At 61.7% G+C, this 57,671-nt stretch carries 42 protein-coding genes and 2 pseudogenes (2 of these 44 only partly in view); 19 read left to right on the top strand and 25 right to left on the bottom strand.

All coding sequences use genetic code 11. The features are described from left to right. The 7 genes in view from pglZ to NMQ09_RS17720 are tightly spaced (at most 5 nt apart) and all read right to left on the bottom strand, a layout consistent with a single transcriptional unit that may run on beyond the window. Window positions 1-956, bottom strand: the 5' end (the start) of a protein-coding gene (gene pglZ / locus NMQ09_RS17750) for a BREX-5 system phosphatase PglZ (protein WP_255191912.1). It extends 1,237 nt beyond the left edge of the window; only the first 956 of its 2,193 coding nucleotides appear in the window; the start codon lies at window positions 954-956; the stop codon falls past the left edge of the window. Between the two features lie 2 nt (window positions 957-958). Then, window positions 959-1,498: a hypothetical protein gene (locus NMQ09_RS17745; protein WP_255191911.1), complete on the bottom strand. Its 540-nt coding sequence runs from the start codon at window positions 1,496-1,498 to the stop codon at window positions 959-961. Next, window positions 1,498-5,703, bottom strand: a complete 4,206-nt coding sequence (gene pglX, locus NMQ09_RS17740) for a BREX-5 system adenine-specific DNA-methyltransferase PglX (protein ID WP_255191910.1) — start codon at window positions 5,701-5,703, stop codon at window positions 1,498-1,500. Before pglX ends, NMQ09_RS17745 begins: the two co-directional genes overlap by 1 nt. A 5-nt stretch (window positions 5,704-5,708) precedes the next feature. Beyond that, window positions 5,709-9,530, bottom strand: a complete 3,822-nt coding sequence (locus tag NMQ09_RS17735) for a hypothetical protein (protein WP_255191909.1) — start codon at window positions 9,528-9,530, stop codon at window positions 5,709-5,711. Continuing rightward, the gene (locus NMQ09_RS17730; RefSeq protein ID WP_255191908.1) at window positions 9,527-10,126 is read right to left on the bottom strand and encodes a BREX protein BrxB domain-containing protein; all 600 of its coding nucleotides are present in this window, start codon (window positions 10,124-10,126) and stop codon (window positions 9,527-9,529) included. The genes NMQ09_RS17735 and NMQ09_RS17730 overlap by 4 nt, the downstream gene beginning before the upstream one ends. Next, window positions 10,123-13,908 (bottom strand): hypothetical protein, encoded by a 3,786-nt coding sequence (locus NMQ09_RS17725; protein ID WP_255191907.1) that lies wholly within the window; start codon window positions 13,906-13,908, stop codon window positions 10,123-10,125. The genes NMQ09_RS17730 and NMQ09_RS17725 overlap by 4 nt, the downstream gene beginning before the upstream one ends. Further along, complete coding sequence (locus tag NMQ09_RS17720; protein ID WP_255191906.1) at window positions 13,908-14,678, bottom strand: BrxA family protein; 771 nt, start codon at window positions 14,676-14,678, stop codon at window positions 13,908-13,910. Before NMQ09_RS17720 ends, NMQ09_RS17725 begins: the two co-directional genes overlap by 1 nt. A 238-nt stretch (window positions 14,679-14,916) precedes the next feature. Here NMQ09_RS17720 and NMQ09_RS17715 point away from each other — a divergent pair, with 238 nt between their 5' ends. Next, window positions 14,917-18,546: an SRA domain-containing endonuclease gene (locus NMQ09_RS17715; RefSeq protein WP_255191905.1), complete on the top strand. Its 3,630-nt coding sequence runs from the start codon at window positions 14,917-14,919 to the stop codon at window positions 18,544-18,546. After that, entirely contained in the window at window positions 18,539-19,888 is a 1,350-nt protein-coding gene (locus NMQ09_RS17710) for a hypothetical protein (RefSeq protein WP_255191904.1), read from the top strand. The genes NMQ09_RS17715 and NMQ09_RS17710 overlap by 8 nt, the downstream gene beginning before the upstream one ends. A gap of 506 nt (window positions 19,889-20,394) precedes the next feature. Here NMQ09_RS17710 and NMQ09_RS17705 read toward each other — a convergent pair. Beyond that, window positions 20,395-21,395 (bottom strand): IS630-like element ISNma5 family transposase gene (locus NMQ09_RS17705; protein ID WP_255191903.1). Its coding sequence is split into 2 segments (ribosomal slippage): window positions 20,395-20,903 and window positions 20,903-21,395, totalling 1,002 coding nucleotides; the frame shifts between segments, so codons are not numbered across the junction. Between NMQ09_RS17705 and NMQ09_RS17700 the strand changes: the two genes are divergently transcribed. Both NMQ09_RS17700 and NMQ09_RS17695 read left to right on the top strand, forming a co-directional pair. Further along, a complete protein-coding gene (locus NMQ09_RS17700) occupies window positions 21,395-22,123 on the top strand; it encodes a hypothetical protein (RefSeq protein WP_255191902.1) in 729 nt (242 codons plus the stop codon). The two genes, NMQ09_RS17705 and NMQ09_RS17700, sit on opposite strands and share 1 nt — an antisense overlap. A 269-nt stretch (window positions 22,124-22,392) precedes the next feature. Then, window positions 22,393-23,274, top strand: a pseudogene (locus tag NMQ09_RS17695) (IS1595 family transposase). Window positions 23,275-23,558: 284 nt separating this feature from the next. Here the strand turns inward: NMQ09_RS17695 and NMQ09_RS17690 are convergent. Then, a complete protein-coding gene (locus NMQ09_RS17690) occupies window positions 23,559-24,011 on the bottom strand; it encodes a chemotaxis protein CheW (protein ID WP_255191901.1) in 453 nt (150 codons plus the stop codon). 108 nt (window positions 24,012-24,119) lie between these two features. Here NMQ09_RS17690 and NMQ09_RS17685 point away from each other — a divergent pair, with 108 nt between their 5' ends. From NMQ09_RS17685 to NMQ09_RS17650, 8 genes are all read left to right on the top strand, one after another. Further along, window positions 24,120-24,902, top strand: coding sequence for a chemotaxis protein CheW (locus tag NMQ09_RS17685; protein WP_255191900.1), 783 nt, complete (start codon window positions 24,120-24,122; stop codon window positions 24,900-24,902). 101 nt (window positions 24,903-25,003) lie between these two features. Further along, window positions 25,004-25,366 (top strand): response regulator, encoded by a 363-nt coding sequence (locus NMQ09_RS17680; protein ID WP_255191899.1) that lies wholly within the window; start codon window positions 25,004-25,006, stop codon window positions 25,364-25,366. Continuing rightward, entirely contained in the window at window positions 25,363-26,499 is a 1,137-nt protein-coding gene (gene cheB / locus NMQ09_RS17675) for a chemotaxis-specific protein-glutamate methyltransferase CheB (RefSeq protein ID WP_255191898.1), read from the top strand. The genes NMQ09_RS17680 and cheB overlap by 4 nt, the downstream gene beginning before the upstream one ends. Next, entirely contained in the window at window positions 26,492-30,079 is a 3,588-nt protein-coding gene (locus NMQ09_RS17670; protein ID WP_255191897.1) for an ATP-binding protein, read from the top strand. Before cheB ends, NMQ09_RS17670 begins: the two co-directional genes overlap by 8 nt. A gap of 28 nt (window positions 30,080-30,107) precedes the next feature. After that, window positions 30,108-30,713, top strand: coding sequence for a chemotaxis protein CheC (locus tag NMQ09_RS17665; RefSeq protein ID WP_255191896.1), 606 nt, complete (start codon window positions 30,108-30,110; stop codon window positions 30,711-30,713). After that, window positions 30,710-31,945 (top strand): chemotaxis protein CheC, encoded by a 1,236-nt coding sequence (locus NMQ09_RS17660; protein WP_255191895.1) that lies wholly within the window; start codon window positions 30,710-30,712, stop codon window positions 31,943-31,945. The genes NMQ09_RS17665 and NMQ09_RS17660 overlap by 4 nt, the downstream gene beginning before the upstream one ends. Continuing rightward, window positions 31,942-32,457: a chemotaxis protein CheD gene (locus NMQ09_RS17655; protein ID WP_255191894.1), complete on the top strand. Its 516-nt coding sequence runs from the start codon at window positions 31,942-31,944 to the stop codon at window positions 32,455-32,457. Before NMQ09_RS17660 ends, NMQ09_RS17655 begins: the two co-directional genes overlap by 4 nt. After that, window positions 32,454-33,278 (top strand): CheR family methyltransferase, encoded by an 825-nt coding sequence (locus NMQ09_RS17650; RefSeq protein ID WP_255191893.1) that lies wholly within the window; start codon window positions 32,454-32,456, stop codon window positions 33,276-33,278. The genes NMQ09_RS17655 and NMQ09_RS17650 overlap by 4 nt, the downstream gene beginning before the upstream one ends. A gap of 226 nt (window positions 33,279-33,504) precedes the next feature. On the opposite strand, the gene NMQ09_RS17645 is transcribed toward NMQ09_RS17650, so the two are convergent. Further along, window positions 33,505-36,636: a methyl-accepting chemotaxis protein gene (locus tag NMQ09_RS17645; RefSeq protein WP_255191892.1), complete on the bottom strand. Its 3,132-nt coding sequence runs from the start codon at window positions 36,634-36,636 to the stop codon at window positions 33,505-33,507. A 125-nt stretch (window positions 36,637-36,761) separates the two neighbouring features. Here NMQ09_RS17645 and NMQ09_RS17640 point away from each other — a divergent pair, with 125 nt between their 5' ends. After that, window positions 36,762-38,111, top strand: coding sequence for a hypothetical protein (locus tag NMQ09_RS17640; protein WP_255191891.1), 1,350 nt, complete (start codon window positions 36,762-36,764; stop codon window positions 38,109-38,111). 27 nt (window positions 38,112-38,138) lie between these two features. Here the strand turns inward: NMQ09_RS17640 and NMQ09_RS17635 are convergent, their stop codons facing one another. From NMQ09_RS17635 to NMQ09_RS17605, 7 genes are read right to left on the bottom strand one after another with little or no spacing between them, the layout of a single operon-like run. Next, a complete protein-coding gene (locus NMQ09_RS17635; protein ID WP_255191890.1) occupies window positions 38,139-38,897 on the bottom strand; it encodes a DUF7289 family protein in 759 nt (252 codons plus the stop codon). Further along, window positions 38,894-39,379 (bottom strand): DUF7266 family protein, encoded by a 486-nt coding sequence (locus tag NMQ09_RS17630; protein ID WP_255191889.1) that lies wholly within the window; start codon window positions 39,377-39,379, stop codon window positions 38,894-38,896. Before NMQ09_RS17630 ends, NMQ09_RS17635 begins: the two co-directional genes overlap by 4 nt. Next, window positions 39,376-40,116, bottom strand: coding sequence for a DUF7261 family protein (locus NMQ09_RS17625; protein ID WP_255191888.1), 741 nt, complete (start codon window positions 40,114-40,116; stop codon window positions 39,376-39,378). Before NMQ09_RS17625 ends, NMQ09_RS17630 begins: the two co-directional genes overlap by 4 nt. Further along, window positions 40,110-40,754 (bottom strand): DUF7288 family protein, encoded by a 645-nt coding sequence (locus NMQ09_RS17620; RefSeq protein WP_255191887.1) that lies wholly within the window; start codon window positions 40,752-40,754, stop codon window positions 40,110-40,112. The genes NMQ09_RS17625 and NMQ09_RS17620 overlap by 7 nt, the downstream gene beginning before the upstream one ends. A 1-nt stretch (window position 40,755) precedes the next feature. Next, a complete protein-coding gene (locus NMQ09_RS17615) occupies window positions 40,756-41,292 on the bottom strand; it encodes a DUF7287 family protein (RefSeq protein ID WP_255191886.1) in 537 nt (178 codons plus the stop codon). Between the two features lies 1 nt (window position 41,293). After that, complete coding sequence (locus NMQ09_RS17610) at window positions 41,294-43,339, bottom strand: type II secretion system F family protein (RefSeq protein ID WP_255191885.1); 2,046 nt, start codon at window positions 43,337-43,339, stop codon at window positions 41,294-41,296. Then, window positions 43,336-47,154, bottom strand: a complete 3,819-nt coding sequence (locus NMQ09_RS17605; protein ID WP_255191884.1) for an ATPase, T2SS/T4P/T4SS family — start codon at window positions 47,152-47,154, stop codon at window positions 43,336-43,338. The genes NMQ09_RS17610 and NMQ09_RS17605 overlap by 4 nt, the downstream gene beginning before the upstream one ends. A gap of 360 nt (window positions 47,155-47,514) precedes the next feature. Here NMQ09_RS17605 and NMQ09_RS17600 point away from each other — a divergent pair, with 360 nt between their 5' ends. Continuing rightward, a complete protein-coding gene (locus NMQ09_RS17600; RefSeq protein ID WP_255191883.1) occupies window positions 47,515-47,721 on the top strand; it encodes a hypothetical protein in 207 nt (68 codons plus the stop codon). Between the two features lie 33 nt (window positions 47,722-47,754). On the opposite strand, the gene NMQ09_RS17595 is transcribed toward NMQ09_RS17600, so the two are convergent. The 3 genes and pseudogenes from NMQ09_RS17595 to NMQ09_RS17590 all read right to left on the bottom strand — a co-directional run bounded on the left by NMQ09_RS17595 (window position 47,755) and on the right by NMQ09_RS17590 (window position 51,159). Then, window positions 47,755-50,343 carry an RtcB family protein gene (locus NMQ09_RS17595; RefSeq protein WP_425607272.1) on the bottom strand — a complete coding sequence of 863 codons (2,589 nt, stop codon included), beginning with the start codon at window positions 50,341-50,343 and terminating at the stop codon, window positions 47,755-47,757. Next, window positions 50,335-50,643 (bottom strand): annotated as a pseudogene (locus NMQ09_RS21190) (RtcB family protein); the annotation flags it as partial. The gene NMQ09_RS17595 and the pseudogene NMQ09_RS21190, both read right to left, overlap by 9 nt. A 96-nt stretch (window positions 50,644-50,739) precedes the next feature. Further along, entirely contained in the window at window positions 50,740-51,159 is a 420-nt protein-coding gene (locus NMQ09_RS17590) for an archease (RefSeq protein ID WP_255191882.1), read from the bottom strand. 107 nt (window positions 51,160-51,266) lie between these two features. Between NMQ09_RS17590 and NMQ09_RS17585 the strand changes: the two genes are divergently transcribed. Together NMQ09_RS17585 and NMQ09_RS17580 are read left to right on the top strand one after the other, a co-directional pair. Beyond that, window positions 51,267-51,743, top strand: coding sequence for a GNAT family N-acetyltransferase (locus tag NMQ09_RS17585; protein ID WP_255191881.1), 477 nt, complete (start codon window positions 51,267-51,269; stop codon window positions 51,741-51,743). Between the two features lie 108 nt (window positions 51,744-51,851). Next, window positions 51,852-52,886 (top strand): AI-2E family transporter, encoded by a 1,035-nt coding sequence (locus NMQ09_RS17580; protein WP_255191880.1) that lies wholly within the window; start codon window positions 51,852-51,854, stop codon window positions 52,884-52,886. A 4-nt stretch (window positions 52,887-52,890) separates the two neighbouring features. Here the strand turns inward: NMQ09_RS17580 and NMQ09_RS17575 are convergent, their stop codons facing one another. From NMQ09_RS17575 to nreA, 4 genes are all read right to left on the bottom strand, one after another. Then, a complete protein-coding gene (locus tag NMQ09_RS17575; RefSeq protein WP_255191879.1) occupies window positions 52,891-53,094 on the bottom strand; it encodes a hypothetical protein in 204 nt (67 codons plus the stop codon). Window positions 53,095-53,146: 52 nt separating this feature from the next. Continuing rightward, entirely contained in the window at window positions 53,147-53,410 is a 264-nt protein-coding gene (locus NMQ09_RS17570) for a hypothetical protein (RefSeq protein WP_255191878.1), read from the bottom strand. A gap of 44 nt (window positions 53,411-53,454) precedes the next feature. Continuing rightward, entirely contained in the window at window positions 53,455-53,622 is a 168-nt protein-coding gene (locus NMQ09_RS17565) for a hypothetical protein (RefSeq protein WP_255191877.1), read from the bottom strand. Window positions 53,623-53,736: 114 nt separating this feature from the next. Next, window positions 53,737-55,038, bottom strand: a complete 1,302-nt coding sequence (gene nreA, locus NMQ09_RS17560) for a DNA repair protein NreA (RefSeq protein WP_255191876.1) — start codon at window positions 55,036-55,038, stop codon at window positions 53,737-53,739. Window positions 55,039-55,170: 132 nt separating this feature from the next. Here nreA and NMQ09_RS17555 point away from each other — a divergent pair, with 132 nt between their 5' ends. The 3 genes from NMQ09_RS17555 (at window position 55,171) to NMQ09_RS17545 (ending at window position 56,964) form a co-directional block, all read left to right on the top strand. Continuing rightward, window positions 55,171-55,710, top strand: a complete 540-nt coding sequence (locus tag NMQ09_RS17555; protein WP_255191875.1) for a DUF4399 domain-containing protein — start codon at window positions 55,171-55,173, stop codon at window positions 55,708-55,710. 601 nt (window positions 55,711-56,311) lie between these two features. Continuing rightward, entirely contained in the window at window positions 56,312-56,659 is a 348-nt protein-coding gene (locus NMQ09_RS17550; protein ID WP_255191874.1) for an ArsR/SmtB family transcription factor, read from the top strand. Next, on the top strand, window positions 56,656-56,964 hold the full coding sequence (locus NMQ09_RS17545) for a DUF7521 family protein (protein WP_255191873.1): 309 nt from the start codon (window positions 56,656-56,658) through the stop codon (window positions 56,962-56,964). Before NMQ09_RS17550 ends, NMQ09_RS17545 begins: the two co-directional genes overlap by 4 nt. Window positions 56,965-57,128: 164 nt before the next feature. On the opposite strand, the gene NMQ09_RS17540 is transcribed toward NMQ09_RS17545, so the two are convergent. After that, window positions 57,129-57,671 carry the 3' portion of a transcription initiation factor IIB gene (locus tag NMQ09_RS17540; protein ID WP_255191872.1) on the bottom strand. It continues 420 nt past the right edge of the window, so the window shows 543 of its 963 coding nt (coding positions 421-963); the start codon falls outside the window, past its right edge — the gene reads right to left on this strand; its stop codon occupies window positions 57,129-57,131.

The following is a 57,671-nucleotide window of genomic DNA, read 5'->3' as shown; positions in this document are numbered from 1 at the left end:
CACTCGTCCCAGAGACGAGTCTCGAGGGTGCCGTCGACGGGGCACTCGACGAGCGTCCAGGGCTCGTCGTAGGTTCGGATCACGTCGTGCCAGAACCGGCGCTCGGGGTCGAGGTAGATCGCCGCCAGTTCGTCGGGTCGTTCGGTCTTGCTCAGCGTCGAGCGAAGTTCAGGCCGGGAGATGCCGATACTCGAGCCGCTTCCGGGGAGATACTCCTCGGGGAGCAAAGAGGCCTCGAGGCCTTCGTCGACGAGCCACTCGGCGACCGCCCAGCGACGGGTTCGCTCGACGATCGTCTCGGCGTCGGTGACGCCCTCTACGGCGGCGACGCCCTGGTCGACGAGGAGGTCGCGGATCTGCACGACCTTTTCCTGGTGCCCCTCGTCCTCGGCGCCGTCGTCGGAGAAGCCCTCGACGCCGTACTCGAGGACGAACCGCACGGGATCATCGTGGCCATCGAGGACGATCTTGGTCTGGAGCGCCTGCAGCGAGGGGAGGCCGCCCTGGCCGTCGAGTTCCCGGTAGAGGGTCTTCGCGACCTTGTCGCGGTCGTCCTCCTCGAGGTCGTCGTCCACCGTGGCGTCCTCGAAGGCAGCCCGGAGCGAGGCGGCCTGGAGGCGATCACGTTCGAAACACCGTGCGGCGAGCTTGCCGATGTGGAGCTTGAGGACGCTACCGGTGTTCTCGACGTCCTTGAACCAGTCGACGTCCTCGTCCGGGGTCTCGGGGACGTACCAGACCGTCTTCCCCCGCGGGGGTTCGGCCCGAAGCTCGAGGAGGGTTCGCTCGGCTTTCCGGAAGGTACAGCCGAGGGTGGCGCTCACGTTTCGCACGAGGTCCTCGAGGTAGCCGCCCTCGTCCCACCAGAGGACGACCGGCTCGTCGTCGACGGCGTCGGCGATGGCGGTCTCGAGGGCGTCGTGGGCACACTGTGGAAGGGTTTTGGTCGCTGGCATGATCACTGGGTGGCGGTTTGGGTCACGGTCTCGAGCAATTGTTCGCGCGTTTCGGTTCCGATTCGGGCGACGCCGCGACGCTCGTAGGTGAGGACGGTCCGGCCGTCCGTCTCGAGGGCCTCGAGGTCGAGTTCCTCGAGTGCGCTCCGTGCGGCGCTGAGACACCAGATCGAGCCCGGCTTCGCAGCTTCTACGAGATCCGGCCACGCCTCGCCAACCGTCATCTCGAAGACGTCCGTCGACAGCAGGACGACCATCACGTCAGCGTCCGTGGCAGCGCCTCGGAGTTCCTCCCTCGCTGCGGCCGTCATCTCCTCGAAGCCGACGGGGGTTCCTCGAGTCTCGAGGTCGGCGACGCGTTCGTGACCGCGGGCGGCGCCGAACTCCTCGGAGAGGACGTGGAGCGTCGTGTCGGTGTGGTCGGCCAGTTCCTCTTGGAGGCCTGCGACCGTCCCGAAGAGTCCCTCGTAGTACTCCACGAGAGGCAGGTCACGGTCCTCGGCCGTCGTGTTGGATCCTTCCGCGAAGACGTGGGCCTTCATCAGATCACCTTCTCGTCGACGATTTCGGGGACGATCTCCGCCTCGGCGAGCGGCGTGACGTTGATCGCGACGCCGTGTTTGTGGTTAGGCTCGTAGCCTCTGGTCGTGATCTCGGAGAGGGCCCGATCCGCCCAGTCCGAAGAGATGTCCTTCGAGATGGCGTCGCACGCGTCCGCGATCTCGTCCGCGAGATCCCGGTACGCCTCGAGGTCGCTCGCCAGTTCCGAGAGCAGCCGTTGCTTGCGGGTGGCGCCGCCGTCGCCGAGTTGGGCCTGCTCGGGCTCCTCGAACTTGTCGTAGTAGTAGGTGGTGAACAGAATGCCGTTGCTCGCGTAGTGGGCGGAGCCGACGAGGTCGTGGTAGTACTCGAAGAGATCGTAGAGGTGGGCCTCGACAGGTTCGGAGCCGTCTTCGGCATACGCTTCGAAGGCCGCCTCGAGGTCCTCGAGTGCGTCGATCCACTCGTCTTTGTTCCCTTGCACTGTGTCGTAGAACGAGGGGCTGAACAGGTCCTCCATATCGATGTCATCGAGGTCGGCCAGCTCCTCGAGTGCCTCGAGTCGCCGTGCGGTTTCTTCCCGGAACTCGGCGACCCTTTCGGCAGCCTCGCGAGCAACCGCCTGGTTCTCCTCGGGCCACTCCCGGGGATCGGGCTGTGCGAGGTCGCTGATCCGATCCTCGAGGGCGGCGATCTGCTCGAGGGCGCTCTCACACCGGCTGTACTCCTCGGCCGCGGCGGCCTTCTCGGAAGCCGAGAGCGATTCGTCGCTCCGGCGGCGGTTGGCCGCGCTACGCCGTTCCCGGAGCAGCGCCTTCCGGGGCTCGAGGTAGCGGTTCTGCAGCTTATCGAAGACGCTGGCGTCGAGCTGGTGGTAGTCGAGCAGGCAGGCGAAGCCCTCGCCGTCGGGATCGGAGACGAGGCGTTCGGTGGTGAGCCGCCACAGAATCGGCACTCGGTCGAACTTCGAGACGTGGTACTCGAAGAGGTCGTCCTCGAGCCACGCCCGGAGGTTGGGGTAGGCTTCCTCGTCGGCCGTCCGACTGCCGAGCACCTGGTCGACCTCGGCCAGCCGATCGGCGGCGTACTCGCCGAAGATGCGCTCGAACTCGTCCTCGAGGCGCTCGAGGAGGTCGGACTCGCGGTCGACGTCCGACAGTGCGACGATTCCGTCGTCGTCCTCGTGGACGATCCGGAGGGCGAGGTGCAACAGCAGGTCTTTGACCATCTCGGGGAAGTTCTCGCCGGGTTCCGTGATGGAATCGGGGTCGTACTCCTCGCGCTCGCGTGGATCTTTGTTCGTTCTAAGAGCAATCTCTTGAAGAATGGTTTCGCGTTGCTCCTCGGAGATGTCAAAGCAGTCGAACACTGCCTCGTCGATTGCGTCGGCGCACTCTTGCAGGTTCGCTTCGATTCGCTCGAGGTGTTTCGCTGCCATGATACCTATGTCGTGTAGCGAAGTATCGGGTGAAGCGATATCCATAGGGGAAATGACATCGAGTTCTTCGCGTAGTTCACGATGAGGATGTTCAGAATAGGGAAGTGATCCCTCAATGCCAAGGACAGATAGAAGCACAGGACCTGTGTAGTGGGGTGAAACAAATTCGTACTGCCGTTTTGAGATCAGATAACCCACGGCCTCACGGGAAAGCGCCTCTAATTCTTCAATATCTTCGAGTTCTTCACGCCAGGGAAGTTTGGAAACCTGTCCAACTTCCCACATTCGCTCGGTGGTCTGTGCGAGCATTAAATATGTAAATAAATGGCTATTTGTGTACGAGAGACCATTCCACGTACATCGGTTCGGAATGAGAACGGAACCTTTATGACCGAATATAGAATCCTCGTGGAGATAACCGAATCGGCGTCCACTTTCTTTTGCGACTGTATATGTCAGTGACTCCTCAAAATAAAATTGAGTGTTCTGAGGTCGAGATCCTCCATACCGCTTTATTTCTCCCCCATCGTTCTTCCAGAGGACTGTATTTTTCACCCTGGGTAAAATCCACGCGTCCTCTCCGCCTTTGGCGAATGGCGGCCACGAATTCAAATCTGAATTCTCCCAAAAGTTCCGAACGAACCTCGAATCATCTGCCGTCGCGAGCCCTTGCTTAATGACACCATATGTGTCATTCCCTTCGACTTTAGCGTTATCCGCATCAAGGACAGTTTTAGACTTATAAACCGATCGCAAGTCGGTCGGAACCCAGTAAGTGATCGGGGTTCCGGGAACCATTTCGAAATCAGACAGTTCACGCTGATATCTTCGCTGGATTCCGTTTTCACTTGAATCGACGAAGGACGAATGTAAAAACGAGCGTTCTTTTTGCGATTTTTTAATATCGTCGAGACGGATAAATGTACCTTCCTGATCACTCTCTATGCCTGAACGTACGACTGTACCCGCAGTCCTAACAGTTGCATTATCAAGAATGTCTATGCCGAATTCAGCCAAGAAATCGAATGATCCCGCACCTCCAATAAAATCTTCCCGGAAGTCCTGAAATGACTTGAGGAACATGAACGATCGGGGAACGAGCATCCCAATTCGTCCATACGCCTTTACCAAATTGTCACAAACCTCAAAGAAATTGATATAATATTCTGTTGTATACTCGTAATGATGTTCGATATATTTCCGTACAGTAGTAGGCATCCGACCTCCTGAACCATATGGCGGGTTCATCAACGCCACATCGTACTCCTGGGTCAACACCACTAGGAGATTGAGGAAACTTCGAAGATTCTGCTCGCCGAAGGAATCCGACGTTCGCTCGTCGACGGCCTCGCGCAGTGCCTTCAGGAAGGCGTTCAGCGTCTTGGGGCCATCGTCAGTATAGTCAAAGAGGTCCGTCTGGTCCTCGAGGAACTCCGCCGAGAGCGTCCCCTGAACGTCGAGCAAGCTGCCGAGAGCTTCGGTAGTCTGGAACTCCTCGATGATCTCCTCGAGGGCCGCACGGACGTCGGTTCCCTCGCCGGTGATCTCGTTGAGCACCTCGACGGCCTCCTCGACCTCGGCAACGCGGGCGTCGGCACAGACGATTCCGACGTTTGGCAACTCGAAGCCGCCGTCACCCTCCTCTTCGGCGCGGGTGCGGGCTTTGAGGTAGAGGTTGAACGCCGCGAGTTGACACGAACGCAGGTCGATATCGACGCCGTAGAGGTTGTGCTCGAGGATCTTCGCCGGGACCTCCTTCCGGTCGAGGTCGGGACGTTCGGCCCACCAGATACGCTCGAGGACGTCGAAGGCGTACAGCAGGAAGTGCCCGCTCCCACAGGCGGGATCGATGACGCGAATCTCGGAGGGGTCGTCGAACGCGGGTGCCTCGTGGTCGTCCTCGTCGGGGATCAGGTAGGTGCAAAGATTCGGGACGTCCGGAGAGTCTTCTGGCGTGACGAGCCGTTCCTTGCGCTCCTCGATCGAGAGTTCCTCGGGGTCGGGAACTGTCGATTCCTGGCCGGTGGCCTCGAGGTAGAGCTTCCCCAGCGAGTTGTCGGTGAGCATCCGGACGACCCAGTGGGGCGTGTAGAACTGGTTGGCGGGGCCGACGTCTTCGGGCTCGAGGGTGTTCTTGGCGTCCAGCGCCTCGACGACCGGGCGGTTGTAGTACTCGTAGACCCACCCGAGCACGTCGTCGGCACGCCAGACCTCGTCGGGGACCTCGTCGAGCAAGGTGCAAAGGGCCTCGTAGGTGTCGTCGTCGGGATCCAGCAGGCTGTAGGCCGACGATCGGTCGAACAGGATCTCGATCTCCTCGGCGAGATCGTCACAGGTCCCCTGGTAGGCCTCGAGGATCGCCTCGTCCTCGAGTAAGAACTCCTCGTGGACGAGCGTCTCCGCCGCCGGGGTCAGGCCGTTTTCCTTGAAGACCGTGACCTCCTCCTCGAGGAATCCCCGCACTTCCATACACCGCAGCGCGGCCAGCCGGTTGACCACCGTGTAGCCGACGCCGGTGACGTACTGTTCGACGGCTTCATCCCAGTCGTAGCCGTCGACGGCCTCGAGTTCGATCGCCTCGACGAGCTGGCGAGTCTCCTCCTCGAGATCGTCCGCGTCCTCGGGCTCGATCTCGAGCCCCTCCTGGGTGAGCCGAAAGCGGACGTGGTCCTCGATACGCCCGCGCATCTCCGCGACGACGTCCTCTAAGTGCTCGCGTTCTGCTTTGTCCAGCTGTGCCTTCCGTTCCTGGAGAGTTCCTTTTGCCATGAATGTCAGTCCCGGTTAGATGTCTCGATCAGAACCACGCTACCGTCTTCAAGATTGTCCAATTGCTCCTCGAGGGCGCCCAGTCGATCGAGGACCGTCTCCGCCGCAGAGAGCAGTTCCGCCGCGCGATCTTCGGTGAGCTCCTCGGACTTGAGTGCCTGGCTCACCTCCCGGGTGAGATCGGCGTTCGGAAGCTTCCCCTCGAGGTCACGCCCGACGGTCGTCAGGCGATCCAGCGTGCTCCCACCGCCGAGGATGGGGTCCTTCGCTTCCTCGAGCAACCCCTCGACGCGCCGTCGCGTCGGCGGTCGGGAGGCGGCGAGCGTCCCCTCGACGGACTCCCGCGTGAGCGATTCCGGATACTCCGCCGCGAGTGTCTCCGCGGCGGCCTCGAGTCTCGCCCACGGGCTTTCACCGTCGACGTCGTCGAACAGCTCCCGGACGCGCTCGAAGGTCTTCGCCTGTCCGACCGCATCCGACGTGACCAGGTCTGCCTCCGCGACCGCGTCGCCCTCGAACGCCGACGCACAGAGCGCCTCGAGCGCCCCGAGATCGACGCCCTCGAACGTCGCAGTTGCGTCCTCGAAGAGGCCACGAACCACCGACTCGTTCGCACACAGCCACTCGCCGAGTTCCTCGAGCACGCCCCCGACCGTCGACGCCGACGGCGACGCGCCGGTGAGCCGCCGGTACTGCGCCGAGACGGCGTCGACGCGGTGGGCCCGGGCGTCCTCGAGCCGCGACTCCACCGTCGTCACGGTCGGGACAGTCCCCGCCGACGCAGTCGCATGCATCCGCTCGGTGATCGTCGCGTCGGGATACCGCGACGCCATCGTCGAGCGCATCTCCTCGAATCGCGCCCACAGCGATTCCGACCCGCCCTCGAACAGCTCGCGGGCGGCGGCGAACGTCTCGGCCTCCTCGATGAGCGTCTCGAGGCGCCGGTCGCCGCCCAGGTCCGACGTGGTGAGGCCCTCGCCCTCGAACGCCGGCTCGAGCGTCGCAGAAAGCGTCTCGAGAGACGCGTCGAACTCCTTGCGGGCCTCCTTCAGCGTCCGTTTGATCGACGCGCGGTTCTCGTCGACCCACGCCTCGAGGTCGGCGAGCCACTCGTCGACTCCTTCGCCGGCGGGCTCGCGCTCGAGGAGCGTCTCGATGAACGTCCGGACCTGCTTTCGGTCGACGATCTCGACGTCGAAGCGCACCTGCAGCGACGTCAGCCCGCCTTTCGTCCGAACCGCTCGACCGATCGCCGCGGGGTCGGTCACGTACTCGACGTCACGCTTGAGCCCGACGTTCTCGTTCGACGTTGCGAGGGTGATGAGCAACGCCGCGATGGACTCCTGGGGCGTCCCGCGATAGGCCCCCTTGGCGGTCTCCGTCCGTCGAAGTAGCGTCTCGACGTCGATCGGCTGCGGTTCGTGCTCCTCGACGAATGACCGACACCACCCGTCGTCTGTGAGTTCGGCTGTCTCCGTGTCGACGCCGAGCAACTCGGCGTCGGTTGCCGACAGCGGCCACTCGCCACTCCCGCGGAAGAACGCGGCCATCGCCTTCGCGTCTTCGACCTCGACGAGCGACCGCGAGAGCACCTTCCGCGAGGAGCCGAAGACCGACCGAACCTCGTCCGCGATCACCCGCTCTAGGATCTCCGGCCGTGACCCTTCGCGACCCGCGACGGTGTAGACGTCCGCTCCCTCGAGGACCCCGCTCACCGAGGCCTCGAGGCGGCGCTCGTCGGTCCGGAGTTCGCGCTCGAGTTCGTCGTACGATTCCACCTCCTCGTCGAGCGCCTGGCGCATTCCCATGACGTTGCGGATCCGGTCGAGCATCGCCCCCGGAACCTCGATGGCGATCAGGACGTGCTCGCCGCCGGTTCGTCCCTCGTTGACCGATTGCCAGGTCTCGACTCCCTCGGTGAGGACGTCTTCCTCGTCGGCCAGCACGCGCACGCAGACCGCGTCGTACTCGCTCGTGGGCGCTCGGTTGACGGGATCGAGGACGGAGTACTCGTATCGCAGCGGGACGAGGCGTTCGTCGCCGACGTCGATCTCGTGGCGGGTCCCGTCGCTGCGGAAGAAGTCGTCAGTCTCCCGGAAGCGCGTCTCGAGCCACGCCGACAGCTGGTGGGGCGAGATCTCCTCGGCTTTCGTCTGGGCGCGACTGAGGACACTCTCCTGGTCTTCGGAGACGAGCGTATACTCCTCGTCGCCGTGATCGTTGGTCTCGGTGAGCACCTTCCGCTTGTCGACGAGCGTCTCGAGTGCGTCCTGGGTCTCCGCGATGACCTCCTCGACCGACGCCTCGACGTCGTCGACCAGCAGCCGGCCGAGGTTCTCGGGCGTCGCCGGAACTGCGGGCGCCTGGTTCAGCAGGTAGAGCGCCTTCGAGACGCGCACTTCCCGGGCCTCCTCGTCGCCGAACGTCGGTACCAGCGTGTTGTCGATCATCTCCTGGACCCACAGCGGGACGTACGTCGTCTCCTCGACGAGCAAGTCGAACAGCTGGTCCCACGTGACGAGCGCGCCGGCCTCGGTCCGTGCCCAGTCGAACTTGGTGAACAGCGACCGGACGAGGACGAGCAACGCCCGTCCCTGGATGTACTCGTGGTCGGTCTGTCGACCCTGGGTGATCAGCTCCTGCATCACCCGCCGGAGCAACGTCAGGTCGTACTCGCGGAACGGGTAGGACTCGACGGGGTCGGGGTCTGCACTCGTCACCTCCTCGTACGTCTCGAGCGAGAGGTCGGACACTGAGGAAAGCAGCGACTCCGTAAACTCCGATCCCTCGGTACGCTTCTGCAGCCAGCGTTTCCTGACGATGATCTCCGTGTCGGTCCCCTCGAGGAGCACCTGCCTGGTCGTCCAGTGATCCGCGTCCGATTCGCCGATGAGGTTCTTCCTGGTCTCGGGGAGGGAGTACTGACCGGTCGTGACGACTACCGGGTTTGGGCCGTGCTGGAGGGCCTCCATGGTCTCTTCGAACTCCCGATACCGGTGGCGACTGTCGCCGACGAACAGCGCGACCTCGTCCAGCCCCAGCAGGAGTTCGGTTCGCGTCCCGTCCTCGTTCAACGCCGCCGTCGCCGTCTCGACGCGCTCCACTAAGTCGTCGGGACCGAACGACTCGGGGTCGACTTCCGCTTCGGCCGCCTCAATGGACGCTTTGACCCCCGCTGCCGTCTCGAGATCGGTCCCGGTCGTTTCCGCCAGTGCGGGCAGTGCCTCGTAGAGCCACGTCCGGAGGTACGCCCGCTCCTCGAGGACGTCCGCAAAGGTCCGCCCGTCGTGTTCGAACTCGGTGAGCGCGTCCCAGACTCCGTCGTATTCCGAATCGACCGTCCAGGCCCACTCGAGCAGCCAGTTCGGGTCCGTGGGATAGCCGAGTTCGCGGGCGATCGCCTCGTAGAGCAGGAACGGCAGCGGCGGTTCCTTCGACGCGTCACGATCGAGCAGGTTGAGGAACACTGGCTTGAGCCGATCGACGTGGGAGTCCTCGACCGCATGGCGCAGCGAATCGAATCCCGGCCACTTCGTGGCGAGTCGCTCCCCGAGGGGAGCAAGTTCCGACTCGCCATCGACAACGAGCCCGATGAGTTTCAGGAGGTGTGTTTTCCCCGAGCCGAACGTCGCGTGGAAGTAGAGAAATCGCGGCTCCTCGTCGGGATAGGTCCGAACGACGTCACCGAGTTCGGTGAGCGCACGTTTCGCGCTCTCGGTCTCATGGAACTCCCGGACGTCGGTTTCGGCCCGGTCGCGAGCGTTTACCTTCTGTACCTCCTCGAGCTGTCGCGTCGGATCGCTGTGAAAGAGTGCGCCGATCATCATGGGAGATGCACCTCCTGAATCTTGCCGTCGATCTGGTGGGCCGGATAGTAGTGGCGCGAGTCGCCACCGAAGAAGTTCAACTTCCCGCCGACGACCTCACCTGGGAACGGAATGCCGATCGTCGACTTGACGTTACGCCGATCGAGTTCGTCGAGCAGTTCGGACGCCCGCGTGAACGGGTACAGACTCCCGAGGTTGAGGAGCAATACGACGTGGTTGGGCGACTCAAGGGCCTCCCTGTCGATCACGTCGCTGACCATCACCTGGACGAGTTCATCGGCGAGTCGATCCTGCATCGTCCCTTCGATACTCGCTGGTTCCGTCTCGTCGCCGAGATCCAGCAGGAGCTTGAACACGTCCGTTCGTGGGAACAGTTCGTCGAGCCAAATGGGTTGGACGGTCACGTCGTCCGGGATCGACGGCGGTTCCTCTCCCTCCCCCCGTGCCCACCGTTCCAGCCGCGCGACCACCTCGTGTTCGAGGGCGGGATCGACGGCGGCGATGACGAACGGGTTTCGGATTCCGTGCTGGCCGTCGGCGAACGTACACAGCTTCTCTTTGAACGCTCGGTACGGCGAGTCGCTGTCTTCGGTCATCGGACGATCACCCCTTCGTCGATCTCGACGAGATCGAGGTCCTGCGTTTCGACCAGCCGCTGGAGCCGCCGATCGAGTGCTTGCCGATCGTCCGGCACGAGGCCGACGTGGTCGACGTCCGCGAACGTCCGATCGCCAACGATCGCAGACAGCCGGTCGAACCGTGCCTCGAGGTCGTCGATGTCGATAACGACGTGCGCCGCGAGCGGTTCCAGCTCGGACACGCTATCGGCGGCGTCGACGAGGGCATCGGGATCACCCGCCGAGAGCGCCCCGATCGCTCGATCGAGTGTCTCGTACCAGCCACCCAGTGCTCGTAACGGTGCAATGAGTTCCCGTTCGAACGTCCTGTGAACGCCCGCCGGTAATTCGGTCGAGGGGATGACCCAGGGATGCTCGTCGACGTCACTGACGAGTGAGCGGAGCCCTTGATCGTCGACGAACGTCTCCCAGCATGCCTCGAGGTCGGCCGTGAGGTCTGGGACGAGTTCCGAGGAGAACGTACTCCAGCCGTCAGTCGTCCACCAGGGGCCGTCAAAGGCTGCAACCGCGTCACGACGGTCGTCGAGTGACGACAGCGTCTCACTGGATACCCAGTCGAACCGTTCTGCACCGACAGTGAGGACGGCATCGAGCTGATAGATCGACGACCGCCGGCGCTCCCAGACGTCCACGACTTCCTCGAACCACTGTTCCGTCTCGTCCGTTCGTTCGATCGCGTCGACCAGCTGGTCGTCCTGTGCGTTAATGGCCGACAGCCGCACTTCCGTACCATCGATTCGGTCGGCCAGTTCGTCGGCGAACGACGAGAGAAGCGCCGTGACGGCGTCGGCGTGGACGTCCGCGTCTGCCATCAACTGCACGTCTTCCCGGAGGCCGGTGAGCTTCGACCGGAGACGGCGGTTCGCCTCTCGGATGTTGATCAGCCCCTCCTGTACCGTCTCTGTCGTCTGTTTGAACTCGTACTCCTCGAGTGTCTTCCCGATGTTTGGAACGGTGAGGAGTTTCAGCCGCGTTGTGGACGCTCGATCCGGATCGAGGATAGCGTCGTTCTCTACGGCGTTCCCGTCCTCGTCGACCGGCAAGAACCGGCCGGCGCGACAGAAGCCCCAGAGAATCGCCCGGAGGGCAGGCCGCGTCTCGTCGTAGAACGGCTTTTCTTCGACGATGCCGTCGAGGACGGTGTTCAAGTGGAGGCCATCCTCTCGGTCTTTCAACTGTCGCCCCGCGAGCACCAGCACGTTGTTCTGGATGGTCTTCTTCCCTCGGTCACCCATCCCGTTCGACGAGGGGACCTGAATCGTCCGCGCCCACTCCGGAAGCGGGTCCTCGGCGGACAGTTCGCGTAACTCCAGCAACCGGTCGTCGTCGACCTGGAGCATCACCGGGTGGAAGTCGTCGGGATAGGCGGCGTCGATCGCGATCCGGACTGCCTTCGACAGCCCACGGATCTCCGTCCGGGCTTCCACCGCGAACGAGCCTTTCTGCATCGCACTGACGATCTTACGACGGACTGCCGTCGCCCGCTCCTCGAGATCGTGTTCGACGGCCGGTGGGGCATCACGCATCGCGATGGCGTCACGCAGCGCCCACCACTCGATGAGGCGTTTTCGCAGTTCCTCGAGGCCGTCAGTGTCGATCGACCAGAACAGCGTCTCCTCTTCGGTAACTCCCGTCGTCGCTCCCGGCCGGAGGCCCTGGACGACGACGTCGATCTCCAGCCCACTTTCCCGCTCGAGTGCCGTCTCGAAGCCCATTTCGTCGACGCTGAAAGAGTACGTGACCGGATACTCGTCACCGGAATCCCCGTACGGTGCGGATTCGGGCAACGAGAGGTCCTGAACGATGCGGTCCCAGAGGTGTTCGTCGAGCGTCTGCAGGATGCGATCCCAGTCGGGATTCGTCTCGTGTTCTTCCGCATCCTCGTAGATTTGGCGCTCCTCTATGGTCGCGAACCGGTACCGGGCTTTTCCTTCCTCCCGAACCGGTCGGACGTACTTTTTGAGGCGATCGAGCGACTCTTCCACGCGGTTGGTCGTACTGATCCAGGAACGTCCGTTGAGATCGGACATCACCGCGACCGCAATGTTCCCCTCGTTGAGTGGGACGATGTCGTGGACGTGTCGTAACAGCAGGATCGCCTTCGCAACCTCGAGGTCGAATTCGGTGAGCGGACTCTCTTCGTCACCGACTTCGTCTGCGATTCCCGGGATTTTCTCCGCTCCCGTTCCTGTCCCTTCGATGACCTGCATCTCCGTCTCGAGAATATCTCGAAGTTCGGGTTTGATCAGTTTGTAGAAGTCGATCAGTGAGATGATCTCGTCTTCTTCGGCCTCTCGCTCCCACCTCTCGAGGAGACCATGCATGAGCGCGAGAATCGCCCGTGCGGTCCCCGAGAAGATCGACTTCGCGGGATCAGGTGCGTCCCGGCGGAGATTGAACAGAATTTCGAGGAACAACGGCGGATGATAGGGGAGAAACGGGTAGAACTCGACGAGTTCCTCGTGGTCGATGGCGTCGAGTGGCGGTTTCGTGTTCTGTTTGATTTCGTTGAACACGAGCGACTCGGCCGGCTTGACGTCAGCGTCCTCGAGAAGTTTGCGTACGTCACGCTCGCCGTCTTCGGTCTTCTGTAAGAGCCGGCGCTTGGCAATGTCACCGACGTGTTTGCTCGGAAGCTGGTACCGATGCGGGAACCGGTCTTTGACGATGCTGAAATCGGCGCCGTGTGCCGCGAACTTCGGCTGGACATCCTCGATCTTCGCCTGGGCGGTCGCGACCAGCTGAACGTCGCCGTCGGCGATCTCGTCTACGTTCTCCGCGAGCGTCTGCAGTTCGGTGAGGCGCTCGAAGTCCGTCCCGATGAAGAGACTCACTTCGTCGAGCAACAGGACGAGTTTCACCGGTTTTCCGAGATCGGCCTCGCGAGCGGCGCGGAGCTCCTCGAGTCGGCGGACGACCGCTTCGGGATCGATGTCTGACGGCTGTAGGTCGCTGTAGCCGTCTTCAGTCCCGGTCACGTCCTCGAACAGCTCCGGAAGGACGACGCCGCCCAACGCCTCGTACTGCTGGATGTCGGTCCAAAGCGTCTCTGTCTGCCAACCGTACGCTGTCGAACCCTCCGTGATGTCCTCGAGCGTAGTTTCCGCACGTTCGTGGCGTTCGGGCCACTTCTCGGTCGTCCGATACCAGTCTTCGAAGTACGCGACGTCGATCTGCGAGGAGAGGCCGCTCGAGAGGTCGTCTTCGACGCCGGTGAGCTCCGAATTCTGGTGGGCGTGTTTGAGAACAATCTCGCTGAAACTGCGCTGTTTCTGCCCCTGGTATTTCAGGAGATTGATCGAGACGGGGATAACGTGGTACGTTTCGTGGACCGCCCCCCACTTCTCGCGCAGGGTTTCGAAGTCGTAGTCGTCTTCGTCGACGACGGCAGCGTCGGGAACGAGCGCGTCCCAGACAGTCTCGTATTCACCCTCCAGCCAAACTGAGTCCATCAACGCATCGAGGACGGCCAGCAAGTGGCTCTTCCCACTACCATAGTAGCCGTAGAGCCAGTAGTTCGACCCCGTCCGCATGTCGTCTGCCTCGCCGAGAAGGCGATCGATGAAATCCTCGAGAAATCGGCGCGAGTCACTCGTCAGGTGGTACGACTCGACGACCTCCGTGCGATGATCGTGTTCGTCACGCTCGAGGTCCTTGCGGTCGATCCGAACCGATTCTTCGAAGTGAGTGTCGAGTGTGGGGAACCACGCCGAATCCACCGTCGTTTCGGTCCGTCGCATCACGCGACACCTCCGTTATCGACCCACGCGTACGGGCCATCGTTCGGCGAGAGACGGAGTTCGCCGTGGAGTTCGACGAACTCCCACGTCTCCGTCGCAGCTACCCGATCGAAGAGTTCGAGCCAGCGATCTTCGGGCTGAAAGAGATAGAGCAATCCGATCGGCGTATCGAACCACCGCTCCTCGTCGCTGTCGGCGGAGTACGAGTACCCCATCGCAACGAGCAAGGGCACGTCGCTAACGGAGGGGGGCTTCCCAGCGACTGCCTGCTGATTTTCGATGACGCCGATTTCACGCATGACCGATCGAAACCCCTCACACCAGCGCGTCATCGTCGACTCGGCGTACTCGAACGGAGACCCGTCCGCGTACTCAAGGTCCTCGAGGATGCCACCGAGCGTCTCGTTCGAAAAATCGAGCGCGCCGTCACGACCGCTGGCAACGCGATTCGCATATGCATGGACCACATATTGGACAAGCGGATCGTCCGTAACGAGGTAGAGAAAGAGAACCTGTGCCTTATCGCGCTTCGTCGTACACTCATCTAGGATGAGAGGCAGATCGCTTGCGTTTGGAAGACTCGAGGGAGCGTTCTTCAATCGCGACGACAGCACTCGATAGAGTTTCTGCGCGCTGTTTCTCGTGCTCCGACTCGAGAGCCGCTCGTCGAACCACGCTTGTTTGACGTCGTTCCAGTTCCCCTTCTCCCGATAAAGCTGAGCGAGCTCTTCCGCCCGCTCGACGAGGAGACCACACATCGTCAGATCCATGGTGATCTCCTCTGGGTGGTGTCGCTTTTGCAGAGAGGGCAAAACTGCCTCCCGTCCACCAGAGGGTTGAGTCATATACCTGTTGAGATAGAGGGCAGACTTATAGCCTTTCATTACATACGAGATCATTGATATAGCCGGATCGACAGCATGTATCCGCGAATAACATCCTCACGTTACACCATTTCGGGCTTCTTGATAGGATTTATAAGAAGTACCTGTGTCCTGTTACGAAACAATGACAAACGAGCGCCGGATGTCTACCGTTCGGTTCTACGGTGACATCGAGGATCGGTTGGGGGTTTTTACCGATTTACTCTCCTACCTTGCACAGCAGAACGACGCAGGGATTCCACAAGAGGAAGTCATCGACTGGATCATCTCCAACACGAATGCGACAGCACCGGGTGCAGTCGGAGACCGCCTGAACTTCCTCGAAGAACTCGGCCTCATTGAAAGACAGAACGACGTATACACCTGCACACAGATCAGCCGCTGGTATCTCAGGGATCGAGACCCAATCGTCCTCTACAATGCCCTCCGAACATCCGTCAAAGGCTTCGATACAATCCTCCGTGCGGTAGCCCTCGAGCCCAGAACTGACGAGGACCTCATGGAGGTGCTCGTGAACACCTTCGAGGAGTGCCAGATGGAGACGCCGGGGGTCGCAACACGACACCGCGAGTGGCTACAAATTCTCGGCTACGTCGAACGAAGGAACGACCGAACCCACCTCACCCCCGACGGAAAAGAACTCGCCGACCAACTCGAAGGTGTTTCCGCCGTAGACCTAGAACCGAACACGATCTACAACCGCCGTGAGCTCCACACAGAATACGGCGGCAGCATCCAGGGTGGAATCGCCCCGTCCAGAGATGAACCAGTCGTCTTCCTGTTCAGCGGTGGCACTGGCGAAGACCACGGCTACCAAGACGCGATCCGTCCGGACGGGACAGTGATCTACACTGGTGAAGGACAGGTCGGCGACATGGAGATGAAACGTGGAAACGGCACGATCAGAAACCACCTCGAGGAAGGCCGCGAGCTCCACTTCTTCACGATGGAAGATGAGGGCGTCCGGTACATTGGCCAGTATCTGTACGCCGGCCATTTCTTCGAGGAACTCCCGGACTCCGAAGGAAACCTCCGAGAGGGGATTCGATTCAAACTCTCCCCGGTCGACATCGGCTCCACACCCATCTCCACGCCAAAACTCGACACTGGTTCCAACTCGACGAACACCGACCTCAGCCAGTTCACTGATCCGACTGTCTACCAGGTCCCCGTGAAGACCGGCGATGGGCCGATTCGAACGAACTTCGATCGCACGATACTCGAGGGCGTCCCACGGGAGCAGCTGGAAGGGATCTACGATCCTCCGATCGAACACGACACCCTTCGGGTATGGGGGAACCAGGAGGACGAAGCCGCCGACGAAGGCGACTACCTGTTGTTCGCCGATCGCAACGGACGGAGAGACGGCGAGTACACCATCGTCGCGCGTGTAAATCACGCAACGGTGTTGGACCGCGACAGAGCATCCAAATTCACCGACGCAGTCGGCTGGGGCGAGGTCACCGATGAAATCTTCCCTCACATCCTCTTCCTCGAGCCACTCTACGAAGCGGAACTCAACCAGGAGGAGTTCTGGGCCACGTTAGGCTTCAAGGGCTGGCCGAACGACACCTACAGTGCCATCAACTTCGATCGGACCGACTCGAGCTTCTACGACGAATACGACTCCGTCGAGGAGTTCATCAACCAGATCACGGGCCGGCAACTCTACCCCGACAATAGCGACACCATCCCCGAGTACGATTCCCTCGAGCACGCACTCGAGGACGTCCGCTCGAGGCTAACCCACGCAGAAGACGAGCAGCCGTGGTTGAAAAACCGCATCGGCAGGACCGTCATCGAAGACTGGTCTGACGCCCTCACGGGATTCCTACCGTCGGATGAAGTTTCCCCCGACACCGCCGCGAAACTCGATCAGATCCGCCGTGTGTACGAACGCCTCGAGTCGGAGTTAGAGGCGAAAGCCGATGACCTCGGGATCGGAACGCTCGATGCGTTCACACCCGCTCAGACGCTGTTCCTCTGTGGAGTTCGTCTCATCCAAGACGAGTTAGACCTATCAGGACCGCTCAGCCAACCCCGATTGAACAGTGTCCTGACCGACAGCTACACGACACCCGACGAACGACCAGAATCATCACCGAACGTGGATCACCCACTGGCGACTCAGATCGAGACCACGGAGCCAACGGTCCACAAGTTCACCGCGCCGCCGGATTACTGGCTCACGACAGTTGAGTTCGCATCGGCTGCGTTCGAGCCGGACCACGAAAATCGATGGAATACCCTCGAGAAAGGTGACATCGCGTTTCTGCACTCTCGAGCCGAACCATCGAATACCGAACTCACGAATCAGCCCAGTGGAGTCATTGGAGTAGGGATTATCGGCGAGACCTTCGAGAAATCTGACCCGTGGTGGTTGGACGAACATCACGGTAGAAAGGAGTACTCGATGATCATGAGTTTCGAGCGGTTATTCCTCACAAGCGATATCGCTCAGATTGACACCACACGTGGAACCTCGGAGAAAGAGACTGCAGAACTCGAGCAGGAACTCGACGCACTGACGGCAAACTGCTTGCCGATCGAAGAGGCAAATCAGATCTGTGTGGCCGCTTCCGGAACGGGATTCCCCGTCCAGTCGAGTTCCGGAACGTTCCGCACGGATGATGGTAACATAGATTACGACCGTCCAACGGCACTCCTCGACGCCATGGCCGACGACCTGACCGAGGTCTCACCGATCAACCCACACAAGCCACTCCAGAGTACGCTTCCGACGGACATCCTCGAGGGCCTCCACTTCGAAGACGATCTCGGAGAGAAGATCCTCGAGCAGATCTCGACGGCACTCCGATCTGGAAAACACATCCTCCTCACGGGCCCGCCAGGAACAGGGAAAACCGAAATCGCAGAACGCGTCTGTGAGCACCTCACGGAATCACATCCATATCTCTACTCGGGATTCGAGATGACCACGGCCACTGCCGACTGGTCGACGTTCGACACCGTCGGCGGATACATGCCGAGTGAGTCCACAGAGGACGACAACCTCTCGTTCAAACCCGGAATCGTTCTCAACCGCCTCAAGAACACCCAAACAGGCACGCAGGCGAACGATCTGCTCGTTATCGACGAACTCAATCGTGCGGACATCGACAAAGCGTTCGGCCAGCTCTTCACGCTCCTCTCGGGCCAGTCCGTCCAGCTTCCCTATACCGTCGACGGGAACGAAGTCGAACTGACCACCTACGAGGACGTCGACGGAACGCCAGCCAGCAACCAGTACGTCGTGCCCAACTCCTGGCGGATCTTTGCGACGATGAACGCCTACGACAAGACATCACTCTACGAGATGAGTTACGCGTTCATGCGTCGATTCGCATTCGTGCGCGTTCCAGCGCCGACGCTCCCGGAGGCAACGGAATCCGACGATTCTGTCGAGGATGTCATCTTTGACTACGCGGACGCCTGGGAGCTCGATATTACGCGTCGAGAAGCCGGCGCAGTCGGTCGCGTCTGGCGAACGGCGAATACCGCAGTCGATGAACGGGCGATCGGGCCAGCGATCATCGAAGACGTCCTCCGATACGTCAGCCACCATCCCGACGAGGACCTCAAATACCACCTCACCCAAGCGGTCATCAGCTACATATTCCCGCAGTTAGAGGGGGTTCCAAAACGCAAGACGATCGTCAGGGAACTCGCCGCCGTTCCGGATATCGACACCGTACTCCTCGAGGGCGCAGCCCGAGAGATGCTCCAGGTTCCCCTCTCCACTCAGAATGAATAGGGACGAACTCCTCGAGCACCTCACAGAGGATATCCTCGCCTACGCGATGAGAGGCTCGTTCCCGGAGCGAGAACTTGCCCGCTCGATCAAACCCGAGCAACTAGACGAGCGCTTCGAGGAGTACGAACTCCTGCTCGACCTCCATTTCATCCTCCAGGACGACGTCGTCGAGTTCATCCGAACGCTGCCGGAGCATCTGCGAAGCATCCGAACCGAAACCCGGACGACCTCCCGTACGAGACGCGGGACCGTCGACGGACGGATCAACTGGGGAGAGACGATCAAGAAGCGCCACTCACAGTACCCACAGGACAACTCAATTTTCGTCTGCGACAACCGCTCGGTGAACTACGATATCCCCGAGAACCTCGTTCTCAAGCGACTCATCTCCGTTATCCATCGGACGACTCGAGAGGCCGAAGAGTACCTTCGAGCGGACTACGACTGGGTGAGCGAGACCTGGAAGGGAAGCGAGAACCTGATCGACGAACTGCAACGGATCGTCGAGCGGAACGTCCACGTCCGACGGATTCGCGATCCCGATACGTACGAGCCGACCGAGCGGATGCTGACCACGGCTGCCGATTCACGCCACGAAGTGTATCGAGATGCGGCCTCGCTACTCAGATCACGTCAGCGATTGTTTCGAGGGGAGCCCGAGGAGATCCGGCGATTGCTCGAGCAAACCGCCATCGCACCGGACGACACCGACTCGCTGTTCGAGCTATTCGTCCTGTTCCGCTTCGTGGCCACACTCGAGGACCTCCGAGAGAGTCAGCCGCAGTTCAAGACGATCGCGACCGACCGCCAGGAAGTCGCCCGCTTCGACGGTGACAAAGAGATCGTCCTCTATCACGACAACTCCGCTCGAGATCGTGACCTCTCCTTCGTCGCCGTCCCAGACGAAGACAAGGACAACCCTTCCCGAACCGATCAGGTGCAACTCATTGCTCAAGAGGTCGCCGGCAACTACTTCAAAAAAGACTACCGGAACCACACCGGTCGTCCCGACGTCATCGTCCTCGAGATCATCTCGGAGGATGAGAACGAGCACGAGTACCTGATCGTCGAGGTGAAGAACAGCACCAACGAGGACACGATTCGACGGGGTGTTAAGGAGACACTCGAGTACCTCGCGTTCCTTCGTGTTAACAAGGAGTACGTCTTCGGCCACGAGGACGGAGACTACTTCGGCTCTGGGTGGAACGGGCTTCTGGTGGTTCAGGATCTTGAGGAGGAGACCGCGTCACTCGAGGAGCAATCCGATCGGGAAATCGCGATCCTCCAAACTTCTGAATTGGAACGAGAGTTGAGAACAATTCTCGAAGAAGCTGTAGAATGAAAATTTCCGATATAGATACAGACCAACTGAAAATCAGGGAACATACGATCTCACTACGACAGTGTGACTGGTGTGAGAACATATGACAATTCACCATAGCCGTCACTCACATCTGCCGTGAAACTTGTAAAACGATAGATATTCGAAACAGTTATTAAATATCTTTGATGTTATTGTGCTGTGGCAACGCTACGCAATAAGACAACGGAGGCAGGCATTATTGTGCGCTGGAAGCCACACCCAGACCACAACCGCCCAAGCACATACCAAGTGACGGACCGCGCGGTTACATTCCTTAAAGAACTCGGATTCCGAGTGCCATCAGCGGGGGATGAAACCGAAATCTCGTGGGACATATGCCGTCCGCTTCGAGTGCTTGGTGATCTGCACTTCAAGTCAGAAACGCCTGGCGAAGTGGAAACCGGAAACCTCGCGGATGTTGACGAGAACTTCGGCCATAGCTTGACGGACGCACAACAAGAGCGGCTTCGAAGCTATAGTAAAAATTAGAAATAATTGCTCACTTTTGGTATAGAGATCTGGTCAAGAGCTGTATCAATCGCCGTTGTAAGATCGTCGAGTGACTCAAAGAAACGGTTGCTGAGAGCGGCTTGGAGTTGTCTCCAGCACTCCTCGACAGGATTGAGCTCTGGCGAGTACGCCGGTAACGTGACGAAGTCGAGGTCGTCACGGGCCGCCAGGTCCGTGACGGCCGACGCCTGGAAATACGACGCTCCATCCAGCACGATGAGCAAATCATCTGCAAATTCTTCGCATAATGCAAGAATGAAATGTTTGGCGTGTTCGGCGGTTACGTACTCTTCGAATCGAGCGAAAAAGCGATCACCGTCTTCGGTGATCGCGCCCAACAGGCACGTCCAGTCGCGTTGGCCGGATAATTCGACGGCCGGCCGCGTGCCGCGAGGAAACCACGCGGCACGCGGCTCGACTTGCACGGATTTCTTGGTCTGATCGATACAGACTACTGTGGCGTCCATCTCCCGCCGCTTTTTTTGAACTCTTCGCGGAAGGTTTCTTGCTCGTCAGCATCAGATTCGGCGGCTGTACGGCGTGGTTTTTGATAGCTCAATCCCGCTTCTTTGAGTAACCGCCGGCAGCTCGGGATTGAGTACTCGACATCGTAGGTTTCCTCAAGATATTGCTGGACGAGCGCCGGCGTCCACGCCGGCGCGTCGATCCCGACTTCCTTGGGAGGTTCGTGAACGGTTTGTTCGAATTCTTCCTGCTGTGTTTCTGAGAGCTTCCGGTTTCTTCCGGAGCGGTGAGCATCAGAAACGGCTTGCTCAAACGGTTCGTCCGTATCGAGTCGCATGAGCCAGCTGTAGATCGTTCTTCGACCGGTGTCGTGCCACTCTGCAAGTTCGGTCTGCGTAACGCCGTTTTTGTACGCGATCGCCGCTAGTAACCGCTGTGTCGGCTTGTTCTCCTCAACCCTGTCGAGAGCGTCTTGGAGTTCTTCGACGGAGATCTCGTCGAGATGGTCCATTGACTACAGTAACAATATCTGGGCGGAAAATTCTAACGGTTACTATAGTGATCGTCGGCTCGGACGATGCCGATGGGGGCGTCGGCGCTATCGTGTGGGCCGACTGGAACGCGGACGACCTGCCCGCCCGTCTCGGCTGGGATGACGTGAAGCCTGAAACGAGACAGTATGCGAATCACACCCTGTACACCGTCGGTGAGGTGACTGCGACAGCGGTCAGCGACGTTGTATTCGCCGTTGGAACGTCCGACGTGACGCGAGCCATCATCGACGTGTGGCATCACGACGGTGACCCGCTTATGGGTGATCTCCTGCGAACGTTCGAACGGAGTTCGATCGAGGTCCCGACCAGATTCGCCCTCGTGCATCCGAACGACGTCGACGTGAGCACAGGCCCAGGGCCTGACTCGGGCGACCGAACTACGTTCAGCTACGGTGCCGTCTTCGCGGAGAAGACGGACCGGGTCGCGGAAGTGAACGTGACGGCCCACGACGTCGACCTCGCCAAAACGCTCGTTGACGAACTGGCCACGACCCTCCTCGACCGAACGGCGGCTGAAAAGAACCAATCAGGCACCGAGTCAGCGGTCCCAGTCGAGATCGCCGAAGATATCGACATCGTGCAGGATGCGGACGCGGCGGTCGTCAGGTACCGTGCCCCGGCCGACCAGTACGTCGAATTCGTCGGCGACTTCGTCGAGGCGGTTGGGTGTGAACTTGGTCTATAATTATCGTATTCCTTGGACGGCCATATTTTATAACTTACCATTTATATATAATATTCGTATCTTAAAATCAATCTATTAGGAAGTCCTTTACAGAAATACGAGGTAACATCTTAAGAGGGTCGTGTTTAATCGCATGACGGGAGCGGAATTTCCTGTTTTGCGGCCTTCTTGATGTTGTGCGCTCATCCGTAGGAGATTGTTGACACTACTGAGCGGTCGCTACAGAGTCGAAGAGGACAAGGGCACCGCGTCAGCGATGCCCGACACGAATGATTCCACTGGATGTGTTTGGCTCAGAATCGGTCGCAGCGGACCTGCTGCAACAGGTTCGCTGGCGTGACGGTGTTACCTGTCCTCGCTGCCGTTCTGACCACACGGTCAGAAACGGCAGCTACAGAAAGTTTCAGCGGTATCTCTGTAAGGATTTTGACCGCACATTCAACAACAAGACTGGCACGATCTTCGCCCACTCGAAGGTTGCACTCCGCCGCTGGTTGTTTTCGATCTACGCGTTTCTCCGGTTTAACACGAGTCTCCGCCAACTCCAGTGTGAAATTGAGGTAACACACAAAACGATGCACCGGCGCATCGAGCCCTTCGCCAGAGCGCTCGATGCGCCTTCGCTCGATCTTGTCGGACCGGTCGAAATCGATGAAGTGTACGTCTCTGCCGGGAAGAAGGGCCGCGATCGCGATCGACCGTCGCGCTCGCGTGGCCTCTCTACGCGTGGGCGAAGTTCGTACGATGGCGACAAGCCACCTGTATTCATTCTTGCTGATCGCGGGACCAGACAGCGGTACGTGATCCCAGCGAAAGCCGCCGACGAATCGACAATTCGACTCCTCCTTGCTGACCGCACAGAGGAGTCGATCGCGGTCTATACCGACGGCTTTCGAGCGTTCAAACCGCTCGAAGGGGACGACGCGTTCACCCGCAAATACGTCGTCCACGGCGACGAATACGCCGATGAGGAAGTTCACGTCAACACCTACGAGAGCCACGCGTCGCTGACGTGACGGTGGCTCTCGCCCCATCGAGGAGTCTCCAAAGACAAGCTGACGCCGTATCCCAGAGCGTTCCAGCTCCGCCGAGAATTATATCGAAAACTGGGACGAGACGCACTCAAACAGGCTATCAAAGCAACGCTCTGAAATCAACAATGTGCTACACAAGAGCGTACGCTACTAATAGGATTAATTGGGGTGCCAATCATAACGATGATTTACTGGATAGCGGGACAATCGCTCATGTATATATCTTTTTTCACCCTATTTTTCGGAATTATGCTGGGCTTCCTGCTTCTCAGACTCCCATCGGTGATCAGTTCGCGGTAGACGTAAGTCCAACCGTTCGGATAATTGGAATACGAAACTGATCCGCCGGTCAGAAAATGGTGACACACGCGTTACGGTCAAAGAACAGTGGATAACTTCGATCAGCCGTTTATCGCCGCTTCGTTCAGCCAGACGAGTCGCTCACCATCGAGTTCGACCCACCCGTGAACGAATCGGACGTGGCCGCTCGAGCGCTCGAGCGTCGACGGATCGACCGGCTGGGCGACGTCGACGTCGTCGACGAGCCAGCCACAGCGTCGGCCCTCGTCGGTCGACTCGAAGACGAGGAGGTGGGGGTCGTCGACGCGATCCGGCGTCCTGGTGGAACCGAACGCCCGCGCGAGGTCGACGACACGAACCGGCGCTCCGTCGAGCGTGAGTTCGCCCGCGTTCCACGGATCGGCCGCCCCCTCGAGGACGTCGTACTCGTCGACGCCGACGGCCGCCACGACGCGCTCGATCTCGACGCAGTATCGCGTTTCCTCGAGAGAGAACGTCAGAACCATCGTCGGTCGGTCTGGCCGGTTGGCGTCCGCACCTGGAGCCGTCGTCATCTTGCTTGAGTGTCGAAACTGCCAGGAAATAACGCTGTCGGCACGCTCGAGTGGCTCGCCACTGGGGGTCAACGTTTTATCGATGCGATGTAAGTAACGAACGAGAACATGTCCTCGGACATTCCCGACAGGCTCCTCGGGCTCAGTATCGGTGAGTCGGACGACCGGCACCCGGGAGACGATGGCGACGACGAGCAAGAGGAGTACGAGCGGTTTGTATTCGTCGAACTCGGCGACCATCGGCTCGCGCTCGCCGTCGACGACGTCAAATCGATCACTGATCCGCCGACCGACGTGACGCGAGTGCCGCGCTCGTCGCGAGCGATTGAAGGGGTGACGGACCTTCGTGGCGTGATCACGGCGGTGATCGATCTGCGTCTTCACTTCCCGACGACAGAGCGCACACCGGACGACCAGCGGCTCGTCGTCTTCGAGACCAGAGCCGACCAGCAGCCCGCCGCGGTCCGCGTTGACGACGTGCTGGGCGTCGAATCGGTACCCGAACGCAACGTCCTCGAGGAGCGTGAGCTGGAGTCGGGCTCGCTCGAGGAGGTCCCGTTCTCCGTCGAGGACATCGATCGAAGCGTCCTCGAGCATCCGTTGCTCGTGGCGGCCGTCGTGAAAGAGTCCGGAACCGAGATCGGAATCGACGATCTGCTCCCCGGGAGGGCAGGTAACGCCGAACCCAAACAGGACACGTCGACCGACCCGTTCGGAAGCCGGCTCGGTCTCGGCGGCGACGCGTCGGGAGACGAGGTCGGCGAACTGTTCGACGACACAGAGCCAGCAGAGCAACGAACCGAGACCAGCCAGCCCGAGGAGGTCGGTGAAGTCGAGACGACGGGACTGCTCGACGTCGAACGGTTGCTCGTGGCGTCCAGACAGCGCTGACGGCGACCGGTTCTGCGCTCACTCCACGTTTATCACCTCTGATAACCGGGAGACAGCATTTATAGTAGTTGTATTTGTACCGGTCTGTGGTGTACAACTGAATGTCGACAGGGGTGCTCATCGTAGACGACTCTCATTTTATGCGAAACCTGCTCCGCCAGATCTTAGAAGAGGAGTACCAGATCGTTGGAGAGGCGTCTAACGGGGCCGAAGCGGTCAAGCTGTACAAAGAACGGAAACCCGATATCGTGATGATGGACATCGTGATGCCCAAGTGTAACGGCATCAAGGCGACCGCGGCGATCAAAAAGCTCGACCCGGGCTCACGAGTCATCATGTGTACGAGCGTCGGGCAGCGTGAGAAGATGAAACTCGCGGTCAAAGCCGGTGCGGACGGGTACGTAACGAAACCGTTCGAAGAAGAGAGCGTTCGGAAAGCCTTACGTGACGTCATTGCTGCATGAAGCGCGTACTCGTTGTCGACGACTCACAGTTCATGCGGTCGGTAGTCGACAACGCGCTCACCGATGCGGGCTACGAGGTCGAAACGGCCACGAACGGCCGAGAAGCGGTCGACGCCGTCGAGACCTCCCAGCCGGACGTCGTCACGATGGACGTCGAGATGCCCGAAATGGACGGAATTGAAGCCGTCGAACGAATCATGTCGTCGCGACCAACCCCGATTCTCATGCTCAGCGCCTACACGGCCGAGGGCGCAGAGTCGACGCTCGACGCGCTCGAGCGGGGTGCGATGGACGTCCTCCAAAAACCGGATGGGACGGACTCGCGGACGATCGTCGATCTCGCGGACGAACTCGTCGACAAAGTCGACGAGGTCGCGAATACCGACGTCTCCTCGCTCGCACTGGCGCGTGCGGCCGCCGCCATCGAGTCCGTCACCTCCGGGCGCGTCCGGCAGTCGGCCGTCGTGTCGATGGAGTCGATCGGTGCCACGTCGGTGGGAACTGGCTCGACGGCAGTCGAGGTCGACGACAGCTATCTCGACGATCCGACGATCGTCGTCGGTGCCTCGACCGGCGGGCCGAAGATCCTGGAACGGCTGTTCGCGACGCTCCCGATCGAACTCGGGGCGAAGCTACTCGTCGTCCAGCACATGCCAGCGGAGTTTACCGAGCGCCTCGCGAACCGACTCGACGAGATCAGCGAGTACGACGTCAGCGAGGCGACACACGGCGACCTCGTCGGTGCCGGAGAGGCGCTCGTCGCACCCGGTGGGCATCACCTCGAGGTCTCGAGCAATATCGGCGGACAGCTTCGAGTGCGACTCGACGACGGCGAGCGAGTGCACAGCGTGCGGCCGGCGATCGACGTCACGATGAAGACGGCAGCCAACCGCGTCACTGACCCGCTCGTCGGCGTCGCCCTGACGGGGATGGGTCGGGACGGTGCGGCCGGAATCGAGGCGATCAAGTCGGCCGGCGGACGGACGATCGCCCAGGACGAAGAGACGAGTCCGGTGTTCGGTATCCCCAAACAGGCGATCGAGACGGGCTGTGTCGACGAAGTCGTGCCGGCCCCGTCGATCGCCGACCGCATCGTCGACGCCTTCAGAACGGAGGGAGAGTACAATGAGTGAGTATCTGAGCGATTTCGTACAGGACAGTCAAGAGCAGATCACGACGTTGAACAACTCGCTACTGACCCTCGAACGCTCACCGGACGACCAAGAGGCGTTGAGACGCACCTTCCGTGCCGCCCACACCCTGAAAGGGAACTGTGGCGCGATGGGGTTAGAACAGGCGAGTGACCTGGCACACGCCATCGAGGACCTCCTCGACGAGGTTCGGGCTGGTGACGCCGAGGTGTCTGGCGACCTCATGGACACGGTGTTCGACGGCGTCGACGAACTCGAGAGAATAATCGACGAGGTCGCCTCGAGCGGCGAGATCCAGACCGATCCGACAGAGGTGATCGAGGCACTCTACGCACAGACCGAAACCGGCCGAGACTCGTCGTCGCTCTCGTCCCCGTCGGACGAGGAGATCGACGCCGTCCTCGAACCGTTCGATCCACCCGCAGACGACGACCACCACGCCTACTTCGTTCGGCTCTCGATCGACGGCGACGCGGACGTGAACAACGGCCACCTCGTCGTCGAGGCGCTGACCGACGCGTTCGACGTGATCGGCACCGATCCACCTCGAGAAGCGATCGAAGCGGGCGAGTACGAGCACGCCCTCGACGCCGTCTTCGCCAGCCCCGTCCAGAAAGAAGCGATCGTCGCCGCACTCGAGCCGGTCGACGCCGTCGTCGACTTCGAGATCACCGTCGTGACCGACCGGTTCGAGACCGGCAGCGACGAGCCCGACATCGACGTCGGCAGCGAGATCTCCGCTGAAGACGCCAACGAACTATCGGTCGACGAACTCCTCGACGAACTGAGCGAGTTCGACGACCTCGACGCGCTGGCCGAAGAGGTCGAAGACGTCGACGCCTTCGAGGACATGGGCGACGCTGGCACGTTCGACGACCTGCTCGAGGACGAAGACGTCGACGACCTCGCCACGGAGCCGACGGTCGACGACGCAGACGCTGACGACGAGAGAGCCGACGCGTCGGCAGACGACGAGACGGACCAGGTCGACGACGCGACCGCCGTCTTCGAAGAACTCAAAGACGAAGTCGAGATGGTCGGCTTCGACGAACTGCAAGACGAGCTCGACGAACTCGAGTTCGACGAGTTCGACGACGAAGACGAGATCAGCATGGAAGAGCTCCTCGGCGACGACGTCGATCTCGAGGACGACTCGTTCCTCGACGATTCGGATCCGCTGCTCGAGGACGAGGCAGACGGGGCAGACGAGTCAGAAGGAGAGATCGAGTCCGCCGAACCGGCCCTCGAAGCTGGCTCAGCAGTCGACGACCGAGACGAAACTGCGTCGGAGGAGTCGGTGCCCGAGGCGTTCTCGTTCGACGACCTTCCGGGTGAGGTCGCAGACGTCACCGCAGAAGCGGCGGCCGACGCCGTCGAAGCTGACGACGCTGAGACCTCTGTCGAGACTGTCGAAGCTGACGATGCTGAGACCCCTGTCGAGACTGTCGAAGCTGACGATGCTGAGACCTCTGTCGAGACTGTCGAAGCTGACGATGCTGAGACCCCTGTCGAGACTGTCGAAGCTGACGATGCTGAGACCTCTGTCGAGACTGTCGAAGCTGACGATACTGAGACCCCTGCCGAGACTGTCGAAGCTGACGATACTGAGACCCCTGTCGAGACTGGCGAAGCCGACGATATCGAGGCTCCTGTCGAGACTGTCGAAGCTGACGACGCTGAGGCCTCTGTCGAGACTGGCGAAGCCGACGACGCTGAGACCCCTGTCGAGACTGGCGAAGCCGACGACGCTGAGACCCCTGTCGAGACTGGCGAAGCCGACGACGCTGAGACCCCTGTCGAGACTGGCGAAGCCGACGACGCTGAGACCCCTGTCGAAGCCGACGACGCTGAGACCGAGCCGGAACGCCCCACCGACGATCCGGACACGCCAGCCGTCGACGAAGAGTCTGTAACGACACCGTCGACGGTTGAAGACGATGACGAATCGGTCGACGACCTCGAGTCGCCCGCGACGACGGACGCGTTCGAGGAGACGATCGACGCCGTCGAGACAGAGGAGTTCGCGGATGCGGTGTTGGGTGACGATGGCCTTGACGAGGCCGAACTGGCCGCAGAGACAGACGAGTTCGGGGACGCCGTGTTCGGGAACGACGGATTCGACTCGGCAGACCCACGGTTCGAAGATACGATCGAGGACGACCCGTTCGCCGATTCACCAGTCGATTCGTTCGACCACGACGCGTCGGACCTCGAGCTCGACGACGAATTCGAGGCTCCCGCCGCCGGCGAAGACGAATTCGACGCCCCGAGTACCGAATTCGACCCGGCCAGTGAACTGGGCGAGCCGGCTGCGGACACGGCCGACCTCGAAGCCGACGACCAGTACACCTCGACGCCACTCGCCGACGAATTCGACAGCGATCAGTTAGCCGCCGAACAGTCGTCCGACGACGACGGCGACGACAGTATCCAGTCCGTTCGCGTCGACGTCGACCAGATCGACAGCCTGCTCACACTCGTCGAGGGACTCGTCACGAGCAGGGTTCGACTCCGTCACGCGATCGAAACCGGTGCGGATCTGATGACGATCGATCGCGAGCTCGACGGCCTGGCGGATCTCACGACCGAACTGCAGGAGACGGTGATGGACGTTCGGCTCGTTCCACTCGAGACGGCCGTCAACCGGTTACCGCGTGTGGTCCGTGACATCGCTCGCGAGCAGAACAAGGAGGTCGTCCTCGAGCTGGAAGGCGAGGAGGTCGAACTCGACCGGAGTATTCTCGACGAGATCGGCGACCCGTTGATCCACATGGTCCGGAACGCAGTCGATCACGGTATCGAACCGCCGGACGAACGCGAAGCGGCTGGAAAGCCGCGCGAGGGGACCGTGGAGCTACGCGCCGATCGATCGCGCGATCGGGTCACGATCGAGATCGAAGACGACGGCGCGGGGCTCGATCCGGACCGGCTTCGGACGGAGGCCGTCGAAGCAGGCGTCCTCTCCGCCGCCGAGGCCGACGCACTCGAGGACGAGGAGGTGTACGACCTCGTCTTCCACTCCGGGCTGTCGACAGCGGAAGAAGTCACCGACATCAGCGGCCGAGGCGTCGGAATGGACGTCGTGAGACGAACGATCGACGAGCTGGATGGTTCGGTTACCGTCGAGAGTGCACCCGGCGAGGGGACGACGTTCACGCTGACGTTGCCGGTCACGATGGCGATCGAGGACGTCCTGTTCGTCGAGAGTGGCGGTGAGGAGTTCGGCGTCCCCACGAAAGTCATCGGCGACGTCGAGACGGTGACTGCCGTCGAGGTCGACGAAGAACGAGGCGTCCTCGAGACCGACGAGGCCGAGTTCTCGATCGTCGACCTCGCAGCGGAACTCGACACCCCCGGTGACGGCGTCGGTGACGACGGCATGTTCGTCCGGATTCGCGACGAGGTCCGTCCCGTCGCGATCCAGTGTGACGAGATTCGCGGACAACAGGAGGTCGTCGTCAAGCCGTTCGAAGGCTTCATGAAAAACATTCCCGGGCTCAGCGGTGCGACGGTCCGCGGCCGGGGAGAGGTCGTCAACATCCTTGACGTAACATCACTATGAGTACTGCGGAAAACCCACGGAGAAACCAATGACACTGATGGTCGACATTCGAAAGTTGAGCTTTATAAACGAGATGGCGAAAGTCGGAACGACCGGCGTTGCCGAGAACATGGGCAAGCTGACGGGCGAAAACGCACAGATGGAGGTCACGAAGACGACCTTCGTCGACGTCGACGACATCGAATCCCAGCTCGAGCCAGGAAAACGAGTCGGCGTTCGCGTTCGACTGCTCGATCCACCGCACGGGCACATCCTGGTCCTCTTCCCAGAAGAGAGTGCGAAAAAGATCACCGCGCTCATGCTTCGTGACGTCGTCGACGACATGTCGAACGTCTCCGGAAAGATGGCTCGAAGTGCGGTCGAGGAGATGGGGAACATGATGGCCAGTGGCTTCATCGACGGCTGGGCTGACGTCCTCGGCCGGGCAATCGACATCGCCGCACCCCAGCTCGTCTACGCCTCCGCAAGCGACGTCGTCGTTCGAACTGCCAATCTCGGCGACGACGACCTCGCGCTGTTTTTCGACTCGGACCTCTCGGTCCCGAGTTATCAGATCGAAGCCGAGATCTACGCGTTCCCCGACCTCGAGGAGTTCGTCGGGATGGTGAACGGGATCGAGGTTGGACAGACATGAGACTCGACGTCAACGCACTGGGTGTGTTCTACCGGATCGCTCGCGAAGGGGCCGGGCTCGCCGCAGGGCGGCTGACGCGGATGACCGGTGTCGAAACGCGAGTCGGCGTGACGAAACTCAACTTCATGCGCGGCGAGGAGATTCGCCGGGACTTCGAGGATGGGTCGGAGAAAGTCGGCGTCCGCGTCAAGCTGACCGGCGGCCTCGACGGGCACTCGATCGTCGTCTTCGAACGCGAGAGTGCGTTTCGGATCGTAGAGACGCTCCTCTCGGAATCGAGCGACGAGTTCGATCAGATGACCCAAAGCGCCACGACCGAGGTGGGCCACATCATGAACAGCGGCTTTATCGACGGCTGGGCCGACGTCTTAGAGACCGTCATCGACGTCTCGACGCCCGAGTTCGTCGCTGGAGCGTCAGCCGAACCCTTCTTCGCCGACATCGAAGAAGCACCAGGTGACGACGACCTCGCGTTGCTGTTCCAGAGCCAGATCGAAGCCGTCGGCACCGAAATCGGCTTTAGCCACTACCTGTTCCCGAGACAGGAGACGATGGCCAGGCTCTTAGAGCAGTTGCGAACGAACGAAGGGATCGAGTACAACAAACTCGACGGCTTCGACCGGATGGCCGAACAGGGTGCCGAGGAGGTCGCGAAGACGGCAACGACGCTTACCGGCATCGAGACGAACGTCGAAATTCGACGACTCAACTTCGTCTCGCTCGAGACCATCCCCGAGACGGTCTCGAACGAAACGCTCGTCGGCGTCGCGTTCGAGTTCGACGGCACGCCGAGTGGCTATCTCCTCTTCCTGTTCGACGAGGAGTCTGCCTACGAGATCGCCGACGCGATGATTCCGATGGGGCTCGACGAAAACGAGGGGTTCGGCGAGATGGGCAAGAGCGCGATCATGGAACTCGGGAACATCATGGCGAGTGGCTTCCTCGACGGCTGGGCAAACGTGCTCGATACGGCGATTGACCACTCTACACCCGAGTTCATCCACGACATCGGCGCCGCCGCAGTCGATCCCGTCATCATCCAGCTCGGCGAGAATCAGGACTTCGCGTTCGTCTTCGACACGGTAGTGACCGCGGACGGTCGCGAGTTCGACTGTGATATCTACGCCATCCCCGACGAGTCGGACCTCGAGCGCGCGCTGAACGACCTCGATGTCGACCGAATCGACGAGACGCCGACGACCGCGAAGTTCGAAGAAGTCGAGAACTCATGAAGACGTACGGAACCGAACCAGGACTTCCAGATCCCGTTCAGGTCGGGATCGCCGAACTGGCCGTGAGCGAAGGCGAGGACACACTCAAGTCCTATGGGCTTGGCTCATGCCTGGCGGTCGCCCTCTACGACCCCGACTCCGGCATCGGCGGACTCGCACACGTCATGCTCCCGAACGGGGACGAGGTCGAGAACAGCGACGAAAAACCCGGCAAGTACGCCGATACGGCGATCCGGGCACTCCTGCGCCGAATGGTCGAGCGGGGGGCGAGCTACACCTCCGTCAAGGCCAAGATTGCCGGCGGCAGCGACATGTTCGAGTTCGATAGCTTCGACGAGAGCGTCGGCCAGCGAAACGCCGAGGCCGCAAAAGACGAACTCGAGAAACTCGGCGTGCCGCTGCTCGCAGCGGACGTCGGCGGAGACTACGGACGGACTGTCGAGTTCACCCCCGGAACGGGTGTCCTCGTCGTCAGAACGTCGAACGGGGAGGGAGCGGTGACCGAGCTGTGACCAACGACGACGCGTTCACGAGACTCCTCGAGTACGTCGAAACCGACCTCTCGTTTGCGACGAGCCACTACAACGATAGCTACCTCGACAGACGCGTCTCCTCGCGGATGCGACGGACCGGCATCGAGACGTACGAGGCCTACCTCGAGCACCTCCGGCGCGATCCCGACGAACAGGCGGCGCTGCTCGACTCGATGAGTATCAACGTCACCGAGTTCTTCCGAAATCCGGACGTCTGGGAGGGGATCCGCGAGGTGATCAGAACGCTCGCCTCACGGCGCACCGGCGTCCACGTCTGGAGTGCTGCCTGTGCAGACGGGCGTGAGCCCTACTCGCTGTCGATGCTCGCCCACGACGATCCACAGATCGACGAATCCGCCGTCACAGTCCACGCGACCGATATCAGCGAAGGCGCCCTCGAAACCGCGCGCCGTGGCGTCTACGAGGAATCACGGACGGTCGACCTCGCCGAACAGCTCGCGTTTCTCGACGACGACACGCGATACGTCGACCGGACGAACGGCACCTTCCGCGTCCGTGAGGCGGTCAAATCCAACGTCACGTTCGAGCGCCACGATCTCATCAACGATCGGCCCAAGTCCGGGTTCGATCTGGTCATCTGCCGAAACCTGTTCATCTACATCGACGCCGAGTACAAACAACCGATCCTCGAAACGATCGCGAACTCGCTCCGTCCGGAAGGCTATCTCGTGATCGGAAAAGCCGAGACGATTCCGCCGGACCTAAAGTCGACATTCGCCGTCCACGACGGACGACTTCGGATCTACCGGTTGGAGCGCGATCCGATTCGAATCCAGTAGCCTACCACAACACTCGCTCACGGGGTTCGTTCCGTGAGGACTACTTATGCTCATCTAGAGTACCAACTAAAACGCGGTGGACACCGCTTGCAGTGGCGCGATCAGGACCGGCGAGTCACGCCAGTTCTGGCTGCTGAATCACGAGCAGGGTGTGGAATGACGTTCAGTGGCTAACAGACCACATTCGAACCGGTAGAAAACCAACGTTCGGCCGCGCCAGAGCCGATCAGCGACTGTCGCCAAAGGAGAACACGTCGTCTCCGTGTTCGCTCGAGTCGTCTCCGTCGGCTTCCTGTGCCGATTCGTCTCCGTGTTCGCTCGAGTCGTCTCCGTCGGCTTCCTGTGCCGATTCGTCTCCGTGTTCGCTCGAGTCGTCTCCGTCGGCTTCGACGTCGTCGGCTGGTTCCGCGTCGAAGAGGTCGTCTGCGTCGTCGGTCGAGTCGAACTCGAGTGAATCGACCGGTTCCTCGGATTCGTCGACGGGGTCGACGGCGATCGCCTCGTCGGCTCCGTCACTGTCGTCGTCAGGTTCGTCACCGAGAGCCGCGAGCGGGTCGGCCGCTTCCTCGGACTCGATGGTGGACTCCGCTCCGTCGGTGTCGGCCGGTCCGACCGCGAACGGCTCTTCGTCCTCGTCGTGTTGGTCGGCCGGTCCAGCCGCGACCGTGTCAGCAGGTTCTGACTCGACCGTCTCCGATTCATCACTCGGGTCCACGGCGAGTGGCTCGTCTCTCGCTTCGAACTCGTCCTCTAAGGCCGTGAGTGGATCGGTCGCGTCGTCGGATTCAGTGGGTCGACTGGCGTCGAACGCGTCCGCCGGTTCGGTCTCGGAGGCCGCCGATTCGTCTGCTGGTCCCACTGCGAGTGGCTCGTCGTCGTCCGAGTCGTCACCCATCGGCTCTTCTTCGTAGGTGAATCCCTCGAGCGGTTCGTCCGACTCGCCATCCGTCCCGAAGTCGTCAGCCTGAAGGGCGTCGATCAGATCACCACCCTCAGAGAGGATGGCACTCTCGCCTTCGAGGTCGGCGCCGTCCTCTAGATCGGCGACGTCGGCGTCGGTGTCGAAGCGATCCAGCGCCTGGGAGAGCTGGACAGCTTTGCCCGCGAGGTCGTTCGCACTCTGTGAGACTTCGGTGAGCGAGGAGGTCTGCTCTTCGGCTGCAGCGGCCACGTTTTCGCTTTCGGCACTCGTCTGCTCGGCGATCGTCGCCGCCTCGTCGACCATCGCGACGACTTCCTGGGTCGACGCTGCCTGCTGCTGACTGGCCGCGGAGATCTCTTGCACGCCGTTGTTCGTCTCCGTCGCGTACTCGGCAATCTCGTCGAGCGCCTCGACCGCGCTCTCGACGGACGCCTTGTTCTCTGAGACGTGCTGGCTCGTCGCCTGGACTTCCTCGGCCGTCCGTTCGGTCTGGGTCTGGATCCGATCGAGGCGCCGTTCGATGTCCTCTGCTGCGTCTTTGGTCTCCTCGGCCAGCTCTTTGACTTCGCTGGCGACCACCGAGAAGCCCTCACCCGACGATCCCGAGCGGGCGGCTTCGATGTTGGCGTTCAACGCCAGCATGTTGGTCTGCTCGGCGATCTCGGTGATGAACGTCAGGAGTTCGTCGATCTGTCCCATCTCCGCCTCGAGTCGCTCGATCTCTTCGACGGCGGCCTCGGACTCGGTCTCGATCTGGTTCATCCCGGCGATCGCCTGCTGGGCCGCTTCGCGACCGCTTCGACCAGTTTTTGCGGTCCGTTCGGCGATGTCGGCGACCTCGTTGGACGAGGCGGCGATCTCTTCGGTCGTCGTCGAGAGGCCGTTCATCTCGTGGGTGACCGACTGAAGACTCTCGTTCTGACGATCTGCACCGTCGGAGATCTCCTGAACCGAACTCGTGACCTGTTCGGACGCCGACCTGACTTCCTCGGAACTCGCAGTCACCTGTTCGGAACGCGTCGCGACCTCGGATGCGAACGCTTTGAGGTTCGCGGTCGTCTCTTCGATCTCGCCGATCATCAGGTTGAACTCCTCACCGATCTCGCGCATGGACTCGTTCTCGGTCTCGGGATCGAGACGGGCCGTGAGGTCTCCCTGTGCACAGGATCGCATCACGCGTCGGTACTCGTCTGCTTTTGCCTCGAGTTCGGCGTTGACTTTCTCGGTTTCCACGCGAGCGCGTTCTGCCTCCTCGCGGGCTTCCTGAGCCTCCAGAATCTGACGTTTCAGGGAGTCACGCATTCGGGCGAATTCGTCGTAGAGTTGCCCGATACTGTCGATGCGCTTGGTCTCGAACTCGACTTCGAGGTCACCCTCACCGATCCGCTTGGCCTGGTTCTCGAGGTGATTGAGCGACCTGGAGGTATTTCGGGCGATGATGCCACCCACGAGGACGATAAAGAGTGTTCCCCCGATAGAGAGGTAAGTGCCGTACTCCTGGATGGTGTAGGCGAATCCGAACGCCTGCTCTTCGGGGGTGTGGACGACGACGTAGAGATTCTCTTCGCCCGGAATCTGTGCGTAGGAGGCGATGTACTCCTGTCGGTGGTAGTCTGCTGCCCCGTGAGCGTCGTCTCTCACGAGCGACTGTTCGAGCGAGTCCGAAACCCTGTCGATGGTGGCCGATCCGGAAGCGCCGTCCAGTATATTGGCGTGTCCGTACCCTTCGAATAGTGACGAACCAGTCGGGTCGACGATAACCGTTTCTGACGACTGATCCACGACGTACGCGATTCGGCCATCGTCGTTGAGCATGCCGTCGCCGAGCGACTGAAGGCTGACGGTGTAGACGATCGTGCCCTCGAAGTCGTCAGCCGTCCCTTCGGCGGTCACCCGTGACACTTCGACGGGTTGGACGTAGACGGCAACCTCCTCACCGACGACGGACGTGTGGGTCCCAACGAATCTCGCTTCTCTGTACTCCTCGGGGTCCATCTCGTCGAACGTTGGGAGCTCGGTCCACGGCGCATCGATTTCGTCGAAGGACCTCCCCTCGAGCGGTGTGTACGAACTGGCGACAACTTCGCCCGCTTCGTCGTCGATGTAGTGTATATGGCTCGCCCCGCTAAACCCGTCTCTCTGGGTGCTAAGATACGCCGAGCTGGGATCACCGTCCTGGATAACGTCGTGGTTGGTGAGTGAATCAGTGACCAGGAGATTCGACTCGTGCCACCGTTCGAAGTTCCGCGCTTCCGTATCCGCGAGTGCAGATTGCTCCTCGAACGCCTGGCTTTCGACCTCCGCCGCGATTTCTCCCGTACCGAGAAAACCCGCCACACCGATGGCGAGGCCGAGGATCAAAAGCCCGATCGCAAACTTCAACGCATATCTTCTGCGTATAAACTTCGGTATCACTACTCGAAACGGGCCTAACATACGCCGATAGCGTTCGTCTCCGACAATAAATCCTCACCCGCGATTATCAGTGTTGAGAACACCGTCTGTCGGCGGAGAACGTCCCACCGATCGATACTTGATCCGATCGGCCGTATCCGTCTACGATGGACCGGAGCGACCTTCGCTCGTTCGCCGACCGGATTCGAGCGCTTACCGACGCGTCACCGCCGACGTCGACGGCAGAGACGCGATCGTGGCTCCTCGAGCCGCTGCTCGAAACCCTGGGCTGGGACGTACACCACCCCGACTGTCGAACCGACGTCACCGTCGCTGGTACCCGACTCCAGTACGTCCTCGCCGTAACGTCGACGCCGGGGATGTTCGTCGCCGTCGAGTCGTACGCGGAGTCGCTCGAGTCCGACCGCGTCGATCGGTTACAAACGACGATGGCCCGAACCGGGGTCGACAGAGCGATCTACACGAACGGCAGGGAGCTCGTGTTACTCGCCGGTGTCGATGGCTCCGACCGATTCGAGTGTCCGCTTCACGCGATTTACGAGCACGACGACGCGCTCGCTCACTTCTCGAAGCGAAGCGTCGCACAGCGATTCGAGCGACAGACGCGTCGTCACGCCGCCCGTCGACTCGCCGTGGGCCGAGCCGAACTGGCATCGACGATCGCTCACGAACTCGCACTGGTCGCCGGGGAGCGCTACCAGCCGACGTTCCAGCGCGCCAGCGCCAGCTTCGTCGACTCGCTCGTCGAGGAGCTCGCCGACGCCACGTCACCGATCGTGACCGGAGCCGAGCCGTCGTCCAGACAGTCCTCGGGGGTCACCGAGTCGGCGGCTGCCAGTCGATTCGACGAGGACGAACCGGAGTCGACAGCAGACGCGCCGCTGTTCGTGGCCGACGACCGATCCGTCGGCGAACTCGACGGAGACCCGGACTCGACCGGCGACACCGGAAATGCAACCCCGGAAAGATCCAACACCGGAGATCCGGACCCGGAAAGATCCAACACCGGAGATCCGGACCCGGAGAGACCCAACACCGGAGATCCGAACCCGGAGAAATCAGCCACGGAACCGACCGACGAAACTAAACTCGAGGAAGAGCCTGAAACTGGCTCGTCGGCCGACGCCGCTCACGACGAATCGGGACGGAAAAGCGGCGAGTACGTCGTTCGATTCTTCGGCGACCGGGGTTCCATCGGCGCCATCGGCCACTCGAGGCCCGAGGAGGCGACGGCCCACGCCGCGGAGTTCCTCTTCGAGCGCGGCCTCTCCGGCATCCAGACGCCCTGGGGCCCGGACGACGGTCAGACGGTGCTCAACGACGAGCCAACGCGGTCAGATGGTTCGCCGATGCCCTCGGTTCGGGAGCTCTCGAACGGGCTCTTCCTCGATACGACGGGCGACACAGACGAGCTCGCCGCGCGAGTCGTTTCGATGGCCGAACGCGCGGGGCTCCGGGCGATGCTGACCGGCGACTGGTCGGCGGAGAGGGCGTGATCGACGCCACAGACGACGCGGTGAGAATCAGTACTCGATGTCGATGACGACGACGTGGACGGAGACGCGGCCGACGTCGTCTCCGTTGCACGTGAACACGTCACCGTCGACGGTGCTCCAGCCGTCGTTCGTCAGCGACCGCTCCCAGCCGTTCTGGTACGGCGATGGTTCGAGGAACTCGAGTCTGACCTCCTCGACGTCGGTGACGACCGTCTGTGACTCGTCGCGCTGTTTCACCGCCGTGAACTCCTGGACGTTGCTGCTCGCCAGCGACTGGTCGTCGGCTTCGATGGCGACGAGCGAGACGACGACCGCCCCGCTGTCTGCGTCACACCTGACCGGTGGCTCCGAGATGGTGACGTTGCCACTCGGGTCGCCGCGGAAGACGCCACCGCCCTCGTAGGCGATGGTGTCCTCTCGGCCGCCAGCGGAATACTGGAACGTTCCCAGCGAGACGTTGCCGCTCTCGAGCGGATGTACTTCCGCCCCATCGCTCGTTTCGACGGTGACGTTGAGTACAGCACCACCACTGCCGGTCGTGATCGTCCCCTCGCGCAACGCGAGTTCACCCGCCCGTTCGTCGATGCCGTCCGATCGAAGCACGTCGTTGAAGTTGTCCGCGAGGGCGACCATCCCTCGCTCGGCGTTTCGAAGCTGCTCGCCCTCCTGGTACTCAGTCATCGCCTCGAAGCCGACGAACGCCAGCAGCCCGACAGAGCCGATGATGATCCCGAACACGAGGACGAACCCGAGCACCTCGCTCACCGCACGGTCATCGCCTCTCACGCAGCTTCACCTCCAATGTAAATCTCGTCTCCGTCACTCCGAATTTCGATCGTCCCGCCCGATGCGGAACTCGGATCGATGTCGTTGTGCGTCACTTTCACCGGGACGCCAACCTCGAGGTCACCACCCTGATAAGCCAGGATCAAACAGTGGTCAATCTCGTCGTCGAGCAGCGGCTGCTCGGAGCACGAATCAGTCAATTCGACCGTGTACCCAGCTCCCGCCACCGTCTGTGGATGATCGGCCTCGATCGTCACGTTCCCCCCGTCGGCGGTCGCCCGATCCACGCTCGAGAGTTGGCTCGAGAGTCGCTCACCGATCGTCTCGAGTGAGTCCGCGGCACTGCGCTCTTTCTCCGTCTCGAGGAGAAAGCCCGTCCCCATCATCAGCCCGGCGATGATCAGCGTGGTGACGGCGATCGTCAGCACGTGCGTTACCGCAATCGAAACCGCCCGATCGTCACGGCGCAATCGGCCGGTCACGTGTCATCACCCTCCGGCCAGGCGTGATCCGGCACGCCCTCGTAGATATCGACCGTAAACGTCCGATCGTAGGTGACGCCGCTCGAGTCGTAGGTGTAGGTGATATCGACAGCCCACGCCGCGTTTCCACCGGAGTCTTTGGTTACCATCTCGTAGTACACATCGTCATCTAGATCGATCGAAATCTCATGCTCATCGGCGGGGTTGAGAGGTTCACAACCGCTCGGTAGATTCGATCCCGTGACGAAATCGACGACACCATCGCTATCTACAGTTTCATCACACAGGGTGATCCCGCTCCCTGCCTCCGTTATATTCACGTCAACGTCATTGGGTTCTTCGAGGGTGAAGTGGCCGATGTGCTCCTGTTTGTCCTCTTTGGCAGAAATCGTTTCACTATGAAACGTCGCCCCCTCAGAACTGTCCACTGAAACGTTCACAATCGCTGGTTTCGTCGCTCCCGTCGCGTCCCGGTACTCGGAAACAAACGACTCGACGTCGGTTTCCCAGTCGCTGCTCTCCTCGAGGTTCGATCGCTGCACGATCCCCTGAATCCCTTGCTCGAGTTCGCGCTCTGACGTTTTCACGTCGGTCGTGGCCTTGCTCGCGTCTTCGGAGGCGATCGTCTGGGTGAACAGGAGACCGTTGAAGACGATGACGATGGCTAAGAGGATGAACGCGACGGCGATCGCAGTGATGAGGATCAGCTGGCCGCGGTCGTGTCGTTCGGTCACCATACGACGACGCGCACCTCCACGACGTTGTAGATGGTCTGGTCGTCGTCGACGTTCGGTATCGGTGACTCGTCCGGGTACCCCTCGTAGACTTCACCGAGGGTCTCACTCGTACTCTCATCTCCTGTCAGGTGCTGATCGTCGTACAGCGTCACGATCTTGCTCGCGGTGAACGCGTTGGTGTCCGGCTGGCCCTGGTAGACCAGTTTCACGGGTTCGTCGTCGCTCTCGTTCTGGTGGTGCAGTTCGACGTTGTAGTTACGGCCGTCGCCTTCCGCGAACCGTTCGCCCAGGATTTCTCCCAGGAGGAACCGTTCCTCGAACGCCGACGGTTCGTACGTCCCTTGTGGAAGTCCGAGACTTTCGTTCTCGAAGGTGACCGAGGGTGCAGTCGATTCGTTGATTTCCCAGTGACGAACCATCGCCGACAGGTTCCCCTCGGCGTCGGCGACGACCAGCGAGTCCTGGAGCTCCTGCTGTTGTTGGGCCTGAATGGATCGGTCGATCGTCCCGCCGGTCGTCGGCGTGATCACGACCGCCTGCATGGCGAGCAACACCGCCAGCAAGACCGCCATCGAGCCGATAAAGCCCTCGAGAGTGTACGCCTGCCCGCGGTCCGAACGCGACTGTCGGCGTCTCATGTTACCATACCCTCACGGAGAGTCGGCAGGCGGGGTTGCACTCGTAGTCGTCGCCTTCAGCCGGGTCGATCGTGACGATCCGCGAGGCGCTCGAGGTCGCCTGTCCCTCATCGTAGTCGTCGCCAGCCGTGACGGGAAGGTCATTACCGCCGGTCGATTCGTTGAGTGAGTAGATCGTGACGTTTACTCGATCGATCGCGATAGGGTCGCCGTCGGCCGTCGTGGTCGACCTGAGCCCGAGGTTCTCGATTCGGTCCTCCTCACTTTCGTACCGCTCGTCGAACGCCGTCAGATTCAGTTCGTTCGCGCCGTCGGTGTCCACCGAGAGGTCGTCGACGATCGTCGCCGCGATCCGGTCGGCCTGGGCCGTCTCTGCCCCGCCAACCGGCGTCGAAAACGGCGTGATGAGCGTCGGGACGTACGTGAACACGAACGCGATGGCGAGCAGGAACAGCCCGATACCGACGGCGAAATCCTGCGTCGTCTGGCCGCGGTCGGAAAGCGAAATCGACACCGTGGGAGTGCGTTTTCGGGTCATTTCAGGAGATCACCGCCCACACGACGAGTGCGACCGTGACCAGCACGATCGCGTACTTCAGGCCGCTCATCAGGTCTGCGTCGCGGATGTAGCCGCTGATGAATCCCGAGAGGATCGCCTGGAACGTCACCGCGTGGAAGAACAGCATCGACAGCAGATCCGTGTTGACGTCCAGTTCCAGTCCGTCGGCACCGCCACCTGCGTCAGCGCCACCGTTACCGGTGTCGAGCGTGGCAAACGTGTCGATGAACTGCGTCTGCAAGATCGCCATCACCGCGAGCATCGTCATGAACGTCATGATGATGATGGCAACCTGCATCATCGTCCGCGCCTTCCGATCTCGCTCGATGTCGTCGTGGTTCTCGCTCGCGACGGCGGCCGTCCGAAGGACGTCAGAGATCTCGTTCGAGGCCTCCTGTGCCTTCTCGATGAGCCTGACGGTGCGAGCCAGCCGCGGCATGTGATACTTGTTGTTGAACTCGATCAGCGCCTCACCCAGACTCATTCCGTATTTGACTTTGGTGTGCATCTCCTCGAACTCACGGGACAGCTTCCCGTTCGAGGTCTCCGCAACCGAGTCGAGCGACTCGAGCAACGTCTGGCCGGTGTCGTTCGCACTCGAGAGCTTTCGCAGATCCTCAGAGAGCGTTCCGGTGACGCCTTTTCGCGAGCGGAGGTTCCACTCGCGGAAGATCGCGAGCGGAATCATCGTCAGATACGCGGGAACGTAGAGGTAGATGAACGTCCCCCAGACGGCGTTGTCGACGAGTCCCTCCCACGTCGTCGGTGCCGAACCGCTCACCATCGCCGTGACGACGACGACCAGTGCAGTCGGCACCGTCAACGCGAGCGTGTACAGCGGTTGTTCTCTGAAGAAGTGATGTGGCTGCCGGAGGATCTGAATCGTTTCGTGTGTCCCCTCTCGACTTTTGATCCGGTCGAAGACGCTGTGACCGCCGGTGAACTGCTCGATCAGTCCGAGGTCGAGCAATCCGCCGCCGGCGCGTTCGACCCGGCGGTCGCCACCGCCATCGAACGAGAGGTAGCCGTCGCCAGGGTCGTCGATCTTGACCGTCGAAACCAGGACGATGAAGCCGACTCCCACCAGCGGAATCAGCGCATAGACGACCAGGTAGAGCATCGTGTTCGACACGTCCGTATCCGGCATGATCTGCATGATCACCATCAGGATGATCATCAGTAACGGGAACAGCGAGAGCGTCATGTACATCTCGCCGAACAGCTCGAGCGTGTCGAGGATCTGTTCCTGTTGCTGTTTGGCCGTCCGCATGTGCTTTTCTTTCTTGTCCTCTAAGAAGCTCTCCATGTCCCCGCCGCTGTTGATGATCGAGAGCATGTCGGTCAGAAACTGCGAGAGTTCGTCGCTCGGTGTCTCGATCGCCTGTTTCCGGACGGCCGTCCGGTAGTCGATGTCGAAGTACTCCGTCTCCTGGACGATGCTCTGAAACTCCTTTGACACCTCGCCGTAGGTGTCCTCGGCCTCCGCCATCGCCTCGAGGATCTCGAGCTGGTTGAGCCCACCGACCGAGAGCGCGTACATGTACGACACCGAGTCGGTCAACAGCATGTTGATCTCCCGGTTACGCGCGGAGGCGCGGGAGTACGGGACGGCGACCAGCGAGCCGAACCCGAGTGCGAACCCGATCACCCCGAACACCAAGCCGGTGACGACGACCAGTGCAGGGATCCGAAGCATCTCGAGGAGTTCGATGATCGCCGGGTCCCGAACTGGCATCCCGATGAGGGTGTCGACGGTGACGAGCCCAGTGACGAAGATCACGTACCCGAGGACCAGCCCGAGCAGCCAGAGCAGGAGGCCGCTGATGAATCCGACGCCGAGTGACCGGGCGAGGTAGAGTTCGACCGTGTCGGTCATCCGGGACTGAGCGAGTTTCTGCTCAACGTCGCGGACGAAGCCGCTGTCTTCGTCGAACAGTCTGTCGTAGAGCGGGTAGAACGCGTCGCCCAGCGCGTCGGAACTCGTGGCGACGCCACTGTTCGACTCACCGCCCACCTTCAGGCTCATGCGTCGTCCTCCTCGTCACTGGAGGCCGACGACTCCGCACGCTCGAACGGGGAGTCGGCAGCGTCGTCGAACAGCGATCCGCCGTCGGTTTCGTCCTCGTCCGACTCGTCGCTGAAGATCGACTCGGGTGCGTCCTCAAAGACCGACGTCGGCGTATCGGCGCGTTCGCCGGGCGGGGCGTCGTCACGGTCGACTGACTCGTCGCCAGCGGCCTCGTCGTCGGTGGCCCCCTCTTCGAACATCGCCTCGTCCACAACGGAATCGGCAGCGTTCACCGAGCGGTCAGCGTCGATGTCCTGCTCCGGGACGGCGGTGTCGGCCGTCTCCGTCGACGGTTCGCCGTCGGTGGACTCGGGCTCCTCACTCGAGGGCTCCTCACTCGAGGGGTCGCCCTTCGTCGTGGACTCGGGTTCCAATTCGTCGTCGGCGAAGATCGAGTCGAGTGCGTCCTGCTCCGCTATCGATTCGGGATCGTCGTCGGCGTCAGCCGACGACCCAGAAGCAGATTCGGTGGCGGACTCAGCACGCTCGAGTTCCTCGAGCGTACTCCCCATGTCCTCGAAGAGACTCCCCACGTCGTCGTCATCCTCGTCCTCGCTCTCGAATCCAAACCCGGTCCCGGCGGGGGCGGCATCCGTCTCGAGGTCGAGTGTCTCGTCGCCGTCGGATTCTTCCTCGCCTGTCGACGACTCGACCGCCGACCGGTGACCGTCCGCAGCGGAGTCGCCGGCTGCCCCCTCACTCGCCGGTACAGCAGTTTCGGAGTCCGCCGCCTCCGCCTCGTCGGTGGTCGGCTGCGCCGCCTCGAGTTGCGGTCGCTCCGGCGCCTCCCCGTCAGCATCGGCGCTGGCATCCGCCGGTTCGGCGTCGTCGGCCGACGCGTCGGCGGTATCGGCGACCACGAATCCGCTGTCGTCCTCGAGCCACGACGGTGGTTCAGTTCCGACGTCGTCGTCGAACGTGAACTCGGCCGATCCGTCGCCGAGTTCCCACTCAGCTTCCTCGACGCCGTCGTCGACTTCGCCCTCGAAGTCGAACTCGTCGACGTCAGCCCTGTCGACCTCGATCGGGTCGGCTTCTCCGATGTCGTCGATGACGCTGCCAAGTCCGCTGGGTACCTTCCCGCGATACTCCTCGAACAGCGACTCCTCGGCCCGCTCTAAAATGTCGAGTGAGAGATTGTACGTCTCGTCCGTCGCGTCCGGCCGGGGAACGAGGGCTTCCTTTTCCGGATCGACGTCGATCAGGACGCTTTCCATCGTCCGGAGGTCCTCGAGACTCTCCTCGAGTTGTCCGTTCGCGATGAGCGTGAGGATCGTCTCGGGGTCGTTGATGAACGCCTGAACCGTCGCAGCGACCTGTGCATACGTGTTGAGTCCGTTTTTGATCAGGTACGCGAGGATGGCCTGGCGTTTGAACAGTTCCTCCTCGAGTTTCTCGTAGCTCCATCCCCGGTCGAACTGGATCTCATCGAGGATGTTCGAGTCACCCATCTTGAGGTACTCGTCGGTCTCTGCCTGCCACTGGTAGACGTCCTGGACGTTGATCTCGTCGTTTTCGGCCTCGTAGTGGTTAATCTCGGTGAGCGACTTGTTTCGACGGACCTTCCGGCCCTGGACCCGGGTCTGGGTCTGGATCGAGACGAGGTCCAGGGCCGTGAACATCGTCTTCGAGACGTTGATCGGGTCGGTCGTAAAGCGTTTCAGCACCTCGTCGACGGAGTCGGCGTGGAACGTCGTGTACGTCGTGTGCCCCGTCGACATGACCTGGAACGCTGTCCGACCCTCCTCACCACGGATCTCACCCATGACGATGTAGTCGGGTCGTTGACGCAGTGCGGCCTCGAGTAAGTCGAACTCGTCGACGTCACCCTGGGCGTCGTCGGAGAACGAGGGTCGCGTCACAGAGGCGATCCAGTTCCGTTGTGGGAGTTCGACCTCGCGAGTGTCCTCGATGGAGACGATCTTGGTACTCGAGGGAATAAAGAGCGAGACCGCGTTGAGCGAGGTCGTCTTCCCGGACGCGGTACCGCCGGCGAAGATCAGGCTCTTGTGGTTCTCGATGCAGAGCCAGAGGAAGGCCATCTCGTCTAAGCTGAACGTATTCCAGTTGATCAGGTCGATCGGCGTGAACGGGACGTCCTTGAACTGCCTGATCGTGTAGTTCGTCCCGTGGTCTGAGACCTCAGCCCCGAGTGTCAGCTGCGCACGCGAACCGTCCGGCAGTGTCGCGTCGACCTGCGGGAGGCGTTTGCTGATCCCCTTCCCGGATCGCTGGGCGAGTTTGACGACGAAGTCGTCGAGTTCTTTCTCACCGTGGTAAATGTTCGAGATGATCTGTTCGTACTCGGAGTGGTAGACGAAGACGGGTGAGTTGTAACCGTCGACGGAGATGTCCTCGACGTTGATGTCGTGTTTGATGGGATCGATTCGCTCGTAGCCGATGAAGTTGCGCTTGAGCATGTAGAGCAACTTCTCGACCTGGTACTCGTTCAGCGTGTCCGAGTCCTCCTCCAGGAGTACCGGCTCGGGCCGGGTGACGATGCCGTCGAGCTCGCCGAGTGGCTCCGTTCGTCTCTTGTCGGCGGATTCGCCCTCGCCCTCTCCGGCGTTGGCGCTTGCCTCCGCATCGTCGTCGTTGATCAGACGCTTCACTTTTCCGAGGAGACCCGTCTGCTCGTCGTCGTCGCTGTGCGTACTCGAGTCGCCGGCCGGTGTGTCACTGGCACCGGTGTCGGACGCTGAGTCGTCCCCGTCTCCGAACAGTGACGTGACGGATCCGAGGATCCCGTCACCGTCACCACGGTCCGGTTTCTCGAAGAGATCGTACCGTTTCAGCAGTTTTCGCGTCTCCGTTTCGATGACGGCCTGCTTGTCGTCGTCGGTTGCGGTGTGTTTGACGCCGTCGTCAGCGTACTTGATTGCCGTTCGGAGTTTGCCCGAGAGGAACTCCTGGAGTTCGGTTTCGATCTCGTTCAGATACGGTTCGATCGCGTAGTACTTTTTCTCGTTTTCCTTCTCCGAGTGGAAAATAATGATGAACGTGTAGGGCTTGTTCACCCAGTAGCGTTCCTCTTCGCGGAAGTACGCCTTCTTCTCGAGCGGGACCGCCTTCTCGAGGTCGTACCGGTTGACGACGGTAGTGTGTCCGTCGTCGGTCGAGAAGAAGTCGTCTTCGTCGAGGTCCTCACTGACGGTGACCGTTCGTTCGTCGATGACGTCGTCGAGAGCCATCGCGACGTCGTCGGCCTGGGACAGTTTCGCCTCGAGGTCGTCCGGATCGAACCCGAGTGCCGCCTCCTCGTCAAACGGTTCGATCGTCCCATCTTTGGTACGTGGTCTGGCGCCGTCGTCGTCGTAATAGTACTCCCACTTGTAGTGTTCCCACGTGTAAACGTCTTTGACGACCGGGGTCGTCTCGGGGTCGACGTAGTCGAGGAAGGCGTCGTTGAGGTACTTCGCGTTCGGTCCGAAAACGTCAGTGATGAGGTCGGAGAGGTCGTCCGGATGATAGCCGAGGTACGTCTCTGGATCGAACGTTACGTCGTCCCAGTCAGTCCCGGTCGGAACGTCGGCCGATTCACCGGTCTCGAGTCCGAGTTGACTCTCCGTCGACGCTGACCCGTGACCGTACAGCGAGGACACCTCGTCGCCGTGCCCGTACTCCTCCATGAAGTCGGCCCACGTGTACTCGCCGACGCGAACGCTCGAATCGCGTATCGGCCCGGCAGAATCGCGTTCGTCCGACTCGGATGCCGACGGATCGGACCCGGAGAGGTGACCGGCGTCGGTTCCATCAGCCTCGTCAATAGCCATTGACTCCCTCGAGAGCGTCCCCCTTCAAAAAATTCATCCGCAAATTACCAATTCTGATAATCCCAGCGGCGCGGTCACCGTCCATCAGCGTTCGTAAACGACGGTCGTGTAACATGAGAGGTCCCTCTGACGTGTGATTTCGTTCCCGACACAACTTTTATTTTATGATTACGTGTCCAACACGATCGAGGTGAGGCCGGCCAGTCAGGACGCTCGATCCGAGTGGACGACGACCGAAGCGCGACCCACCGTGATCGACCGAGCGTGTCATACGGTCTGTCGTGATTCGGTAATACAGTACAACGGTCCGTCTCAGTCGACGACGTAACGACTACGGTGACGACCGGCGAACGAGCGTGTATGGAAGACGAGATGCTCAGGGACCAGCGTCGACTCGTCGAACTGATCGAGGCCGAAGGCTGGGCAGTGACCGACGTCGAACTTTCGGCGTACGACAGTCCGTGGGCCGACGAGGACGACCCCGAGGCGACGGTAACGATTACGGCGAGAAAACCCTACGACGACGGTAATGACGATGACGACGACAGCCCGTACCGGGTGAAGTGACCGACGTGGACGGGCGGTCGTCGACCGAACGGGTCACCCCTTGATGTTACAGACCGGGAAGGTACGCGCGACCTTGTCGCCGATGCCGAGTTCGTCGGAGACGCGGACCACCTCGTCGACGTCCTTGTAGACGCCCGGGGCCTCTTCGGCGACGGTCGCGCCGGACTGGGCTTTGACGAAGATCTGTTGCTGATCGCGGAGTTCGTCCCTGACGTCCTCGCCCCAGTAGTCTTTCTTCGCTTGCGTGCGGCTCATCACGCGCCCGGCGCCGTGGGCCGTCGAGCCGAACGTGAGCTCCATCGAGCGGTCGCCGCCCGCCAGCACGTAGCTGCCCGCCCCCATGCTGCCGGGGATGATGACGGGCTGGCCGACGTCGCGGTAGACGGCGGGTACCTCGGGATGGCCCGCTGGGAACGCCCGCGTCGCCCCCTTCCGGTGGACGAAGTACTCGCCCGCTTCGCCGTCGACCTCGTGGGTCTCCTTCTTCGCGATGTTGTGGGCGACGTCGTAGAGCAGTTCCATCTCCATCTCCTGCCAGGGGCGGTCGAAGACGCGCTCGAACACCTGCCGCGTGCGGTGCATGATGAGCTGACGGTTCACCCACGCGAAGTTGATCGCCGCGTTCATCGCGCCGTAGTAGTCCTCGGCGAGCTGTGAGCCCGCGGGTGCCGCGGCGAGCTCCCTGTCGGGAAGCTGGTTCAGCAGGCCCTGGTGCTGTTTCTCGATCTTTCGCAGGTAGTCGTTACAGGTCTGGTGACCCAGCCCGCGCGAGCCACAGTGAATAAGGACGACGATCTGGTCTTCCTCGAGTCCGAACGCCGCCCCGCGCTCGTCGTCGAAGATGTCCGTGACGCGCTGGACCTCGAGGAAGTGGTTACCCGAGCCGAGCGAGCCGACCTGTCCTTTCCCCCGTTCTTTGGCCTTCTGGGAGATCTTCGAGGCGTCGGCCTCCTCGCGGTGGCCCTCGTCCTCACAGCACAACAGGTCCTCCTCGACGGCGTGGCCGTTCTCGAGCGCCCATTCGACGCCGCGCTCGAGGATCTCCTCGACCTCGTCGACGTCCGTCTCGACGACGCCGCCCTTGCCGAGCCCCGACGGCACGTTGGCGAACAGCGAGTTGACGAGCTCCTCCTCGTGTCCCTGCAGGTCGTCGTAAGTGAGGTTCGTCCGCATCATCCGGACGCCGCAGTTCGAGACGACGAACCCATCGGCGATGAAGTTGTGCGCCTCGTGAGTGACCCCGATGTCGTAGACCGAACACTCACCCGCTCGTTCGATGGCGCTGATCCGCGTTCGGGTCGTGAGATTCTCATCCACCGTGACCGTCTCACAGTATTCCTCGAAGCCAGGGAAGTCGGCCGGTGGGCGCGGCCGACCGTTGCGTCCCGACCAGACGCTTCGTTCGATGAATCGTTCGTTGACGTCGAACTGGGACTTGATGTCGGTGACTGGCGTCCCACCGTCAGCCATCGCTTTCGCCTGCCTGGCGATCTCCGAACGACGATCGATAACGGCCTCTTTCGTCTTTAAGTATTGGAGCGCTTTGATCGACTGCGTGCGCTTCTGGCGGTTGTATCGGTATCCGACGGTGGAAAAAAAGCGGATCAGATTCTTGGAATCGTTCTTTATCCCGAGTCGGAGCCTGATCGTCTCTCGTTTCCCCCTGGAGTCCGTCTCGAACCGCTCGATCCGATTCGTCTCGACGCCGACGTCCTCGAGAAATGCGGCGATTTCCCGCATGAACTGTTCGCCTGCGTCGGCGGCGTCGACCGTCCGATTCTGGGAGACTTTCGGACAGTAAAGGTTCTTGTCGTGTTGGGCTGACGGCGCACTCATCTCCGCACCGAAGTACGCCGACACGTACAGCGCTTTTTGCCAGTCTGCGAGTCGATCGAAGTACCAGGGCGTCGTAAACTCGGACTCGATTTTTCGCCCGTCCGGTGCGCCGAGTTCACACAGGAGTTTCTGGAATCCCTTCGAGCTCGAACGGACGCTGTATTCGGTGGTCTCGAACGAGTTCCCATCTATCTCGTGGGATCGCTCCCGTTCGTAGATTTTCGACGGGGTGAACCCGACAGCACGGATGTCTTCCTGGATCGACTCGAGGTCTTCAGGTTCGGCGTAGAACCACGTCTGTCCACCGTGTCCGATCGCCCCGTCTCCGGTATGAAACCCCACGAGCTTGAGCAGTCGATTGAACGCCTCGTCGGTCGATTTCAGTGGAAGGAGATTACGATCTTCCAGCGAACGGACGAGCTGTGGGTTCTCGTCGGCGAAGTCGTCTTTCGACACCACCGTGAACTCGTCTGGTTCCTCGTCTTCGAGGCCGCGGAACGGCTGTACCAGCACGTCGTCGCCCTCCGAGAGGGCTTCGAGTTCGACCATCCCGTCGGGCGTCAGGAACGGATGATCGGCGGTTGCCCTGATTCGATCGCCGGTCTCGGTTTCGACTTCGTAGACGGCCGCGTTCTCGCGTTCGGTGAACAGCTGTATCGGCGAAGCGACAGACTCGTCACCGGCGACGATCGCTCGTTCGTCCTCGAATCGGTTCCGGAGTTCTTCGATCGGGATCCGTCGTCCGAACTCGAGCAAGACGTCGGTGTCGCCCGGGAGGCAGTTGATGTCGTAGCCAACCGAACCGGGCGAGATACAGCCCGTTTCGGCGTCGAACGCCCCGACGCCGCCAACCGGGAAGCCGTACCCCTGGTGGCCGTCGGGCATGCAGATGCCGTACTTGGCGATCCCCGGCAGGTGCGTCGAGTTCTTCAGCTGCTCGAGCGTCTTGTCGCCGGCGATCTCCTCGAGCAACAGCTCGCTGGCGAACACCCGCGCCGGCGCGCGCATCCCGCCTTCCTGTGGAATCTCCCAGATGTACTCCTCGACTTCCTGGAGCGTGATGCCGTCTGCGTCGAACGTGGTCATACACGACAGTGCATCGCCCTCGGTGAAAGAAGTGTCCCTGTTCGGGGTTCGACAGCCGATTTCACGCGATCGCCTCGGGATTCGACGCCGGGCGGCTTACACGTCGAGGACGACGTACGCCTCCCACCCTTCCGGCCCCTCCTCGAGTCGCATCTCGGAGTAGGTGACCGCTTTCACCTCGCGGGCGTCGAGTTCCGTGAGAGGGACGCCGCGGGCGCTGGCCTCGAGCGACCACTCGCCGTCGCCGTCGGGGCGCTCGATCGTTTCGACGCGGTTGTCGACGGGGAGTTCGTCGCGGACGTCCCGCAAGTAGATCAGTTCGTCGAGGTAGTCGAACAGCAGGGCCTCGTCGCTCTCGGCCGTCACCGAGAGGTCGAACCGCACTCCCTCGTCGGGGACGTTCTCACAGCACGCCGCCGCGAGTCCGTCCGCGGTGGCGGCGAACGCCTCCTCGAGGTGCTCGCCCGTTGCGGCGACGGCGACGTCGGCCGTGTGCTCGCGTAGTTGGAATTCCATCGTCGGCTCGTTCGGCGGCCGTCGTCGTATGTCCGTCGCTCGAGCTGGCGGCCGTCCGCACATGGTTGCCGGTGGAATTATATTTACGTCCCTGCTACCGGTTGGTAGTGAGCGTCAACGTCGACAGTCGGGTCGTCGGGCCGGGCAGCGATGAGTTCGTCGAGGACGCCTGGGACCTGAAAGAGCGCATCCGGAGCGACGAGGGCGTCCTCAAGCAGCGTCGTGACTTCTTCACCGACGCCTATCGGCGCTCGACGGTCCACTGTTACGTCGAGGACGGACGGCTGATCGGCTTCGCCGCCGTCAGGCGTGACGGCTACATCCTCTTTCTCGCCGTTTCTCCCGAATACCGGGGCGAAGGAATCGGCAAGCGACTGATCGCCCGCGTCGCGGGCGACCACCGATCGGTCACCTGCCACGCCCGGACGACGAACGAGAACGCCCTCCGATTCTACGAACACCTCGGCTTCGAGATCAAACGCCGCATCGACAACTACTACGAGGACGGCGGCGACGCCTACTACCTCAAACTCGGGCCGGACACCGGTCTCGCCGACCGACTCTCGGACCTGATGCGACGGTAGGGCACTCGACCGTCGACGACGCTCGACAGTCCGTACGGTTTCGTCGACAGCGTCGCCGTCACGCCCGCCGACCTCAAGGCTTATGTGCTGAACGCGACAGTTCGGCGCATGGACGTACGAACCGGCTTTTTCGCCCTGCTGGTCGCCGGCCTCGGCGTCGTCGGCTACCTCATGGTCGACCCGTTCTTGCAGTACGTACTGGCCGCCGGGCTGCTCGCGTTTCTCCTCACGCCCCTCCACGGTCGACTGGCGCCCCGGATCGGTCCCCGTCCGTCGGCGATCGTCCTCACCGCGTTCGCGTTCGTCGCCGCCGTCGTCCCGCTGCTCGTCTTCTCGTTCGTCATCCTCCAGACGGTGCTGTCGTTCTTGAACGACCTCGAGGAGTCAGACGTCACCGAGGCGATCGAGACGGTCAGGAACGTGCTGGTCGACGACTTCGGCCTCGACCCCGAACAGGTCGACGAGCTCGAACTGATGGTCGCCGAAGAGTTCGAGGCGTTCCTCTACGCGTCGCTCGAGACCGTCCTGAGCGAGGCCCTCGGGCTCGTCAACCGGACGATCCACATGAGCTTCGGGCTGATGGTGCTCGTCTTCCTGCTGTACTACTTCCTCGTCGATGGGGAGCGCTTTCTCGGGTGGGTCCGCGGGGTGACCCCACTCGAGGACAGCGTCGTCGACGAACTGTTCGACGAGATGTCGGTCGTCACCTGGGCCGTGATCCAGAGTCACCTGCTCGTCGCGATCGTCGAGGGGATCCTCGGCGGCATCGGCCTCTACGTCGTCGGCGTCTCGAACGTGGCGTTCTGGACCGTCGTCATGATCGTCGTCTCGATCCTGCCGATCGTCGGCGTCTGGCTGGTGTGGGGGCCGGCCGTTGCCTACCTGTTCGTCACCGGCGACGTCCTCGGGGGGGTCTTCTTGCTCGGCTACGGACTCGCCGTGCTCTCGGTCGTCGATAACTACCTCCGGGCGATCTTCGTCGACAAGGGCTCCGGCCTCCACCCGGCCGTGGTGCTCATCGGCGTCGTCGGCGGCATCTACTTACTCGGCATCCTGGGGCTGTTCCTCGGGCCGATCCTGCTCGCGGTGTTCAAAGCGAGCGTCACCGTCTTCAGCCGGACGCAGAACCCGTTCGACTCCTGATCCGTCACCGGTCGTCGGCGTTCGACTCTGCGCTCCCGTCGCGCTCTTGCTCCTCGAGTTCCTCGAGGAACTCCTCGGCGTCGTGCTGGATGTAGCCCGTGACGATCGCCATAATCGCGAGCACGAACACCGGAACGACGACGAGCAAAAAGACGATGCCGGCGAGATCGAGCAGACTCGGATCACCGGGAACGAACGCGACGAACATACGCGTTCCTCGTTCTCACTCGGCTTAGGCGCTCTGATCCAGCGAAGCGAGGTCAGTCGTCGCGTCCGTCGTCCTCGAGGGCCTCGACCCGTCGCTCGAGGTCCTCGAGTCGGTTCCGGACTCCCTCGCCTGGCCCCTCCCGCGCCGGCTCGTCGGCTCGCGCCCGGGCGTCGCCGTCGTCGCGTCTCGTGAGGTGCCAGGCGAGGGCGACGATGGCGATCAGAGGGAGTCCGAACACGAGGACGAAGATGAACAGGAGGATCAAGAGCTCCGGTCCGCCCGGCAGCTGGGCGATCGTGGAGGGGGTGAGGACCATGCAGACAGAAAGGATCGTTGACGTAATAGTCGTTTGGGTGACACTCACTCCCGCTCGACGGTCGCGGAGTCGCCGTCGTCGTCGCCGCGTCGCGCGACGAGGTAGAGCAGGGCCAGCGGGATGGCGACGTAGAAGACGAGCATCAGCGGGAGCAGCGACAGCTCTGAACCACCGGGCAGGCTGACGACGATACCGAGACTAGACAGGCGCACGTGGATCGATTCGACCTGCAGTGGCCTGTCCGTTCTGGTCCGATCGACGAATTGCGTCGGGACCCGGCGGGCGGTCAGGTGGACCGCGAGAAGGCGTCGGGATCTGACGGACGGTCAGGTGGACCGCGAGAAGGCGTCGAGACTCGACTGCACGCCGGCGGCGAGTTCGGACTTTCGCCGGAGGCGGTCGTGGGAGACGGGCAACTGCGCTGTGACGGCGGCGACCGCTCCGTGGAACGTCTCGGCCTCGCCGTACTCTCCATCGAAGGCGTTCCGGACGCTCTCTCTGACCTGCCAGACGCCCACGGGTGCCCAGTAGTCGTCGCTCACCTCCCGGAGAACGAGACACTTCGCCTGCCGGCCGATCGACTCGAGGTGCTCGAGGACGCCCAGCCGCGCGGCGTAGTAGGCTCCGGCGGTCTCCTCGACGTAACTCGAGCGCCCCTCGTAGCCCTCCGACGCGCTCGCCATCCAGACGTCGTCGTGCGGGTCGGGGTTCCAGATGCTGCCTGGGGCTTTCATCTCGACGAGTTCGAACTCCCAGCTGCCTGGGGCGAGGACCACCCAGTAGCGGTTGCCCACGTACTCGTTCGCCCACACCTGCACCTCGTCGACGCTCGGGGCGTTCTTGATCCGACCGCGGAGGTACTGACCGATCGCGTCGTCGACGGCGGTGATCGACCACCGGGTGGGCACCAGCCGTCGGCTCTCGGCTTGCCCGAGCGCGCCCGCCGAAAGGATCGAGTCGATCTCGTAGACGTCGAACCCCCGGCGATAGAGGAACGTCATCGCCCCCTGGGCCTTCCAGTCGTCGTCCTCGAGCGTCTTCTGCACCGGCCGGGGAACGTGGGGGTTCTCCCGAAGCTCGGCACCGCGGGCGGTTGCCCGCGGCCCACGCGGGGTCGCCACGTCCGTCCCCGCCTCGAGGCCGAGGTCGGGCGTTCCGTCGAGGCCGATCTCGAGGTCGACCGGTCGATCGGCGATCGCCACTTCGCGCTGGACGCCGACGAACCCATCCCAGACGTCCGCCACCGAGGGCGCCAGTCGGCTGGCGATCGACGGCGAGGTGACGTCGGCGCGCTTGCTCGAGTTCAGGAGCCCGGTTCGGCGCTGGAGCACGTCCTCGATGTCGTAGCCCTGGCGGTACCAGCGTCCGTCGGTGACGTACTCCTCCGCCCGCGCCTCGTCGCCGACCGGCGAGAGCACGCCCACGGGGACGTCGGGATAACTCGAGCGGCCGACGAAGATCGACGGCGCGGTCGAACCCACGAGAGTGTCGCCGCTCAGCGCCTGCTCGAACTCTCGTTCGAACCGCTCGAGGTGATCTGTGATCGCGTAGGACTTTGCTCTCGCGAGGCGCCGACGTTCGGCCTCTTCGTCGGGCTCTAGATCCTCGATGTAGTCGTCGAGGCGCATTCACCGGGGATACGCGCGGCCCGGGTTTGAATGTTGAGTTGGCGATCGGCCCGATCCCAGTCGTCGCGGCGAGGCTCCCGGCCTGCCAATCACTGCTCCGCCCTTTTCGGCCGTGCGAGGCTAGGAGCGACGATGAACTCACGAACGACGCGCAGACGACTGCTCGCCTCGAGCGCTGCGGTCGGCCTGGCCGCGGTTGCGGGCTGTACCGACGCCGACGAAGGGGGCGATCCGATCTGGGGAACAGGTCCCGACGAAGAGGCGGAGGACGCCGGCGCCGGGGCGGACGAGGAGGACGAAGACGACCTCCCCGAGGACGTCGACTACGAAGATCCCGACGGGGAGGTGGCGTTCGTCGAACCGGAGGACGGTGAGGAGGTCACGAGCCCGGTCGAGATCGAGCTGGAAGCCGAAGATTTCGAGGTTCGGCCGGAGGGCGACGCCCCCCAGCAGGGCGCCGGACACCTGCACCTGCTGATCGACGAAGCGCCCGTCGAGCCGAGGGAACCGATCCCCTTCGAGGAGGGGTACATCCACTACGGCGACGGCGAACTCGAGGACGAACTCGAACTCGAGCCCGGCGAGTACGACCTGGTGTGCCAGGCGAGCGACGACGCCCACGTCGCATACGACATGACCGACGAGAGTTCGATCACGGTCGTTGAGGAGTGATCGGACGACACGCTCGGCGGAGATCGATTCGGGTGTCGAACGGGTAGACATGGGCGTCGAACGCCGCAGTCGCAGGAGAGCCGGGGCGACGTCAGCGGGCAACGGCAGCGGGATCGAACTCCTCGCAAAAGTGCCGCCGGTGGGGACACCGGGCCGGTTCCGGCCCGGGATGGCGACGTTCGATCGTATCGATTGTCAGAGGCAGAGGCCGACGATCCGGGTCTGATCGTCGGACCTCGAGTGTCCATTCTTCCGTGAACACCATATATCCCGAATCGTATTTTCTCGATCAGAAAACACCCACGGGTCTGAGAAAAACGTCGGCCAACGCCACGTGCAGTCGGCGGTCGAAAAGCGGTGACGGCACCGATGACCGGCAGGAATCGGTCGACGTCGCTGGAACGCTCGGGATCGAACGGCCGATGAGCGCGTTCGAGCGATGGGTGGGGGCTGGCAGGCGTCGACGATGGCGGGTAGCACGTGATCACCGTCCGTCACCACGTGTTCATCGACGGGTGACCGACGTCAACGGGGTCGCGGATTCTCTCGCTCAGAAAAATCGGACACTTTTTCATATCGATCGGACAACGACCGAACGTCAGTGAGTGAGGAGTCTACCCTGTCGGAGTTGCTCGCCCTTCTCGACGACGAGTACGCACGATCGATCCTCACCGAAACCAGCGTCGAACCCATGTCAGCCAGCACACTGAGCGACCGCTGTGACGCCTCCTTGCCGACGATCTACCGTCGACTCGAGCGCCTCGAGGAGTGTGGCCTCGTCACAGAACGAACCGAGATCGCATCGGACGGCAACCACTACAGCGTCTACGAGGCGCGTCTCGACACGTTCGAGCTCTCACTCGAGGAGGGTTCGTTCTCCGTGGACGTCTCCTACCGGGACGAGGACGTCGCAGACAAGTTCACCCGAATGTGGGAGGGGATGCGATGACGGACGTCGTTCGACTCGACGAGGCGACGATGTTCGAACTCATGACCGTGGCGAGTCTCTTTCTGGTCGCGCTCATCGGGACACTGATCGCCTACCAGGCCTACCGCGGCTACCGGCGAAACGATAGCCGGTCGATGCTCTATCTCGCCGTTGGGTTGCTGTTGCTGACGCTGTTTCCGTTCCTGTTCAACGTCACGCTCACCAGCCTCGCTGGCACGGATCGCGTGGTGACGGTCTTCGTCGAGAACCTCAGCCGCCTCGCTGGCCTGCTGGCGATCATGTATTCGCTGTACGGCCGTCACTGATCGGCGCTCCGACGCACGCTCGGCGGGTTCGACGCGTCTCTTTTCGTGGGCTGTCGCGAGGTGCCGGCGAGCGCTCGAACGAGCCGTGGCGCAACGCGGCGGGCGCTCGAGCGTGGGGGAGCGGTCGCTCGAGTGGCCGCTGGCGTTCGAAAACGGGTATCCGCTTACCCGTGGATGCCCATCGCTTCGATCTGTTCTTGATACCGGTTCCGGATCGTCACTTCCGTCACCTGGGCGACGTCGGCGACCTCACGCTGGGTCTTCTTCTCGTTACAGAGCAGCGAGGCGGCGTAGATCGCGGCGGCGGCGTAGCCGGTCGGCGACTTGCCCGACAGCAACCCTTCCTCGGCGGTCTTCTCGATGATCTCGTTGGCTTTCGTCTGGACTTCCTCGGAGAGTTCGAGTTCAGAACAGAAGCGCGGGACGTACTTTTTCGGGTCGACGGGTCGCATCTCGAGGCCCAGTTCCTGTGAGATGTACCGATACGTTCGACCGATCTCTTTGCGTTCGACGCGCGAGACTTCGGAGATTTCCTCTAAGCTTCGCGGGATTCCCTCCTTCCGGCAGGCGGCGTACAGCGCCGACGTGGCGACGCCCTCGATCGATCGCCCCCGAATGAGGTCCTCTTTGAGCGCTCGTCGGTAGATCACCGACGCGACCTCACGGACCGATCGCGGCACGCCGAGTGCGGAGGCCATCCGGTCGAT

Source organism: Natronobeatus ordinarius, from assembly GCF_024362485.1.
GTDB classification, from domain to species: domain Archaea; phylum Halobacteriota; class Halobacteria; order Halobacteriales; family Natrialbaceae; genus Natronobeatus; species Natronobeatus ordinarius.
Note: the sequence above shows the minus strand (reverse complement) of the source record. Positions and strands in the feature narration are given on the sequence as shown.

Bases quoted from the DNA above. Each gene is read 5' to 3' on its own strand.
- NMQ09_RS17745 (WP_255191911.1), bottom strand. From the start codon at position 1,498: ATGAAGGCCCACGTCTTCGCGGAAGGATCCAACACGACGGCCGAGGAC.
- pglX (WP_255191910.1), bottom strand. From the start codon at position 5,703: ATGGCAAAAGGAACTCTCCAGGAACGGAAGGCACAGCTGGACAAAGCA.
- NMQ09_RS17735 (WP_255191909.1), bottom strand. From the start codon at position 9,530: ATGATGATCGGCGCACTCTTTCACAGCGATCCGACGCGACAGCTCGAG.
- NMQ09_RS17730 (WP_255191908.1), bottom strand. From the start codon at position 10,126: ATGACCGAAGACAGCGACTCGCCGTACCGAGCGTTCAAAGAGAAGCTG.
- NMQ09_RS17725 (WP_255191907.1), bottom strand. From the start codon at position 13,908: ATGCGACGGACCGAAACGACGGTGGATTCGGCGTGGTTCCCCACACTC.
- NMQ09_RS17720 (WP_255191906.1), bottom strand. From the start codon at position 14,678: ATGGATCTGACGATGTGTGGTCTCCTCGTCGAGCGGGCGGAAGAGCTC.
- NMQ09_RS17715 (WP_255191905.1), top strand. From the start codon at position 14,917: ATGACAAACGAGCGCCGGATGTCTACCGTTCGGTTCTACGGTGACATC.
- NMQ09_RS17710 (WP_255191904.1), top strand. From the start codon at position 18,539: ATGAATAGGGACGAACTCCTCGAGCACCTCACAGAGGATATCCTCGCC.
- NMQ09_RS17690 (WP_255191901.1), bottom strand. From the start codon at position 24,011: ATGACGACGGCTCCAGGTGCGGACGCCAACCGGCCAGACCGACCGACG.
- NMQ09_RS17685 (WP_255191900.1), top strand. From the start codon at position 24,120: ATGTCCTCGGACATTCCCGACAGGCTCCTCGGGCTCAGTATCGGTGAG.
- NMQ09_RS17680 (WP_255191899.1), top strand. From the start codon at position 25,004: ATGTCGACAGGGGTGCTCATCGTAGACGACTCTCATTTTATGCGAAAC.
- cheB (WP_255191898.1), top strand. From the start codon at position 25,363: ATGAAGCGCGTACTCGTTGTCGACGACTCACAGTTCATGCGGTCGGTA.
- NMQ09_RS17670 (WP_255191897.1), top strand. From the start codon at position 26,492: ATGAGTGAGTATCTGAGCGATTTCGTACAGGACAGTCAAGAGCAGATC.
- NMQ09_RS17665 (WP_255191896.1), top strand. From the start codon at position 30,108: ATGACACTGATGGTCGACATTCGAAAGTTGAGCTTTATAAACGAGATG.
- NMQ09_RS17660 (WP_255191895.1), top strand. From the start codon at position 30,710: ATGAGACTCGACGTCAACGCACTGGGTGTGTTCTACCGGATCGCTCGC.
- NMQ09_RS17655 (WP_255191894.1), top strand. From the start codon at position 31,942: ATGAAGACGTACGGAACCGAACCAGGACTTCCAGATCCCGTTCAGGTC.
- NMQ09_RS17645 (WP_255191892.1), bottom strand. From the start codon at position 36,636: ATGTTAGGCCCGTTTCGAGTAGTGATACCGAAGTTTATACGCAGAAGA.
- NMQ09_RS17640 (WP_255191891.1), top strand. From the start codon at position 36,762: ATGGACCGGAGCGACCTTCGCTCGTTCGCCGACCGGATTCGAGCGCTT.
- NMQ09_RS17625 (WP_255191888.1), bottom strand. From the start codon at position 40,116: ATGGTGACCGAACGACACGACCGCGGCCAGCTGATCCTCATCACTGCG.
- NMQ09_RS17620 (WP_255191887.1), bottom strand. From the start codon at position 40,754: ATGAGACGCCGACAGTCGCGTTCGGACCGCGGGCAGGCGTACACTCTC.
- NMQ09_RS17615 (WP_255191886.1), bottom strand. From the start codon at position 41,292: ATGACCCGAAAACGCACTCCCACGGTGTCGATTTCGCTTTCCGACCGC.
- NMQ09_RS17610 (WP_255191885.1), bottom strand. From the start codon at position 43,339: ATGAGCCTGAAGGTGGGCGGTGAGTCGAACAGTGGCGTCGCCACGAGT.
- NMQ09_RS17605 (WP_255191884.1), bottom strand. From the start codon at position 47,154: ATGGCTATTGACGAGGCTGATGGAACCGACGCCGGTCACCTCTCCGGG.
- NMQ09_RS17600 (WP_255191883.1), top strand. From the start codon at position 47,515: ATGGAAGACGAGATGCTCAGGGACCAGCGTCGACTCGTCGAACTGATC.
- NMQ09_RS17590 (WP_255191882.1), bottom strand. From the start codon at position 51,159: ATGGAATTCCAACTACGCGAGCACACGGCCGACGTCGCCGTCGCCGCA.
- NMQ09_RS17580 (WP_255191880.1), top strand. From the start codon at position 51,852: ATGGACGTACGAACCGGCTTTTTCGCCCTGCTGGTCGCCGGCCTCGGC.
- NMQ09_RS17575 (WP_255191879.1), bottom strand. From the start codon at position 53,094: ATGTTCGTCGCGTTCGTTCCCGGTGATCCGAGTCTGCTCGATCTCGCC.
- NMQ09_RS17570 (WP_255191878.1), bottom strand. From the start codon at position 53,410: ATGGTCCTCACCCCCTCCACGATCGCCCAGCTGCCGGGCGGACCGGAG.
- nreA (WP_255191876.1), bottom strand. From the start codon at position 55,038: ATGCGCCTCGACGACTACATCGAGGATCTAGAGCCCGACGAAGAGGCC.
- NMQ09_RS17555 (WP_255191875.1), top strand. From the start codon at position 55,171: ATGAACTCACGAACGACGCGCAGACGACTGCTCGCCTCGAGCGCTGCG.
- NMQ09_RS17545 (WP_255191873.1), top strand. From the start codon at position 56,656: ATGACGGACGTCGTTCGACTCGACGAGGCGACGATGTTCGAACTCATG.